54 protein-coding genes and 4 tRNA genes (1 of these 58 cut by a window edge) are annotated in these 54941 nt (G+C 72.5%); 21 read left to right on the forward strand and 37 right to left on the reverse strand.

Annotated features, from left to right (window positions below):
* The 3 genes from ABME02_RS14850 to ABME02_RS14860 all read left to right on the forward strand — a co-directional run.
* A protein-coding gene (locus ABME02_RS14850) for a PQQ-dependent sugar dehydrogenase (RefSeq protein ID WP_353816111.1) crosses the window boundary here: on the forward strand, positions 1 to 47 show its final stretch. 1126 nt of this gene lie to the left of the window's left edge; only the last 47 of its 1173 coding nucleotides appear in the window; the start codon falls outside the window, past its left edge; it ends in the stop codon at positions 45 to 47.
* Between the two features lie 68 nt (positions 48 to 115).
* Positions 116 to 613, forward strand: coding sequence for a SprT-like domain-containing protein (locus ABME02_RS14855; protein ID WP_353816112.1), 498 nt, complete (start codon positions 116 to 118; stop codon positions 611 to 613).
* Positions 614 to 730: 117 nt separating this feature from the next.
* The gene (locus ABME02_RS14860) at positions 731 to 1351 is read left to right on the forward strand and encodes a CGNR zinc finger domain-containing protein (protein ID WP_353816113.1); all 621 of its coding nucleotides are present in this window, start codon (positions 731 to 733) and stop codon (positions 1349 to 1351) included.
* On the opposite strand, the gene ABME02_RS14865 is transcribed toward ABME02_RS14860, so the two are convergent.
* A complete protein-coding gene (locus ABME02_RS14865) occupies positions 1338 to 1937 on the reverse strand; it encodes a hypothetical protein (RefSeq protein WP_353816114.1) in 600 nt (199 codons plus the stop codon). The genes ABME02_RS14860 and ABME02_RS14865 overlap by 14 nt on opposite strands.
* Positions 1938 to 1988: 51 nt before the next feature.
* On the opposite strand from ABME02_RS14865, the gene ABME02_RS14870 reads away from it, so the two are divergent.
* The gene (locus ABME02_RS14870; protein ID WP_353816115.1) at positions 1989 to 2753 is read left to right on the forward strand and encodes an SDR family NAD(P)-dependent oxidoreductase; all 765 of its coding nucleotides are present in this window, start codon (positions 1989 to 1991) and stop codon (positions 2751 to 2753) included.
* Positions 2754 to 2772: 19 nt separating this feature from the next.
* Here the strand turns inward: ABME02_RS14870 and ABME02_RS14875 are convergent, their stop codons facing one another.
* Positions 2773 to 4038: a hypothetical protein gene (locus ABME02_RS14875; protein ID WP_353816116.1), complete on the reverse strand. Its 1266-nt coding sequence runs from the start codon at positions 4036 to 4038 to the stop codon at positions 2773 to 2775.
* A gap of 134 nt (positions 4039 to 4172) precedes the next feature.
* Here ABME02_RS14875 and ABME02_RS14880 point away from each other — a divergent pair, with 134 nt between their 5' ends.
* The 4 genes from ABME02_RS14880 (at position 4173) to ABME02_RS14895 (ending at position 7719) form a co-directional block, all read left to right on the forward strand.
* Entirely contained in the window at positions 4173 to 4703 is a 531-nt protein-coding gene (locus tag ABME02_RS14880; protein ID WP_353816117.1) for a hypothetical protein, read from the forward strand.
* Positions 4700 to 5329, forward strand: a complete 630-nt coding sequence (locus ABME02_RS14885) for a DUF1684 domain-containing protein (RefSeq protein ID WP_353816118.1) — start codon at positions 4700 to 4702, stop codon at positions 5327 to 5329. The genes ABME02_RS14880 and ABME02_RS14885 overlap by 4 nt, the downstream gene beginning before the upstream one ends.
* A gap of 227 nt (positions 5330 to 5556) precedes the next feature.
* Complete coding sequence (locus tag ABME02_RS14890; protein WP_353816119.1) at positions 5557 to 7119, forward strand: DEAD/DEAH box helicase; 1563 nt, start codon at positions 5557 to 5559, stop codon at positions 7117 to 7119.
* Between the two features lie 96 nt (positions 7120 to 7215).
* Entirely contained in the window at positions 7216 to 7719 is a 504-nt protein-coding gene (locus ABME02_RS14895; protein WP_353816120.1) for a GNAT family N-acetyltransferase, read from the forward strand.
* A 74-nt stretch (positions 7720 to 7793) separates the two neighbouring features.
* On the opposite strand, the gene ABME02_RS14900 is transcribed toward ABME02_RS14895, so the two are convergent.
* Entirely contained in the window at positions 7794 to 8375 is a 582-nt protein-coding gene (locus ABME02_RS14900) for an NUDIX hydrolase family protein (RefSeq protein ID WP_353816121.1), read from the reverse strand.
* A 92-nt stretch (positions 8376 to 8467) separates the two neighbouring features.
* Between ABME02_RS14900 and ABME02_RS14905 the strand changes: the two genes are divergently transcribed.
* Entirely contained in the window at positions 8468 to 9100 is a 633-nt protein-coding gene (locus tag ABME02_RS14905; RefSeq protein WP_353816122.1) for an alpha/beta hydrolase, read from the forward strand.
* A gap of 29 nt (positions 9101 to 9129) precedes the next feature.
* Here the strand turns inward: ABME02_RS14905 and ABME02_RS14910 are convergent, their stop codons facing one another.
* Positions 9130 to 9531 (reverse strand): DUF5997 family protein, encoded by a 402-nt coding sequence (locus ABME02_RS14910; protein ID WP_353816185.1) that lies wholly within the window; start codon positions 9529 to 9531, stop codon positions 9130 to 9132.
* A gap of 140 nt (positions 9532 to 9671) precedes the next feature.
* Here ABME02_RS14910 and ABME02_RS14915 point away from each other — a divergent pair, with 140 nt between their 5' ends.
* The 3 genes from ABME02_RS14915 to ABME02_RS14925 all read left to right on the forward strand — a co-directional run bounded on the left by ABME02_RS14915 (position 9672) and on the right by ABME02_RS14925 (position 12072).
* Entirely contained in the window at positions 9672 to 10388 is a 717-nt protein-coding gene (locus ABME02_RS14915) for a LysR family substrate-binding domain-containing protein (RefSeq protein ID WP_353816123.1), read from the forward strand.
* Complete coding sequence (locus ABME02_RS14920; protein WP_353816124.1) at positions 10385 to 11137, forward strand: glutamine amidotransferase; 753 nt, start codon at positions 10385 to 10387, stop codon at positions 11135 to 11137. The genes ABME02_RS14915 and ABME02_RS14920 overlap by 4 nt, the downstream gene beginning before the upstream one ends.
* A 116-nt stretch (positions 11138 to 11253) precedes the next feature.
* Positions 11254 to 12072, forward strand: coding sequence for a universal stress protein (locus tag ABME02_RS14925; RefSeq protein WP_353816125.1), 819 nt, complete (start codon positions 11254 to 11256; stop codon positions 12070 to 12072).
* Between the two features lie 132 nt (positions 12073 to 12204).
* On the opposite strand, the gene ABME02_RS14930 is transcribed toward ABME02_RS14925, so the two are convergent.
* On the reverse strand, positions 12205 to 12471 hold the full coding sequence (locus ABME02_RS14930) for a GlsB/YeaQ/YmgE family stress response membrane protein (protein WP_353816126.1): 267 nt from the start codon (positions 12469 to 12471) through the stop codon (positions 12205 to 12207).
* A gap of 120 nt (positions 12472 to 12591) precedes the next feature.
* On the opposite strand from ABME02_RS14930, the gene ABME02_RS14935 reads away from it, so the two are divergent.
* Entirely contained in the window at positions 12592 to 13674 is a 1083-nt protein-coding gene (locus ABME02_RS14935; protein ID WP_353816127.1) for a DNA polymerase IV, read from the forward strand.
* A 6-nt stretch (positions 13675 to 13680) separates the two neighbouring features.
* Here the strand turns inward: ABME02_RS14935 and ABME02_RS14940 are convergent, their stop codons facing one another.
* Together ABME02_RS14940 and ABME02_RS14945 are read right to left on the reverse strand one after the other, a co-directional pair.
* The gene (locus ABME02_RS14940; protein ID WP_353816128.1) at positions 13681 to 16248 is read right to left on the reverse strand and encodes an FG-GAP repeat domain-containing protein; all 2568 of its coding nucleotides are present in this window, start codon (positions 16246 to 16248) and stop codon (positions 13681 to 13683) included.
* A gap of 183 nt (positions 16249 to 16431) precedes the next feature.
* Positions 16432 to 16521, reverse strand: a tRNA-Ser gene (locus ABME02_RS14945).
* 115 nt (positions 16522 to 16636) lie between these two features.
* Here ABME02_RS14945 and ABME02_RS14950 point away from each other — a divergent pair.
* The gene (locus tag ABME02_RS14950) at positions 16637 to 17422 is read left to right on the forward strand and encodes an SGNH/GDSL hydrolase family protein (protein WP_353816129.1); all 786 of its coding nucleotides are present in this window, start codon (positions 16637 to 16639) and stop codon (positions 17420 to 17422) included.
* 9 nt (positions 17423 to 17431) lie between these two features.
* The gene (gene radA, locus ABME02_RS14955; RefSeq protein ID WP_353816130.1) at positions 17432 to 18799 is read left to right on the forward strand and encodes a DNA repair protein RadA; all 1368 of its coding nucleotides are present in this window, start codon (positions 17432 to 17434) and stop codon (positions 18797 to 18799) included.
* Here the strand turns inward: radA and ABME02_RS14960 are convergent.
* From ABME02_RS14960 to ABME02_RS14985, 6 genes are all read right to left on the reverse strand, one after another.
* A complete protein-coding gene (locus tag ABME02_RS14960; protein WP_353816131.1) occupies positions 18796 to 19203 on the reverse strand; it encodes a dehydrogenase in 408 nt (135 codons plus the stop codon). The two genes, radA and ABME02_RS14960, sit on opposite strands and share 4 nt — an antisense overlap.
* Before the next feature lie 264 nt (positions 19204 to 19467).
* On the reverse strand, positions 19468 to 20136 hold the full coding sequence (locus ABME02_RS14965) for a hypothetical protein (RefSeq protein ID WP_353816132.1): 669 nt from the start codon (positions 20134 to 20136) through the stop codon (positions 19468 to 19470).
* Between the two features lie 74 nt (positions 20137 to 20210).
* Positions 20211 to 20720: an amino-acid N-acetyltransferase gene (locus tag ABME02_RS14970; protein ID WP_353816133.1), complete on the reverse strand. Its 510-nt coding sequence runs from the start codon at positions 20718 to 20720 to the stop codon at positions 20211 to 20213.
* A gap of 48 nt (positions 20721 to 20768) precedes the next feature.
* Positions 20769 to 22718 carry a GMC family oxidoreductase N-terminal domain-containing protein gene (locus ABME02_RS14975; protein ID WP_353816134.1) on the reverse strand — a complete coding sequence of 650 codons (1950 nt, stop codon included), beginning with the start codon at positions 22716 to 22718 and terminating at the stop codon, positions 20769 to 20771.
* Positions 22719 to 22801: 83 nt separating this feature from the next.
* On the reverse strand, positions 22802 to 23995 hold the full coding sequence (locus tag ABME02_RS14980; RefSeq protein ID WP_353816135.1) for a M20 family metallopeptidase: 1194 nt from the start codon (positions 23993 to 23995) through the stop codon (positions 22802 to 22804).
* 177 nt (positions 23996 to 24172) lie between these two features.
* Entirely contained in the window at positions 24173 to 26695 is a 2523-nt protein-coding gene (locus ABME02_RS14985; RefSeq protein ID WP_353816136.1) for an ATP-dependent Clp protease ATP-binding subunit, read from the reverse strand.
* Between the two features lie 201 nt (positions 26696 to 26896).
* Between ABME02_RS14985 and ABME02_RS14990 the strand changes: the two genes are divergently transcribed.
* Positions 26897 to 27421, forward strand: coding sequence for a glycine cleavage system transcriptional repressor (locus tag ABME02_RS14990; protein ID WP_353816138.1), 525 nt, complete (start codon positions 26897 to 26899; stop codon positions 27419 to 27421).
* A gap of 41 nt (positions 27422 to 27462) precedes the next feature.
* Here ABME02_RS14990 and ABME02_RS14995 read toward each other — a convergent pair whose 3' ends face one another.
* Positions 27463 to 27975 carry a hypothetical protein gene (locus ABME02_RS14995; RefSeq protein WP_353816139.1) on the reverse strand — a complete coding sequence of 171 codons (513 nt, stop codon included), beginning with the start codon at positions 27973 to 27975 and terminating at the stop codon, positions 27463 to 27465.
* A 144-nt stretch (positions 27976 to 28119) separates the two neighbouring features.
* Between ABME02_RS14995 and ABME02_RS15000 the strand changes: the two genes are divergently transcribed.
* Positions 28120 to 29136 (forward strand): pirin family protein, encoded by a 1017-nt coding sequence (locus tag ABME02_RS15000; RefSeq protein ID WP_353816140.1) that lies wholly within the window; start codon positions 28120 to 28122, stop codon positions 29134 to 29136.
* A gap of 16 nt (positions 29137 to 29152) precedes the next feature.
* Here ABME02_RS15000 and ABME02_RS15005 read toward each other — a convergent pair whose 3' ends face one another.
* The 22 genes from ABME02_RS15005 to tilS form a co-directional block, all read right to left on the reverse strand.
* The gene (locus tag ABME02_RS15005; protein ID WP_353816141.1) at positions 29153 to 29686 is read right to left on the reverse strand and encodes a hypothetical protein; all 534 of its coding nucleotides are present in this window, start codon (positions 29684 to 29686) and stop codon (positions 29153 to 29155) included.
* Between the two features lie 91 nt (positions 29687 to 29777).
* Entirely contained in the window at positions 29778 to 31793 is a 2016-nt protein-coding gene (locus tag ABME02_RS15010) for a PTS fructose transporter subunit IIABC (RefSeq protein ID WP_353816142.1), read from the reverse strand.
* Positions 31794 to 31802: 9 nt separating this feature from the next.
* Positions 31803 to 32774 (reverse strand): 1-phosphofructokinase family hexose kinase, encoded by a 972-nt coding sequence (locus ABME02_RS15015; RefSeq protein WP_353816143.1) that lies wholly within the window; start codon positions 32772 to 32774, stop codon positions 31803 to 31805.
* Positions 32771 to 33559, reverse strand: a complete 789-nt coding sequence (locus tag ABME02_RS15020; protein ID WP_353816144.1) for a DeoR/GlpR family DNA-binding transcription regulator — start codon at positions 33557 to 33559, stop codon at positions 32771 to 32773. Before ABME02_RS15020 ends, ABME02_RS15015 begins: the two co-directional genes overlap by 4 nt.
* A 192-nt stretch (positions 33560 to 33751) precedes the next feature.
* Entirely contained in the window at positions 33752 to 36331 is a 2580-nt protein-coding gene (locus ABME02_RS15025; protein WP_353816145.1) for a M14 family zinc carboxypeptidase, read from the reverse strand.
* 213 nt (positions 36332 to 36544) lie between these two features.
* On the reverse strand, positions 36545 to 38011 hold the full coding sequence (gene cls, locus ABME02_RS15030; protein ID WP_353816146.1) for a cardiolipin synthase: 1467 nt from the start codon (positions 38009 to 38011) through the stop codon (positions 36545 to 36547).
* Positions 38012 to 38017: 6 nt separating this feature from the next.
* Positions 38018 to 38197 (reverse strand): hypothetical protein, encoded by a 180-nt coding sequence (locus ABME02_RS15035; RefSeq protein WP_155842555.1) that lies wholly within the window; start codon positions 38195 to 38197, stop codon positions 38018 to 38020.
* Positions 38198 to 38224: 27 nt separating this feature from the next.
* Complete coding sequence (locus ABME02_RS15040; protein ID WP_353816147.1) at positions 38225 to 38374, reverse strand: hypothetical protein; 150 nt, start codon at positions 38372 to 38374, stop codon at positions 38225 to 38227.
* A 13-nt stretch (positions 38375 to 38387) separates the two neighbouring features.
* Complete coding sequence (gene lysS, locus ABME02_RS15045; RefSeq protein WP_353816148.1) at positions 38388 to 39896, reverse strand: lysine--tRNA ligase; 1509 nt, start codon at positions 39894 to 39896, stop codon at positions 38388 to 38390.
* A gap of 111 nt (positions 39897 to 40007) precedes the next feature.
* Positions 40008 to 40835, reverse strand: coding sequence for a pantoate--beta-alanine ligase (gene panC / locus ABME02_RS15050; protein WP_353816187.1), 828 nt, complete (start codon positions 40833 to 40835; stop codon positions 40008 to 40010).
* Between the two features lie 95 nt (positions 40836 to 40930).
* Positions 40931 to 41692: a Rossmann-like and DUF2520 domain-containing protein gene (locus ABME02_RS15055; protein ID WP_353816149.1), complete on the reverse strand. Its 762-nt coding sequence runs from the start codon at positions 41690 to 41692 to the stop codon at positions 40931 to 40933.
* The gene (locus ABME02_RS15060) at positions 41682 to 43301 is read right to left on the reverse strand and encodes a PH domain-containing protein (protein ID WP_353816150.1); all 1620 of its coding nucleotides are present in this window, start codon (positions 43299 to 43301) and stop codon (positions 41682 to 41684) included. The genes ABME02_RS15055 and ABME02_RS15060 overlap by 11 nt, the downstream gene beginning before the upstream one ends.
* A gap of 11 nt (positions 43302 to 43312) precedes the next feature.
* Positions 43313 to 43840, reverse strand: a complete 528-nt coding sequence (locus ABME02_RS15065) for a PH domain-containing protein (protein WP_353816151.1) — start codon at positions 43838 to 43840, stop codon at positions 43313 to 43315.
* Positions 43833 to 44300 (reverse strand): DUF3180 domain-containing protein, encoded by a 468-nt coding sequence (locus ABME02_RS15070; RefSeq protein WP_353816152.1) that lies wholly within the window; start codon positions 44298 to 44300, stop codon positions 43833 to 43835. The genes ABME02_RS15065 and ABME02_RS15070 overlap by 8 nt, the downstream gene beginning before the upstream one ends.
* Positions 44297 to 44782, reverse strand: coding sequence for a 2-amino-4-hydroxy-6-hydroxymethyldihydropteridine diphosphokinase (folK, locus tag ABME02_RS15075; protein WP_353816153.1), 486 nt, complete (start codon positions 44780 to 44782; stop codon positions 44297 to 44299). Before folK ends, ABME02_RS15070 begins: the two co-directional genes overlap by 4 nt.
* The gene (folB, locus tag ABME02_RS15080; protein WP_271192421.1) at positions 44779 to 45150 is read right to left on the reverse strand and encodes a dihydroneopterin aldolase; all 372 of its coding nucleotides are present in this window, start codon (positions 45148 to 45150) and stop codon (positions 44779 to 44781) included. Before folB ends, folK begins: the two co-directional genes overlap by 4 nt.
* Positions 45134 to 45934, reverse strand: coding sequence for a dihydropteroate synthase (gene folP, locus ABME02_RS15085; protein ID WP_353816188.1), 801 nt, complete (start codon positions 45932 to 45934; stop codon positions 45134 to 45136). Before folP ends, folB begins: the two co-directional genes overlap by 17 nt.
* Positions 45935 to 45959: 25 nt before the next feature.
* Positions 45960 to 46556 carry a GTP cyclohydrolase I gene (gene folE / locus ABME02_RS15090; protein WP_155051441.1) on the reverse strand — a complete coding sequence of 199 codons (597 nt, stop codon included), beginning with the start codon at positions 46554 to 46556 and terminating at the stop codon, positions 45960 to 45962.
* A 35-nt stretch (positions 46557 to 46591) separates the two neighbouring features.
* Positions 46592 to 48607, reverse strand: a complete 2016-nt coding sequence (gene ftsH / locus ABME02_RS15095) for an ATP-dependent zinc metalloprotease FtsH (protein WP_353816154.1) — start codon at positions 48605 to 48607, stop codon at positions 46592 to 46594.
* 106 nt (positions 48608 to 48713) lie between these two features.
* A complete protein-coding gene (locus tag ABME02_RS15100; protein ID WP_353816155.1) occupies positions 48714 to 50405 on the reverse strand; it encodes an MFS transporter in 1692 nt (563 codons plus the stop codon).
* A 25-nt stretch (positions 50406 to 50430) separates the two neighbouring features.
* Positions 50431 to 50982: a hypoxanthine phosphoribosyltransferase gene (gene hpt, locus ABME02_RS15105; RefSeq protein ID WP_353816156.1), complete on the reverse strand. Its 552-nt coding sequence runs from the start codon at positions 50980 to 50982 to the stop codon at positions 50431 to 50433.
* A 57-nt stretch (positions 50983 to 51039) separates the two neighbouring features.
* Positions 51040 to 52071, reverse strand: coding sequence for a tRNA lysidine(34) synthetase TilS (tilS, locus tag ABME02_RS15110; protein ID WP_353816157.1), 1032 nt, complete (start codon positions 52069 to 52071; stop codon positions 51040 to 51042).
* Positions 52072 to 52182: 111 nt separating this feature from the next.
* Between tilS and ppa the strand changes: the two genes are divergently transcribed.
* Positions 52183 to 52668 carry an inorganic diphosphatase gene (ppa, locus tag ABME02_RS15115; protein WP_353816158.1) on the forward strand — a complete coding sequence of 162 codons (486 nt, stop codon included), beginning with the start codon at positions 52183 to 52185 and terminating at the stop codon, positions 52666 to 52668.
* Between the two features lie 123 nt (positions 52669 to 52791).
* Here the strand turns inward: ppa and ABME02_RS15120 are convergent, their stop codons facing one another.
* On the reverse strand, positions 52792 to 54096 hold the full coding sequence (locus ABME02_RS15120; protein WP_353816159.1) for a peptidoglycan DD-metalloendopeptidase family protein: 1305 nt from the start codon (positions 54094 to 54096) through the stop codon (positions 52792 to 52794).
* A 243-nt stretch (positions 54097 to 54339) separates the two neighbouring features.
* Between ABME02_RS15120 and ABME02_RS15125 the strand changes: the two genes are divergently transcribed.
* The 3 genes from ABME02_RS15125 (at position 54340) to ABME02_RS15135 (ending at position 54671) form a co-directional block, all read left to right on the forward strand.
* Positions 54340 to 54412: transfer RNA gene (locus ABME02_RS15125), tRNA-Glu, on the forward strand.
* 39 nt (positions 54413 to 54451) lie between these two features.
* Positions 54452 to 54525: transfer RNA gene (locus ABME02_RS15130), tRNA-Asp, on the forward strand.
* A 73-nt stretch (positions 54526 to 54598) separates the two neighbouring features.
* Positions 54599 to 54671: transfer RNA gene (locus ABME02_RS15135), tRNA-Phe, on the forward strand.
* Positions 54672 to 54941: the final 270 nt, after the last annotated feature.

A 54941-nucleotide genomic window follows, 5' to 3' on the forward strand; every position in this document is an offset into this window, starting at 1 on the left:
ACGGCGACGACCGACTCCTGCGCGTCCCGCTCGAGGACGCCGACTGACGTGCTCCCCCGTTCGGGGGACCCCGAAAGCGGTTGCAGCCGGTACTCCCGGGGATATCCTCGATCGCATGGCGGATCTCGCGAGGGTTCGGATCTGGGCAGAGGCGCTCATCGCCCTGCACCTGGACCCCGCCGTGTGGAGCTTCGCCTTCGACAACGCCAAGAAGCGCGCGGGCCTCTGCAACTACACCGCGAAGCGCATCTCCGTCTCGCGCTACCTCGCCGCGCGATACGACGACGATGAGATCCACCAGATCCTCCTGCACGAGGTCGCCCATGCGATGGCCGGCCCGCGCGCGGGCCACGGCCCCAGGTGGGCGACCATCGCCGCCGACATCGGCTACGTCGGACGGCGCACGCACGACGGCGCGGTCGCCGACGAGCTCGCGCCGTGGGTCGGCCGATGCCCCGTCGGGCATGAGCACTACCGCTACCGCGAGCCGAGCCGTCCGCTCAGCTGCGGGCTGTGCCGGCGCGGCTTCGACCGGCGCAACCTCATCGTGTGGTCGCGCCGCGAGATCACCGCCGCCATGCGGCGCGCGGCCGCGAGCGCGGCGGCCGACTGAGTCGGGGCGGATGCCCCGGCACGCATCCGGGCCGGACGTCCGGGTCGTGCGGCGCGGTGGTGGGACCGTGACCCGATCGTGGCGATCGCGGCGGCGCGCAGCCGGTAGTTTGGTCCGGTGCCCGTCTCGACCGTCTCGATCCCCGTCGGCCAGTGGTTCACCGACGACAGCGGCCGGTGGTGGTTCGACTCCGGTTCGTTCGCGCTCGACTTCGCCTACACCGGGGGGATCCCCGTCGCCGTCGCCGTCGCCCCCTCGCGGCTGAACTCCCCCGACGACCTCACCTCGTGGATGCGCGAACGCTTCCCGATGCCCGTCGCCCACGCGCGCTCGCGCGACCTGTTCGACGCCACGTCGCTGCGCGACGCGATCGCCCGCCTGGCGCTCGCCGCCGGTCGCGGCGAGACGCTCGCCACGGCCGACATCGACGTCGTGAACCTGTACGCCGCGACGCCCGACATCCCGCCGACGCTCGCGGGCGGCTCCCGGCAGGCGGGGCGGTCGGTGCAGACCGTCGGCCAGGCGCTCTCCACGATCGCCCGCGACGCGGTGGACTGCTTCGGCGAGGCGAACCACGGCCGCGTCCGCATCTGCGCGGGCGACTGCGGAATCGTCTACCTCGACACCTCGCGCGCGGCCAGTCGCCGGTGGTGCTCGATGCAGCGCTGCGGCAACCGCGCCAAGGTCCGCGCGCACCGTGCCCGCAAGGCGGGGAAGGTCGCGCTCAGCGCCGCCTGACGACCCGCGCCTCCGCCGCCTCGTCGCGCGTCGCGGCCCGGCGGATCGCCGCGGGGTCGATCCCCGCCGCGATCGCCTCGCGTCCACCGACCGACGCCGTCGCGAGGTGCGCGACGGCGCGACGGAGCCCGGTGAACGAGGCGCAGGCGACGGCCGCCTCGGGCGAGGTGTCGTCGATGCCGAGGTCGGCGAGCGCGTCGATCACGGCGCCCGCGGCGAGCACGTCGTCGGCAGCGAAGCCGCCGTCGGCGCGCCAGGCGGCGACGATCGCGAGGTACGCCCGACGACCCAGTCGCTCCTGCTCGGCGAGGATCCACTCGGCGACCGCCGCAGCGTCGGCGACGCCCGCCACGACCACGGCGCCCGCGGTGCCGGCGAGGGCCCCCTCGGGCACGAGCGCCCCGGAGGCCGCGCCGTCGCCGTCGCCGTCGCCGTCGCCGGACTGGTCGACCCAGACGAGCACGTCGGCGCCCTGCGCGATACGGTGAACGCCGTCGACGCCCTGGTCGAATCGGACCTGGTACTTCGACTGCGCCGAGGGCGCGGCATCCGTGGCGGCGGCGGTGTCGGGGGTGGTCGTGCTCACCGCGTCAGGCTACGCGACGACGACGGTGCCGCCCACTCGTAGGGTGGGTGCATGACCTCGGATGTCGACGCCCGCCCCGTCACGATCATCACCGGAGGCGGCCGGGGCATCGGTCGCGCGATCGCCGAGCGCCTCGCGGCCGACGGCCACGACCTGGTGCTCACGTACCGCGAGCGGCGCGACGAGGCCGAGTCGACGGCCGACGGATGCCGCGCCGCGGGCGCGCGCGTCGAGCTCCTGCAGCTCGACCTCGCCGACCTCGACCGCGCGGCCGAGATCGTCCCCGAGGCCGTCCGACGGTTCGGTCGCGTGACCGGGCTCGTGAACAACGCGGGCATCACGGGCCTGATCGGGCCGTTCCTCGACGCCTCGATCGAGGAGTCCGAGCTGGTGTTCCGGATCAACGTGCTGGCGCCCATGGTGCTCTGCCGGTCCGCGATCGCGCACATGTCCACCGATCGCGGCGGCGACGGCGGGTCGATCGTCAACATCTCCTCCGGTGCGGCCACGCACGGCTCACCAGACACCTACATCCCGTACGCCGCGAGCAAGGCCGCGCTGAACACCATGTCGAGGGGCCTCGCGAAGGAGTTCGGACCGGTCGGCGTGCGGGTGAACACGGTCTCGCCGGGCACCACGCGGACCGAGATCCATGCCGCGGCGGGCCGCCCGAACGCGCCGGACGAGCGGGCGGGCAACATCCCGATGCGCCGTCCGGGCGAGCCGCACGAGATCGCCGGCGCCGTCGCGTACCTGCTCTCCGACGATGCCTCCTACACCTCGGGTGCCGACATCCTGATCGCCGGCGGCAAGTAGGGGGTCGCGCCGCAGGGTCTCAGCGGTGCAGCGCCGCGTAGTGCGCGAGCGCCTCGGCGTCGCTCGCACGCGACGCCGCGCGCCGGGCCGCGTCGAGCGCGGCGACCGGGTCGGACTCGCGCCGGGCGATGCCGAGCTGCCGTTCCGCCTCGGCGAGCCGCGTGCGCGCATCGACGCCGGCGAACGCGCGGGCCCGTTCGAGCGCCTCGGCCGCGAGGCGGATCTGGCTCTCGGCGATGGCGATCGCACCGGGCAGCGCCCCGCGCGCGCCGTCGAGCCGGTGCTGGGCGCGGCGGGCCGTCGCGCGCGCCGCCTCGAGCCGGTCGCGCGCCGCGCGCAGCCGGTCGCGTTCGGCGAACGGGTCGTCGGCACGTCGCTCCCGGCCGACGAGCAGCGGCGAGAGCTCGCCGATCGCGGCGGCCAGCGCGGATCCCGCGTCGGGGTCGGCGGCGAGGTCGCGCTCCCGCCGGGCGGCGAGCAGTTCGGCGTCCAGGTCCGCCGCCTCGCGGCCGGCGTCCTCCGCGGCGCGCGCTAGCTCGAGTTCGACGTGCTCCACGCGGTCGAGTTCCCCCTCGGCGCGCTGCAGCGCGTGGGCGGCTCGGCCGAGGAGGGGCGCGACCGGCGCTCCGGCCGCCTCCGAGATGAGCCGCGCGGCCTCGTCGAGCGCGGCGGCGGCCGCCGCCAGGTCGTGGTCCGCCCGCGCGAGGGACCCCTGCGCTCCGGCGAGCGCCGACGTCGAGAAGCGGCTGGCGAGTCGTTCGAGTGCGGAGGCCGCATCCGCGCGCCTCGCGACGAGCCGATGCTCGCGATCCCGGAGCGCCGGGGTGTCGTCGACCGCGCCGCGCTCCGCTGCCCGCCGCGCCGAGAGCTCCGACTCGGCGTCGGCGAGCGCGCGTTCGACGGAGTCGCAGAGCGAGCCGATCCGCGAACTCCAGGTGCGGCGCTCCGCCGCGGTGGCGCGGTCGGCGTCGTCGAGGCGCTGCTGCAGGAGGAACGCCTCCCTGAGCCATCCGCGGGCGCGGGCGACGGTCTCGTCGAGTCCGCGGGCCGTCTCCGACCCGAACTGCGCCTCGGCGAAGCGGATCTCCTGCATCGCGTCGCGCACCGCCTCGTCCGCGCCGACGAGGCGCGCCTTGGCCGACGTCTCGAGCGCGAGCGCCGCCTCGGCGTCGCGCGCCTCGCGCCGACGCCCGAGCCGGCGGACGCCGATCACGCCGGCGACGAACGCGAGCGCGGCGGTGCCGAACACCACGAGGGAGGGCAGCCAATCGGCAGCGTCGGCCATGCTCGGGAGCCTAGCGGGATCGGCCGGGACCGGACCGCGCGACGGCCGGGCGACGGCCGAGCGATGACCGAGGGACGCCCGTGAATCCGGCGCGAATGCTTTGACGGGCCATCCGTCGCCCATATGGTCGAGCCATGCGGGTGCTGCTGAAGCTGACCCTCGACTGCGACGCGGATGCCGCGTGGCGCGCGATCCGCAGCCCGGCCGTGCTGCGCGAGGTTGTCGCGCCCTGGCTCGACTTCGAGTCGCTCGAGGCCGAGGGCTTCCCGGCGACGTGGCCCGAGGGGCCGCACCGGATGCGCGCGCTCGCGTTCGGCGTCGCGCCGAGCGGGGAGGAGTACGTCGACGTGTCGTACCCGGGCGGGCTCCCGCCCGGCGTGCGGATGCTCCGGGACGGCGGCGGCGCGGTGACCGGGCCGCTGTCGGCCTTCCGGCACTGGGACCACCGCATGGCGATCTCGCCCCTGCCGGGCGGGCGGGCGCTCTACCGCGACCAGCTGCGCGCGAGCGCCGGCGCGCTCGACGCCCTCTACTGGTACCCGACCTGGGCGTTCTGGCAGTACCGCGGTCGGCGGCTCCGCCAGCTCGCGCCGACCTGGGCGTACGACCCGCCCGGCACGGCGGACGCCGAGCGCGCCGAGGCGGCCCGGAGCGCCGGAGCATGACCGCATCCATCGGGGCCCTGCAGCTCAGCGACTGGCGGCGGCACGTGTTCGCCCTCTACGCGGGCGTCCGCCACCTGAACGTGCACGACCCGGCACAGGGGCACGAACTGTGGCGTTCGGGTCGCGACGAGCTGTTCGCGGGGCATCCGCAGTCCCCGCTCCTCCCGGACGACCGGGCGACCTTCACCGGGCTCGAGGTGGCACCGTATGACCCGGACTGGCGATTCGAACTCGAGGTGCGCCGGCCCGACGAGCCGCAGCGGATGGTGGTGGAGAGCTCCACGGACGGGAGGATCCCGTTCTCGCTCGTCGGCACCGTGCGGCTGCCGTACCTCGGCACGCTCGACGTCTGGCGGCTCGCCTCGTACGGCGGCGGGCTGTTCCTGCCCGTCAAGGACGGCCTGGCGGGCGCGCCGGGCGGCACGTACGGCGGGGGCCGGTACCTGCTCGACACCGTCAAGGGCGCCGACCTCGGCTCGGGCGGCAACGACGACAGCCTCGTCGTCGACTTCAACTTCGCGTACAACCCGTCGTGCGCCTACGACCCGTCGTGGTCGTGCCCGCTCGCGCCCCCGGGGAACACCCTCCGCGAGGCGATCCCGGTCGGCGAGCGGATGCCGCGCTGATGCGTCGCCCAGCTTCCCGGATCGGGCACCTGCTATGGTGGTCCGCGGTGTGCGCGACGAACGCGCCGCCTGCGTCGTAGACACGCTTCCGGGCCTCGAGCCCGTTGACTTCATACGGCGAACGGATTCGCCGCCCGGCGTCTTCGCCACCACCCACCGCCGGGTCCATCCGCCGCTGTCGCATCGTGCACCGGCGCGCCCGGCCGTGCCATCCGAAACGGACCCCCTTGACCGAGATCACCTTCGGCGCGCTCGGCGTGCCCGCTCCCCTCGTCGCGGCCCTCGCGGCGGAGGGCAAGACGACCCCCTTCCCCATCCAGGCCGACACCCTGCCCGACACGCTCGCCGGCCGCGACGTGCTCGGCCGCGGCAAGACCGGCTCGGGCAAGACCATCGCGTTCGCGCTGCCCATGGTCGCCCGCCTCGGCACCTCGCTCGCCGGCGGCCGCCGCCGTGCGGGTCGCCCCCTGGGCCTCGTGCTCGCGCCGACGCGCGAGCTCGCGACCCAGATCACGCAGACCTTCGAGCCGCTCGTCGCGGCGTACGGGTTGAAGGTCACCACGATCTTCGGCGGCATCAACCAGAAGCGCCAGGTCGAGGCGCTCCGTGCGGGCGTCGACATCGTCGTGGCGACGCCCGGCCGCCTCGAGGACCTCATGAAGCAGGGCTTCGCCCACCTCGACGCCGTCGAGATCACGGTGCTCGACGAGGCCGACCACATGGCCGACCTGGGCTTCCTGCCGGTCGTCACGCGCATCCTCGACAAGACCCCCACCGGCGGCCAGCGCCTGCTCTTCTCGGCGACGCTCGACAACGGCGTCGACCGCCTCGTCAAGCGCTACCTGCAGAACGAGGTGCTGCACTCGGTCGACGAGGCGCACTCGCCCGTCGCCGCGATGACGCACCACGTCTTCCAGGTCGCCGACACCGACGCCAAGCACGAGCTCGTGAAGACCCTCGCGTCGGGCACCGGCCGACGCATCCTGTTCATGCGCACGAAGCACCACGCCAAGAAGCTCGCGAAGAAGCTCACCGAGCAGGGCATCCCCGCGGTCGACCTGCACGGCAACCTCTCGCAGCCGCAGCGCGACCGCAACCTCGCGGCGTTCGGCGACGGCTCGGTCAGGGTCATGGTCGCCACGGATGTCGCCGCCCGCGGCGTGCACGTCGACGACATCGAGCTCGTCATCCACGTCGACCCGCCCATGGAGCACAAGGCGTACCTGCACCGGTCGGGCCGCACCGCGCGGGCCGGCAGCGAGGGCGACGTCGTGACGATCGCGCTCCCCGGCCAGATGGACGACCTCGGCAAGCTCCTCCGCAAGGCCGAGATCCGGGTCGCCCCCGAGAAGGTCGTGCCGTCGACGCCGAAGGTCGTGCAGCTGGTGGGCGAGGTCGCCCCCTACGTCAAGCCCGCACCGCGCGAGGCGAAGCCGCAGCAGGGCCGCGGCCGGTCGCAGGGCGCGAACGCGCAGCGCAAGCGCGCCGCCCGCGAGGAGCGCGCGGCGGGCGTCGCGCAGCCGGCCGGTCAGGGTCGCCGCAGCCGCGGCCGCGGCCGTGGCGGTCAGTCGGACGTCGCGCCCGCGACCCCGCGGCGCGACCGGTCGGGCCGTCCCGCCGAGGCGAAGTCGAACGCCCCGAAGCAGGGATCGGGCCACTCGCGCGGTGCCCAGACGACGGGCGCGCAGCGCGGGTCGTCGACCCGCGGATCGCAGAAGCAGCCGCTGCGCGTCGGCAGCCTGGTGTCGCCGAACCGCAACACGCGCACGAACCGGCGCGCCCAGGGCTGACGCCCGCCGGCAGCCACGACGGCCCCGCACCCGAGGAGGGTGGCGGGGCCGTCGCCGATTTCGCCCGCGACCGTGGCGCGGGTTAGCCTGTGCCGCATGAGCACCGAGGTCGCTGCCGATGTCGTCATCCGTCCCATCCGCGATTCCGACGCCGAGGCGCTCGGCCGGGTCCACGCGCAGTGCTGGCACGAGGACTACGACCAGCTCGTGAGCGCCGCGACGCTCGAGAACCTCTCTCCGCGGCGCATGGCCGAGCTCTGGACCCACTGGATGAGCCAGGGCGAGGAGTTCACGCACGTCGCCGCCCTCGTCGAGGGCGAGATCGTCGGATTCGCCGGAGCGGGCCCCGCCCGTGACGAGGACGCGCCGCGCGAGCGCGAGCTGTTCTTCATCCACCTGCTCGACGCGCACCACGGCAAGGGCATCGGGCAGAAGCTCTTCGATGCGGCCGTCGGCGACGCCTCCGTCTACCTGTGGGTGCCGTCGGCGAACGAGCGTGCGGTGCACTTCTACGACCGCAACGGCTTCACGGCCGACGGCGTCTCGCACGACGAGCCGTTCCTCGGCGAGAGCATCCACGAGGTGCGGATGGTGCGCTGACGCGCGCCTCCCGTCGCGGCGCGGGCTGAGCCGTCACCGGGCGCCGACGTGCCGGCCGCGCTCGCGGCATCCGCTCAGACGAGCGCGCCGACCGCGGCGAGCGCCCGTCGCAGCAGCACGCCGCGCCCGCCCTCCATCTCGGAGCCGAACGCGTCGCTCGCGGCCTCGGCCGGCGACACCCACGTGACCTCGAGCGCGTCCTGGCGGGGTTCGCACGTGCCGGTGACCGGCACGACGTAGGCGAGCGAGACGGCGTGCTGCCGCTCGTCCGTGAAGGGCGAGATCCCGGGCAGCGGGAAGTACTCGGCGACCGTCGCGGGCACCGGGCTCGACGGCAGCAGGGGGAACGCCATCGGGCCGAGGTCCTTCTCGAGGTGGCGGAAGAGCGCGTCGCGGATCGTCTCGCCGAACATCACGCGGCCCGAGACGAGCGTGCGCGTCATCTCGCCGACCGCATTCGCCCGGAGGAGCACGCCGACCTCGGTGACCTGCCCGACGCCGTCGACGCGCACGGGCACCGCCTCGACGTACAGCAGCGGCAACCGTCCGCGGATCTCCGCGAGCTCGAGGTCGGAGAGCCAGCCCGGGTTGGCGGGCGGCTGGACGACCGATTCGTCGTCGGGGTTCCAGTCCGGGTCCGGAGTGCGTACGGCCATGGCTCGATTCTGCCCCACGTGCCGCCGGAGCGCCGTGAACCGGGCTCGGGACGACGTCGGGCGGGTTCTTCGCACCGGGGTACGATGCCCGGATGCGGATCGACGACGAGGCGGTGATGTGGTCGGCATCGCCGGCCGACCGGGCCGGGCGGCCCCTGCTGGTGCTGCTCCACGGCTACAACTCGCACGAGGGCGACCTGTTCGGCCTGAGCCCGTACCTGCCGCTCGAGCCCGCGATCGCCTCGCTCCGCGCCCCGATCTCGACCGGCTACGGCCACGCCTGGTTCCCGCTCCTCGCGCAGGGCGAGGAGTTCGCGATGACCGGTGCCGATGAGGCGACGACCGCCGTGATCGAGTGGCTCGACCGCGTCGCGCCGGGCGCGGCATCCGTGGGCCTGCTCGGCTTCTCGCAGGGCGGAGCGATGGCGCTCGAGCTGCTGCGCCGAGCGCCCGAGCGGTTCGCGTTCGCGGTGAGCCTCGCCGGGTTCGCGCTGCCGGGCACGCGTGAGGGCGACGAGCGGATGGCGGAGCTCGCGCCGCCCGTCTTCTGGGGGCGCGGCACGGTCGACGAGGTGATCCCGTCGACGTCGGTGGTGCTGACGCAGGAGTGGCTTCCGGCGCACGCGTCGCTGGACCAGCGCGTCTACGAGGGGCTCGGCCACTCGGTGTCCGACCGGGAGATCGGGGACGTCCGAGCCTTCCTGGCCGCGCGCTACGCGGCCTGACGCCGAGTCATCGCACGCTGCTGCGCGGATCAGGCCCCCGCGCCGCCTCCGCCGCCGCCGCGCCCCTCGTCGCCGCGCGCGGCACGCTCGGCGTCGCGCTCGGCGATGCGTCGCTTCTCGGCGCGCACGCCGGCCTGGCGCGCCCGCTCCTCGACGAGCCACTCGGGCGGGGCCTCGAGCATGGCCTTGATCTCGGCGGTCGTGAGCGGGTCGGTGATGCCGGCTCGGGCGAGGCCGGAGTTCGAGACGCCGAGCTTGGCGGCGACGACGCTCCGCGGGTGGGGACCGTCGCGGCGCAGGGTCGCGAGCCACTCAGGCGGGTCGGCCTGGAGTGCGGCGAGCTCGTCGCGAGTCACCGGCGCGCCGCGGAAGGCCTCCGGTGTCGCGTCGAGCAGGATGCCGAGCTTCTTGGCCGCCGTCTCCGGCTTCATCGACTGGGACTGGCGGGGCTTGTCGGCGTTCACCCCTCCACGGTAGTCGCGTGCGCGTCCCGGCGCGCAACGGGACGTCGCGCCGGGTCGCCCGGCGCTAGCCTGAGAGGGCCGCGCGGGCGGCGGGAACGAGGTCGGACGTGTCGCTGCGGCTGAGGTACGTCGCGGGGGTGAGCCCCGCGAAGTGGCTTCGGGCGTGGGCCGACCGCCGACCCGACGTGCCGCTCGAGGCGGTCCGGGTCGACGAGGCCGCACAGCTCGCGGACGTGCGCTCCGACGGCGCCGACCTCGCGTTCGTGCGCCTGCCCGTCGACGACGAGGGCCTGCACGTCATCCCGCTGTGGGAGGAGATCGCGGTCGCGGTGCTGCCCAAGGACCACGCGTTCGCGGAGGCGGAGGGGCTCGCACTGGCCGACCTCGCCGACGAGGCGCGGGCGCCCGAGCAGGCCGACCCGGCGATGACCGTCGAGCTCGTCGCCGCGGGGACGGGGTGGGCCATCCTGCCGCACGGCGTCGCCCGCCTCCATCATCGCCGCGACGTCGTCGCGATCCCGGTGACGGACGCCCCGGCCACCCGCATCGCGCTGGTCTGGCGCGTCGAGCGCGACGACGACGACATCCAGGAGTTCGTCGGCGTCGTCAGGGGGCGCACGGCCCGCAGTTCCCGGAGCGGCCGAGCGGACGCCGCGGCCGGCGATGCCGAGGCGCGCGCCGACCGGCGCAGCGGGAGCGAACGGAATGCTCGCGGGGCCGGTGGCGACGCCGGACGGGCGGCCCGCGGGAAGCACGGCGGTGGTGCGCGCGGTTCCCGGCGCGCGGGCGCCCAGGGCCGACGGAAGGGCGGGAAGCGCCGATGACCGAGCCTCGCGACTTCCTGTTCCTCTCGGCGCGGCCCGAGGTCGAGGCGGTGGGCCCCGAGTACGAGTCGGTGCGTCGCGCGTCCGGGCTCGACGCGGGCCGCCTCGACCACGTGCGACTCGACGTCGAGTCGATCGGCGACCTCGATCCGCGCCGGTACGCGGGCATCATCGTCGGCGGCAGCCCGTTCAACGTGACGACGCCCGAGAACCGGAAGCACCCCACGCAGCTCCGGGTCGAAGCCGACCTCGCCGGGATCGCCGAGCGTGCGCTGGCCGCCGACCATCCGGTGCTGTTCACGTGCTACGGCATCGGCGTCCTGACCCGGGTGCTCGGCGGCGAGGTCGGGACGCTCTACGGCGAGGAGGCGGCCCCCGTCGAGATCACGCTCACCGACGCCGGCCGCACCGACCCGATCCTCGGCGGCCTGCCTGTCCGGTTCGACGCCCTCGTGGGCCACAAGGAGGCCACGAGCCGCCTGCCCGACGGCGTCGCCCACCTGGCGGGCTCGGCCGGATGCCCCGTGCAGGTCTACCGCGCCGGATCGAGCGTCTACGCCACGCAGTTCCATCCCGAGGTCTCGGCGGCCGACTTCATCGCGCGCGCCGGCGTCTACCGGCACCACGGGTACTTCCCGGCGCACGAGCTCCAGGCGCTCCGCGACCGGGTGAACTCGGCATCGATCACCCATCCGCAGCGGATGCTGCGCCGCTTCGTCGAACTCGCCGACGCGCGCGGCACGGACTGACGGGCACCCGCTCGTCGAACCGCCGGCGGTCGGGCGGCCTGTCGGGCGGACCTTCGGCCCGACACCGGCCGGCGTGTTCGGGCAGGGTCGAGACCGTACCGATCGAAGGGCTGGACATGCACGAGAAGACGGTGGTGGGGTGGGACGGCGGCGCCACGGCGGAGACGGCACTCGCGTGGGCCGTCGCCCGCGCTGGGCGGCAGCCGGAGGGCGCGCGGTCCGTCACGATCGTCCGCGCGGTGGACCCGAACTCGATCGCCGGCGACGATCGCGAGACCGCGGAACTCGTCCGCGTCGCCGAGACCGAGGTCGAGGCGGCCGCGGCACGGATCCGCGCGGAGCATCCGGCGCTCGACGTCGAGGCGGAGGTCCTCCGCGACGAACCGGGTGACGCGCTCTGCGACCGGACGGGCGAGAGCAGCCTCGTCGTGGTCGGCGCCGAGAACGGCAGGACCGACGAGTTCTGGCACAGCTCCCGCATCGGGGTCCGGCTGTGCGGCATGGCCGGCGGCCCCGTCGCAGTGATCCCGATCGGCGACGCGCGACCGCGCTCCGGCGTCCTCGTCGCGGTCGACCACGGCCCGGCCGCGGAGCACCTGTGCCGCTTCGCCGCGGCGTTCGCCGCGTCGATCGGCGAGACGCTGCATGCGGTGCACGTCGGATCGCGATCCCACTCGATGGACACCGACGTCGAGGAACTCGATGCGGCGTTGGTGCCGGCGCGGCACGCGCACCCCGACCTCGAGATCGTGACGCACGTCGTGTCGGGGCCGACGGCGGCGACGCTCCTCCACCGAGCACAGGACCACGGGACGGTGATCGTGGGCTCGCGCAGCCTCGGCGTCGTCCGGCGACTGTTCCTCGGCTCGGTGAGTCACGCCATGGTGACGAATGCGCGCTGCCCCACCATCGTGGTGCCGCCGATGCACGGATGACGCGCCGCCGCGGGGTCGGCTCGGAACGCCCCGCCGGAACGACGAGGTGGCCGCGACGTCCTGTCTCCAGGATGTCGCGGCCACCTCGTGGATCGGCCCTGACCGTGCGGGCCCTGGGTTCGGGCCGGGCGGTCAGGCGGTCTTCCTGCGACCGACGATGAGTCCGTAGATGAGCAGGACGATGATCGAGCCGCCGATGGCGAGCAGCCAGGTGGTGAGGTTCCAGAACTCGCCGAGCTGGACCCCGAAGAGCACGCTCCCGAGCCACCCGCCGAGCAGGGCGCCGATGACGCCGAGCAAGAGGGTGATGAACCAGCCGCCGCCCTGCTTTCCGGGCAGGATCAGCTTGGCGATGGCCCCGGCGATCAGGCCGAGGAGCAGGAATGCGAGGAAACTCATCGATTCTCCTTCCGTTGTGCCAACTGTCCTCCTGAATGCTTCCTGAGTGCAAGAGGTTGTGCGGGCGTGTTCGCGTGCGGTACTTGCGCGACGCGGCCGCGCGGCGCGAGTCTGGCCTGCATGGGGGGGCATGCGCACGCCTGGGTGCTGCACGTCGACCTCGACCAGTTCATCGCCGCGGTCGAGGTGCTGCGGCATCCGGAGCTCGACGGCAGGCCCGTGATCGTCGGCGGGCGCGGCGATCCTACGGAGCGCGCCGTCGTCTCGACGGCGTCGTACGAGGCGCGCGAGTTCGGCGTCGTCTCGGGAATGCCGCTGCGCATCGCCGCGCGGAAGGTCCCGGATGCGGTGATCCTCCCGGTGGACGCACCCGCCTACACCGCCGCATCCGCCGAGGTGATGGCGACGCTCCGGGCGCATCCCGGCGCCGTCGTGCAGGTGCTCGGGTGGGACGAGGCGTTCGTCGGCGTCGACGTCGCCTTCCCCGAGGCGACGGCGCGGGACCTGCAGCGCGAGGTGCTGGAGCGCACGGGACTGCACTGCAGCGTCGGCATCGGCGACACGCTGCTGCGGGCGAAGGTGGCGACCGAGTTCGGCAAGCCCGGCGGCGTGTTCCGGCTCACCGCCGCGAACTGGATGGCGGTCATGGGTGATCGGCCGACGAAGGCCGTCTGGGGCGTCGGCCCGCGCATCGCGCGCCGACTCGCCGCGCACGGCATCGAGAGCGTCGCACAGCTCGCCGACGCCGACCTCGACGTGCTCGTCGGCGAATTCGGACCGCGCATGGGCCCCTGGTACCGGCAGCTCGGGCGCGGCGAGGGCACGCGCGTGGTCGACGACACCCCATGGGTCGCCCGCGGGCACAGTCGCGAGAGGACGTACCAGCAGGACCTCACCGATCCCGCCGATATCGAGGCGGCACTCGGCGAGCTCGTCGAGCAGGTGCTGTCCGACGTCGCCACCGAGGGGCGGCCGGTCATCGGGCTCACCCTCAAGGTGCGGTACGTGCCGTTCACGACGAAGACCTTCAGCCGCCGCATCAGGCCGCCGACGAGCGACCGGGACGAGGTGCTCGCGCACGTGCTCGACCTCGCGGGCAAGCGCGACGCGACCCGAGCCGTGCGCCTCCTCGGCATCCGCGCGGAGATGCCGATGCCCGAGGATGCGCGCGACGGGCACACGCCGACGCGCAGCGGATGGTGACGCGCATCACGCCCCCGGTGGGCACCCCGCGTTCGAGTATTCGTCCGATCGGCAGGGGATGTTCCACCCGTCGCGACCGCGGAAGACGTCCTCCTTGTCCTGATCGAGGTTGCAGGTGTCGAAGTTCCAGGTCGTCGCACAGCTGGAGTCGGGCGAGTGGAACAGCTGGTGGACGAACTCGTCCTTCACGTGGAGGAACAGACCGTCGTACAGTCCCCAGCACACACCCTGTGCATTCGAGCAGTATTCGTTGTCGTTGCCGGCGTACACGTTCCAGATCGCGGGCGTCAGCATCTGCCACGTCGAGATCGTGTAGGAGCGCAGCGACGCGGCCGTCATGCGGGCTTCGACGTCCGACTGCGGTTCCGCCCAGACGAGGGCCTCGATGAGGAGATCGCCGGCCGTCAGGCGGCCGTAGTCCGCGGCGACCGCCGCGCGAGCGTTCCCGTTGCCGGTGAGCGCGTCCTGGTACGACGTCTCGAGGCCGGCCTCGATCTTGACGTAGTCGCCCTGCAGTTCACCCGTCGTCGGTGACGTCGCGAATCCGACGCCCGCGGAGATCGCCGTCGCGACGAGCCCGCCGATCGCCGAGCCCGCGGGTCCGCCCGCGACCGCCGCGGACCTGACGACTCCCCCGAAGATGTTGAAGACGGATGCCTCGAGGCTCGCCTTCGAGCTCTCGGAGTAGGAGAGGCGCGAGCTCGTCGCGTCGAAGCTCTTGAGCGCGACCATGTCGGTGATCCGGCCGCGTACGACCTCGAACCAGTCCGCCACGCCCTTCGCGGCGCCGATCTCGGCGAGCAGCTGCGTCTGCATGGGCGTCCAGACGCTCGCTGCCACGCCGAGCTGGCTCGCCGTGAGGGCCGTGATCGTGGTCGTCCAGCACGAGAACGCCCCGTCACTCGCCGTCTGATAGGCGGTGCGGAGGTCGAAGCCGGGGTCGATCGTGCCGCCGAACATGGAGTTCAGCTGGTCGTAGGCCTTGCCCGCCGCCCCGGTGCTGTAGTCGGGGAACACGGCGGACGGGCTCTCCCACGCGAGGCCCTTCGTGTTCCAGCGGTACGTCTGCACGCCCGTCGGCCCGCGCCCGATGACCTCGACACGCGGATCGGGGATGCGGGAGGAGCCGCCGACCTGCGCCGTGAGGCCGATCTCGCCGACGTGGATCGTCGGGTAGGACATCTCCCGGTGCCATCCGGCGTCGTCCGGGAACGGGCCGGAGACGCCGAGCTCGACCCACTTCTTCGTCGAGGTGTGCAGCGACCACGTGTGGAGGCCGTTCGCGGCGCGTCCGATCACCTCGGCCGCGCCGTCACCGTCGACGTCGCCGGTCTGGATCGTGGAGAAGTACTTCGCCTGCTGCCAACCTCCCGCATCGGTGAAGTCGTCCGTGAGGTCGGGCAACGGCACCCACGCGCCCTCGAGGAACCGCCACGCGACGATGCCGTCCTTCCCGCGACCGAGCACGTCCGCGGCCCCGTCGCCGTCGAGGTCGGCCGTCTGGATCGTCGCATAGTGCGACGCCCCCGCCCAGCCGTCGGCGTCGCCGAGCTCCGCCAGGACCGGCAACTCCGTCCATCCCTTCGTCGTCGGATCGTACGTGTACGCCTCCAGTCCGCCGCGGTTGCGGGCGAGCACCTCGTCGCGACCGTCGCCGTCGAGGTCCGCCGTCTGCAGCGTCGAGTAGTACTCGGCCTCGTCCCAGTGCGGCGTGATGAACGTGTCGAGTGTCGGCAGCTCCGCCCACGTGCCCGCGGATGCCTCGGCCGGCGACGGCTGGTACTGGAACACCTTCACGCCGCCGGGGGTGCGGCCGAGAACCGACGCGCGCTGCGAGCCGTCGACGTCGGCCGACTGCAGCGTCCTGGAGTACTCGGCCCGGTCGAGTCCCTGGGAGTCGGTGAAGTGGTCGAGCGTCGGGTACGACACCCACGAGTGGGAATCCGGATCGAAGGACTCGACGACGACGCCGTCCGCGCTGCGACCGAACACCTCCACGCCGGCGAAGCCGTCGATGTCGCCGGTCTGGATGGTCTCGTAGGAGCTCACCTCGGTCCAGCCGTCGGCGTCGCTGAACGGTGCCGCGTCCAGGGAACCCAGTGGCAGCCACTGGCCCGTATCGTGGTCGAACCCCTGCAGGTCGAGGCCGTTCGCCGTCCGGCCGAACAGCTCGGAGAGCCCGTCGCCGTCGACGTCGCCGAGCTGGATGGTGTCGTTGTACTCGGCGGGCGCCCACTGCGTGTCCGCCCAAGTCGGCAGCCCGAGCCCCGGTGTCGCGTACGGGCCGGACGGCGACCCAGCGGCGATCGGGCTGACCGGCGTCCCGGCCGACGGCGCGGATGCGCAGCCCGGGTCACTCAGGGGAGGCCGCTTCGCCGCCACGGGCGCCCCCACGGCCGGCGTGCCCACGGCCACCGGGACCACCAGCGCGGCGACCGCGACGAGGCCGATGGCCGATGCCCGTGCTCCGCTGCTCCGTCTGGGCCGGCGGTCGCGGCGGCGATGGTGGTGGCTCGCTGCGGCAGCGGCCTCCGCTCGAACTCGGCTCAGGAACCTCTTCTTCACACCAGTCATCGATCATCCTCACGCGCGTATCACCGCACCCCGAGGCTCCGCGAGCAGCTGTTCCCGACGCACAAGAGGTTCGGTCACCCAGTTCGCGGGCCACGGTATTGAGAGGTCGCCGACAGGCACAAGGACCCGTTCAGGGGCCACGATGACGAACGCCCCGCATCGCTCGGATGCGGGGCGTTCGGTTGGCGGTACCGGTGGGATTTGAACCCACGGTGCGCTTTCACGCACACAACTTTTCGAGAGTTGCACCTTCGGCCGCTCGGACACGGTACCGAGAACGATGATAGCGGCCCGCGGGCGAGGTGCCAAAACGAGCGGATGCGCGCCTCGGCGCCGCCCGCATGCCGCCGTTCAGCGCCCGTTCAGACACCCGCCATAGCGTCGCGCCATGGTCGACGAACGTCCGCCCGCGGCATCCGTCATCGCCGTACTCGTGCCGATCGCGCTGCTCACCGGGGTCGCGTTGGCGCTCCGCGCGGCCTGGCGATCGTTCAGGGAGCGGATCACCGCGAACAGCCTGATCCTCAACGAGACACTGCCCGTGCACTCGAAGTGGTGGCGCGACCACGCGAAGGTCCACGGCGAGATCCTGTACGTGGCGCTCGGCGACAGCGCGGCCCAGGGCATCGGCGCGAGCCGGCCCGATCACAGCTACGTCGGGCTGCTCGCACGGCTGATCCGCGACACGACGATGCGCACCGTGCGCGTCGTGAACCTCAGCGTCTCGGGTGCGACGACGACGCTCGCGGTGCAGGACCAGCTGCCGAAGCTCGCGAAGTTCCGGCCCGACGTCATGACGGTCTCCATCGGGGCGAACGACATCGCGAAGTGGGATCCCGTGGCGTTCGAGCGCAACCTCCGCGAGATCTTCGCCGCCGTGCCGCCGCACGCGCTCGTCGCCGACCTGCCGTTCTTCTACTTCCCCCACAACGAGCGGAAGGTCGCCGTGGCGAACCTCCTCCTCCGCCGGGTGGCCGCCGAATTCGACCTCGAGGTCGTGCGGCTGCACCGGGAGACCCGCGTCCGCGGGTGGCGGCGCATCTTCACGCACTTCGCGAACGACTGGTTCCACCCCAACGACCACGGGTACCAGGTCTGGGCCGATGCCTTCCGGCCGGCCCTGCTGGCATCGCTCGAGGCGCGGTTCCCCGTCGATGTCGGGGGCCGGCCCTAGGCTCGGGGCATGGCGAGATCAACGACCGCGTTCCGTTGCACCGAATGCGGTTGGAGCACCGTCAAGTGGGTCGGGCGATGCGCCGAGTGCCAGCAGTGGGGCACGGTCGTCGAGGCCGGCGTCGAGACGGGCATCGTGCGGAGCCTCCAGCCCGTGACGCCGAGCGCCGGGCGCGCCGCGCGACCGATCTCGGCGATCGTCGAGAGCGACGACGCCTCGCACCGTCCGAGCGGCGTCGGCGAGTTCGACCGGGTGCTCGGCGGGGGCATCGTCGCAGGCGCCGCGATCCTGCTCTCCGGCGAGCCGGGCGTCGGCAAGTCGACGCTGCTGCTCGAGGTCGCAGCGAGGGTCGCCGCCGCGGGTCGCCGCGTGCTCTACGTGAGCGCTGAAGAGTCGACCGCGCAGGTCCGACTGCGGGCCGGGCGCACGGGTGCGCTGCACGACGAGCTCTACCTCGCGTCCGAGACCGACCTCGCCACGATCCTCGGCCAGGTCGACCAGGTCTCCCCCGAACTGCTCATCGTCGACTCGGTCCAGACGGTCTCGAGCGCGCTCTCCGACGGACTGCCCGGCCAGCCGAGCCAGGTCCGCGAGGTCGCGTCGACGCTCATCCGCGTCGCGAAGGAGCGGCAGCTGCCCGTGCTGCTCGTCGGCCACGTCACGAAGGACGGCACGATCGCCGGCCCCCGCCTGCTCGAGCACCTCGTCGACGTGGTCTGCCAGTTCGAGGGCGACCGCCAGACCGCCCTCCGATTCGTGCGCGCGCTGAAGAACCGGTTCGGCCCGACCGACGAGGTCGGCTGCTTCGAGATGACGGGCGACGGCATCGCCGAGGTTCCCGACCCGTCGGGGCTCTTCCTCAGCCGCTCGCGCAACGCGGTGAGCGGCACGTGCGTGACGGTCGCACTCGAGGGGCGTCGGGCGCTCCCGGTCGAGGTGCAGGCGCTCGTCGTGGGCACGAAGGCGCCGCAGCCGCGGCGGGTCGTGAACGGGGTCGATCCGTCACGCGTCGCCATGATCATCGCGGTGCTCGAGCGCCGCGCCGGCCTCCGTCAGCTCGGCGAGCACGACGTGTACGTCTCCACGGTCGGCGGCGTGCGCCTCGTCGAGCCGGCGGCCGACCTCGCGATCGCCGTGGCGATCGCCAGCGCGATGCGCGATCGCGCCGTGCCGCACGACCTCGCCGCGGTCGGCGAGATCAGCCTCGCCGGCGAGGTGCGACCCGTCGCATCCGCTCGACAGCGTGCCGCCGAGGCGGCACGGCTCGGCTACCGAGCGCTCCTCGACGACGACCTCGGCAGCGTCCGTGCGGCGGTCGAACGGGCGATGATGGCGGCGTCGGGCACCCGCGAGCGCGAGCTCGACGCGGCGTTCTAGACCGCGAGCGCCTTCAGCAGCTCGGCGGGCGACGCCTGCATGGGGTGCGGTCCGGCGATGTCGAGGAACACCGTCGTGATCGTCGACTCGTGGCGGGTCAGGAACGACTTCAGCCACGCCGGGCTCTGCAGCCCGACGGCCGGCGGGAGGTTGGCGGGCTTGTGCTGGGCGTCGCTGAAGAGCAGCAGCGCGACCTCGCCCGAGTTCGGATCGCGATAGGTCCAGACCTCACCGCCGTCGAGCGGCCTGTCGCGCGGACCGGGCTTGATGAGCGGCACGACCGTGTTGCCGTTCCGGAGCGCCAGCGCGACGGCCGCCATGTCCTGCCGCTCGAGGGCTTCGGCGAGCGCCTGCGAGCGGAACTCGACGGGCTGCTTGGGCTTCGAACGCTTCGCACCGGCCATCCGCCCAGCCTACCGAGGCCGGTCTCCCCCGACCTGCACCGCTGCCCGGCCGCGCGACGGCCGCGTGCGACACCCCGCGCCGCCACGCGGCGGGGGCCCGCGGCGCGAGGTAACACCGCGGACCCCTTGGACCGCAGGATGGTTAGTCCGCCTCCGATCCTGCTGAGCATTCCTCGCCGGATCAACGGCGGGCCGTCACACACGGACACACGGGCTCCCACGCCGACGCGCGTCGATCGGCGAGCCGCGCGCGCCTCGGGATCGTCAGTAGAGCAGGAACTGTTTCGAGCTCGTCGACTCGAAGCCGCTCACGCTGACGTTCAGGTGATACGACGCGCCGCCCGCGGGAACGCTCGTCCGCTCGCCCCCGCAGGTGTCGGAGCTCGATCGCGTGCGGTCCCACGCGATCGGCTCGCTCGACGAGACGGGTGCGCCGGGCTCGATCGTGACGTCGGCGTCCACCGGGTCGACCTGGCAGTCGGTCGACGTCCAGTAGGTGTCGGCGCCACTCGTGACGGTGAACACCTGCGCCGCCGTGCCGACGTTGATGACGCACGAGTTCGGCCCGGTGTTGGTGATCGTCACCGAGAGCTTCGGCTGCTCGCCCGCGGCGTAGACGGCCGCGTCGGTGACGGCTTCCACCGTGATCTGCTCGGATCGGCACGGGTCGCCGTCACCGGCGGGCTCGGCCGCGGGCTCGCTCGCCGGCGGCTCGGCGGCATCCGTCGCGGTCGCGCGTTCGGTCGCAGGGGCCGACGGCGTCGCCGTCGCCGGTGCGGTCGCGCCGACGTCGTCGCCCTGGCTGGCGCCCGGGCGCACGAAGACGAGCACGACGGCGACGATCACCGCGACGAGGCCCAGGAGCACCATGAGCCGACGGCGTCGGTACACGGAGGCGGGCAGTCGCCCGGGCGCGGGGCGGTCTGTGGACATGGGCTCAGGCTACGGCCGCCCGGGGAACCGGGGCGTTCGGGCGCGCCGCGTGCTCGAACGCGGGTGAGGAACGCTCAGAGGACTTTCAGCATCCGGGTGTTGCCGAGCGTGTTCTGCTTGACGCGGGCGAGGTCCAGGAACTCGGCGACGCCCTCGTCGTGCGAGCGCACGAGCTCGGCGTACAGCTCGGGATCCACGGTCTCCGAGCCCATGTCCTCGAATCCGTGCCGACCGAAGAACGACACCTCGAAGGTCAGGCAGAACAGTCGGCTGAGCCCGAGATCGCGCGCGTCGGCCTCGAGCGCGGCGAGGAGCGCGTGCCCGACGCCGTGGCCCAGCCACTCGTCGCCCACCGCGAGCGTCCGGACCTCGCCGAGGTCCTCCCACATGACGTGCAGCGCACCGCAGCCGACGACCGTGCCGTCGGCGGTCTCCGCGACGCGGAACTCCTGCACGGCCCCGTACAGGTCGACCCGCTCCTTGCCGAGCAGGATGCGTCGGGCCACGAGGGGTTCCACGAGTTCCACGATCTTCGGCACGTCGGGCGTGCGCGCCCGGCGCACGGTGATGGGCGGCTGCGTCATCCGCTCATCGTATTGCGCCGGGACGCACCCGCCCGCCACCGGTCGCGGTCAGAGCTTCGCGGCGAGCTTGCGTGCGTTCAGGTGGCCGATCGCCTCGATCGTCACCATGGGGTTCACGCCCGAGCTCGTCGGGAAGGTCGACGCGTCGGCGACGACGAGGTTCGGCACCTCCCACGTCTCACCGTCCGGGTTCGCGACGCTCATGTCGGCCGATCCCCCCATGCGCGCCGTGCCCATGATGTGCAGGGCCGCCATCGCGCACCGACCGGGACCGTAGCCGGCGGCGTCGCACCGGGCGATGAAGTCGTCGATGGACGCACCCGACGCCCGCTCCCAGGTGAAGCCGGCCTGGTGGCCGGAGAACATGGTCTTCGCGCCCGCCGCCTCGAGCACCCGAGCGGCCCCCGCGACGCCGCGGGCCACCCGGGCCGCGTCGCGGTCGGAGAGCGTGTAGTGCAGCGTCGGCTCGCCGTCCTTGCCGACGCGGACCTCGCCGGAATCCTGGTCGCGCGTGATGACGCCGACGCTGCCCATGTTGGCGAGTCGACGCATCCGGTCCAACTGCGCGCCCGCACCGCGCCAGGAGAGGAACGCGACCGACAGGGCGGGGTTGGCGGCCGCGGTCTCGAAGACCGAGCCGTAGCCCGAGCCGTCCATGTCGGAGAACTCGGCCGAGTACCTCGTCTGCATGCCGCCTTCCCACGGGCGGACCTCCTCGTCGAACTCCGCCCACACGGCGGTGGCGGGGTGGAGCCGCAGGTGCTTGCCGAGGTTCGGGTTGCGCAGGCCGGAGCGGCGCAGCAGCGCGGGTGTCTGCACGCTGCCCGCCGCGGCGACGATGGCCTTCGCGCGCACGATCACGGTGCGCCCGTCGGCGGTCACCGCTCGGACGCCCGTCGCGCGCCCGCCGGAGACGGTGACCTCGCGCACGTCGACGCCCGTGTAGAGGCGTGCGCCGGCCCGTTCGGCGTCGACGAGCCAGGTCTTCGCCGTCGACTGCTTGGCGCCCAGCCGGCATCCCGAACCGCAGCGCCCGCAGTCGATCGCAGCGTCGCAGCCGATGACGTTCCGCTCGAGGGAACCCACGTGCCAGCCGAGCGCGCGGAGGCCGCGTTCCATGATGGCGTCGCGCGACGAGATCGGACTGTGATCGCCGTTGACGCCGATCCGCGACCAGACGGCGTCCATCGCGGCGTCGTACTCGCGGCCGGCGAAACCGGTCGCACCGAGAGAGGCCCATTCCTCGCGCACGCGGTCCGGCGTGCGGAACGAGGTCGAGTAGTTCACGACCGTGCCGCCGCCCAGGCATTGCGCCGACATGAGGCTCATCTGGCCCTCGGCCGTCGCACTCGGCCCCGGCGCGTACAGGCGGGTGAGGCCGCTGAGTTCGCCGCCGTCGAAGTCGCGGTCGTCGTAGTACTGGCCCTTCTCCAGCACCACGACGTCGTGGCCCGCCTGGGCGAGGACCGCCGCGGCGGTGCCCCCACCCGCGCCGGAGCCCACGACGACCACGTCGCAGTCGAGTTCGAGGTCGCTCGTCGGCGTCACCGGGGAGAGCGGCGGCTCGGCGCTGTCCGGACGCGGTCCGAGCGGACCGGGGTACTTCATCGCCGTCCACAGCGGCGAGACGCCGGTCGGCCCCGGGGCGAGGTAGTACGACAGCGTCGCGGCGCCCTTGAGGCTCTGGAACATCACGCGCTTGAGCGACGAGTCCGAGTCGGAGAGTGCGATGAGGGCCGCCTCGCGCTGCGCCGGCGACAGCTGCGAGAACCGCCGCGGCCCGATTCCGAGGAACATGCCCCAGACGCGCGTGTCCCACAGGGACAGGATGCGGGCGAGCTGCTCGGTCTCGGCCTTCCTCGGGTTGCGCGCGGCCATGCCCTCGGCGATGGCCACGGCGCCGATCGCGCTCGCGGAGGGGATGCCGTTGCCGTCACCGGGGGCGAACGTGTCGCAGATCGAGGTGAGGGCGGCACGCTGCGTGTCGGTCAAGTTCACGGGGAATCACTCCTGACGTCGTTGTCGTGCGCCAAGCATGCAATGAATACACTGGCGCGCGCAAGCAGGAAGTGAATTTCAATTCACCGGGATTGGCGGGGCGACCTCCGTGCCCCCACCCGCCGGGTCGTGACGGGCCCGTCCACCCCGAGCAGGTCGAGGATCAGCCCCGTCAGCAGCGCCGTGCGCACCGGGATGTCCTCGACCATCACGTGCTCGTGATCGGCGTGCGCTCCCCCGCCGACGGCGCCGAGTCCGTCGAGCGTGGGCACGCCGATCCCCCCGGTGAAGTTGCCGTCGGATGCGCCGCCGACGACGATCGCTTCGGGCAACGACAGGCCGAGCTCGCCGGCGACGGCGAGCGCGCGCCGCCACACGCCCTCGGTGGCGGTGACCTCGAGGGGCGGGCGGCCGACCCCGCCGTGCACCGCGATGCGCGCTCCGGTCGACGAGACGAGCGACCGGAACTCCGCGTCGACGCGTTCCTGCTCCGCCACGGACAGCGCACGCACGTCGACCTCGAACGAGGCGTGCGCCGGCACGGTGTTCAGGGTCGTCCCGCTCCGGGCGAGGGTCGGCGTGACCGACGTGCCGAGCGAGGCATCCGCGAACCCGGACACGACGCCGACCTGGTGGGCGAGTTCGAGCGTCGCGTTGAGGCCCTTCTCCGGCTCGAGGCCCGCGTGCGCGGCCCGTCCGGTGATCTCGACGCGGTAGCTCGACGTCCCCTTGCGTCCGATCTTCAGCGCCCCGCCGTCGCCGCTCGCCTCGAGCACCAGCGCGGCGACGCATCCGTCGGCCTCCTGCTCGATGAGCGGACGCGAGGTCACTGACCCGAGCTCCTCGTCGCCGGTGACCAGCAGCGTGACGGCGGCATCGGGCAGGTGGCCGAGGTGCGCCACGGCGTGGACCGCCATGACCAAGCCGGTCAGCATGTCGAAGCACCCGGGGCCCCGGATCACGCCGTCCTGGATGGAGAACGGATGGGTCTCGAGCGAGCCGATCGGCCAGACGGTGTCGTGGTGTGCGAGCAGGAGCACGCGCGGCGCATCGGTCTCGGGCGATCCGAGGTGCCAGCGGAGGTGGGTGCACCCGTCGACCACGATGCGCTCCGGCGCGAAGCCGATCCGCTGCTCGCCGATGTCGGCGACCACGTCGGCGGACCGTGCGACGGCCGCGAGGTCGGCGGACGGCGACTCCACCAGGATCATCCGCTCGAGGTCGAGCAGCATCTCCGGCAGGCTCTCGTCGGCCCAGTCCAGCAGCGGATGTCTCATCGCGGTTCGCCTCGCAGTCGACGTCGGGGATGGCCCTTCGACGATATCCCCGCCGCGCACCGCGCGGCATCCGTCGACGACCGCCTGGCACGACCGTCCTCGGATTCAGGAGCGCTCGACGCGACGACGACGAAGGGCGGATGCCGCAGCATCCGCCCTTCGTTTCGGAACCCTCGGTTACTGGCCGGCGGCCAGGTCCGGCGTCGCCGGGCCGGTGCCGATCGCCGCGCCCGTGTTCACGCCGACGCCCACGGGCAGCGCCCGCTGCGTCGTGGTGAAGACGAACTCGCCGTCCTTGAAGTCGACGTGCACGTGATCGCCCGAGTTGAGCTCGCCGTGCAGGATCTTCTCCGACAGCCGGTCCTCGACCTCGTGCTGCACCGCGCGGCGCAGCGGTCGGGCGCCGAGCGCCGGGTCGAACCCGACCTCGATGAGCCGCTCCTTGGCCGGGAGCGTGAGCTCGACGGTCATGTCGCGGTCGAGCATGCGCTCGCTGAGCCGCTTGATGAAGAGGTCGACGATCTGCAGCAGCTCCTCCTTGCTGAGCTGCGGGAACACGATGATCTCGTCGACGCGGTTCAGGAACTCGGGCTTGAAGTGCTTCTTCAGCTCCTCGTTCACCTTCGCGCGCATGAGGTCGTAGCCCGTGCGGGTGTCGCCCTCGATCTGGAAGCCCACGGGGCCGCCCGAGATGTCCTTCGTGCCGAGGTTCGTCGTCATGATGATGACGGTGTTCTTGAAGTCCACGACCCGGCCCTGGCCGTCGGTGAGACGACCCTCCTCCAGGATCTGCAGGAGCGAGTTGAAGATGTCGGGGTGGGCCTTCTCGATCTCGTCGAAGAGCACGACCGAGAACGGCTTGCGGCGCACCTTCTCGGTGAGCTGGCCGCCCTCCTCGAAGCCGACGAACCCGGGAGGGGCGCCGAAGAGGCGCGAGACCGTGTGCTTCTCGCCGTACTCCGACATGTCGAGCGAGATCATCGCCGACTCGTCGTCGAAGAGGAACTCGGCGAGCGCCTTGGCGAGCTCGGTCTTGCCGACGCCCGTGGGGCCGGCGAAGATGAACGACCCCGAGGGGCGCTTCGGGTCCTTGAGGCCCGCACGCGTGCGGCGGATCGTCTTCGAGAGGGCGGCGATCGCCTCCTCCTGGCCGATGACGCGCTCGTGCAGCGCCTTCTCCATGAAGACGAGTCGCGACGACTCCTCCTCCGTGAGCTTGAAGACGGGGATGCCGGTGGCCTGGGCGAGCACCTCGGCGATCAGGCCCTCGTCGACGACCGCGGTCGTCTTGACCTCGCCCGACTTCCACTGCTTCTCGAGGCGGAGCCGCTCGCCGAGCAGGTTCTTCTCCTCGTCGCGCAGCGACGCGGCCTTCTCGAAGTCCTGCTCCTCGATCGCGGTCTCCTTCGCCGAGCGCACGACGGCGATCTTCTCGTCGAACTCGCGCAGCTCGGGCGGCGACGACAGGATCGACAGGCGCAGGCGCGCGCCCGCCTCGTCGATCAGGTCGATGGCCTTGTCGGGCAGGAACCGGTCGCTGATGTACCGGTCGGCGAGGTTCGCCGCCGCGACGATCGCGCCGTCGGTGATGGACACCTTGTGGTGCGCCTCGTAGCGGTCGCGGAGACCCTTGAGGATGTTGATCGCGTGGGGCAGCGACGGCTCGGCCACCTGGATCGGCTGGAAGCGGCGCTCGAGCGCGGCATCCTTCTCGAAGTGCTTGCGGTACTCGTCGAGCGTGGTGGCGCCGATGGTCTGCAGCTCGCCGCGCGCGAGCAGCGGCTTGAGGATCGATGCCGCGTCGATCGCGCCCTCGGCGGCGCCCGCACCGACGAGGGTGTGGATCTCGTCGATGAAGACGATGATGTCGCCGCGCGTGCGGATCTCCTTGGTGACCTTCTTGAGTCGCTCCTCGAAGTCGCCGCGGTAGCGGGAGCCCGCGATGAGCGAGCCGAGGTCGAGCGAGTAGAGCTGCTTGTCCTTCAGCGTCTCGGGCACCTCGCCCTTGACGATGGCCTGCGCGAGGCCCTCGACGACGGCGGTCTTGCCGACGCCGGGCTCGCCGATGAGCACCGGGTTGTTCTTGGAGCGCCGCGAGAGGATCTGCATGACCCGCTCGATCTCCTTCTCGCGGCCGATGACCGGGTCGAGCTTCGACTCGCGCGCGGCCTGCGTCAGGTTGCGGCCGAACTGGTCGAGGATCTGCGAGCCGCCCTGCGGCTGCTGCTGCTCGTTCGCGCCGACCTGCACCTGCTCCTTGCCCTGGTAGCCGGAGAGGAGCTGGATGACCTGCTGGCGCACGCGGTTGAGGTCGGCGCCGAGCTTGACGAGCACCTGGGCGGCGACGCCCTCGCCCTCGCGGATGAGGCCGAGGAGGATGTGCTCGGTGCCGATGTAGTTGTGGCCGAGCTGGAGGGCCTCGCGGAGGCTCAGCTCGAGCACCTTCTTGGCGCGCGGGGTGAACGGGATGTGCCCCGTCGGCTGCTGCTGGCCCTGCCCGATGATGTCCTGCACCTGCTCGCGGACGGCATCGAGGGAGATCCCCAGCGACTCGAGCGCCTTCGCGGCCACGCCCTCACCCTCGTGGATGAGGCCGAGCAGGATGTGCTCGGTGCCGATGTAGTTGTGATTCAGCATCTTGGCCTCTTCCTGGGCCAGGACGACGACACGACGGGCTCGGTCCGTGAATCTCTCGAACATCTCAACTCCTCGCCGACGCCGGGTAGGGGCGTCGTTACGTTCAACGGTAACGACCGCGGCTCCGCGGTGGGCCGCTGTTCGCCACGGGCGCACGCTCCGTGACGTGGTTCGTCGCGGGGCGGCGAGCGGATGCCTCCGGCCCGCCCGTACTGACGTACGCCCGGGCTCGACGCACCCGTCGGCGCATGGTTGGATGCACGCATGCCCAGACTCGTGCTGACCGTCATCGGAGACGACCGCGCCGGACTCGTCGGGGCGCTCGCCGACGTCATCGGCGACCACGGCGGCAACTGGGAGCAGAGCCAGATGGCCGAGCTCGCCGGGCAGTTCGCCGGCATCGTCGTGGTCGACGTGCCCGCCGAGCAGGAGGCCGCGCTGCGTGCGGCGCTCGACGGGCTCGACGGGCTCATGGAGGTCGCGGCGCACCCGGGCCTGGAGGCGAAGGCCGAGGTCGAGGCATCCGCCTGGACGCCGCTGCGCATCGACCTGATCGGCAACGACCACCCGGGCATCGTGCGCGACATCTCGGCGGTGCTGGCCCGGCACGGGCTCAGCATCGAGACGATCACGACGGGCCAGCGAGATGCGCCCATGGCGGGCGGGCGACTGTTCGAGGCGCACCTCGTCGTCCGGGTGCCGCCGGGCGGCGATCCCGCCGACGTGCGCGACGACCTCGAGCGCGTGGCGAGCGAGCTGTTCGTCGACCTCACGCTCGGGCACGGCTGAGCTGCACCCGGCGCCCGTCGGCGCGACCGCGGCCCGATCGGCTACTTGACCGGCACGGTGACCCGCTGGTCGCCGATCGTCACGTCGAGCGGCTCGGTCGTCGTGGTGAACACCGGAGTCCAGAAGACCGTCGTGTGCGGAACGAAGTCCGCGGTGCACGGACGCGTCTCGGGTTCGGGCAGCACAACCTCGACGGCATTGCCCTCGCCTGCCTCGGCGAGCACCGTCAGCTCCGTCGGCACGACGGGGCAGGTCGACGACCCCCAGATGGTGATCGCGAGCTTGCCGCCGTCGTCGAGGTACTGCACGTAGGGTTCGTCGCCGGTCGGCTCGGGAACCTCGACCGTGTCCTCCTCGTCGGTCTCCTCCTCGGTCCCGCCGCCGAGATTCGTCTCCTCGCCGCCGGCCTCGTCCGTCGCCTCCTCCTCGGCGACCGGGAGGCCCGAGAAGTCCTCGACCGCGCCGGAGCCGGGGTTGCATGCGGTGAGCACCAGGGCGGAGGCGATGGCGAGCCCGGCGAGGAGGAGACGTCGAGGTTCGGTGAGCGAGGTCATGGCGCCATGCTGCCACGCGGCCGCACGCACCGGACGGGACCTCCGGCCCTACCGTCCGCGACCCCGTCGCGGCGCCGTGATCGCCGTGGGCGCCGCTCGTCCGACTGCTCCGCCCGCGTCGGCGCCCGCGCGTAGGATGCGGGAATGAGCAACCTCGAGCGCGATCCCGTCGAACTGCTCTGCCCGCCCGACGAGGCGACCGGGCCCGGGATCGACGTGTACGACTACCGCGAGGTCCCGCTCGGCGGTCCGCGGGCGATGCCCGTCCGTCGCACGCTCCCCCAGCGCGGCCGCACGACGATCGGCGCCTGGTGCTTCGCCGACCACTACGGTCCCGACGACGTGGCCGAGACGGGCGGCATGGTCGTGCCGCCGCACCCCCACACCGGCCTGCAGACCGTCAGCTGGCTCTTCGAGGGCGAGATCGAGCACCGCGACTCGACGGGCAGCCACGAACTGGTCCGGCCCGGCGGAGTCAACCTGATGACCGCCGGACGCGGCATCTCGCACTCCGAGGTCTCGACGCCCGGCACGACGCGCCTGCACGGCGTCCAGCTCTGGGTCGCGCTCCCCGCCGCGTCGCGCGACGTCGCGCCGTTCTTCGAGCACGCCGAGACCGAGCCGTTCACGCTGGGCGACGCGACCGTGCGCGTCTTCGTCGGCGAGCTCGCGGGCGACGGCGAGACGACGGATGCCGCGGCCGCGCCGATCACGGTCTTCTCCCCGATCCTCGGCGCGCAGGTCGACCTGCCGGCCGGCGGCTCGGTCGACCTCGCGCTCGATCCGACGTTCGAGCACGGCATCCTGGTGGACGCCGGCCCCGCGTTCGTCGAGGTGCCGGGCTCCGACGCGGCCGCCGAGGTGCCGTGGTCGCGACTCGCGCACCTCGAGCGCGGCCACGAGCGCGTGCGCGTGCGCGCCGACGCCGACCCGGTGCGCATCGTGCTGCTCGGTGGCGTGCCCTTCGGCGAGGAGCTCGTGATGTGGTGGAACTTCATCGGCCGCACGCACGAGGAGGTCGTGGAGTTCCGCCGTCGCTGGCAATCCGACGTGATCGACCGCAACGACCCCGACGGCCCGTTCGGCACCGTGTCCGGCTACGACGGCGACCCGCTGCCCGCGCCCGACCTGCCGACCGTGCGACTCAAGCCGCGGCGCTGAGCCGACGGCGCCGCGATCAGGCGACCGGTTCGAGCGAGACGAGCGTGGTCGGCGAGCTGACGCTGAACGCCACCGCGTTCCCGGGATCGACTTCGGGCGGAGTCGTGAACTCGGTCGTGACCCAGCCGAAGTCGAAGGTGCAGGATGCGTCGGCGTCGCGCTCCTCGACGACCGTCACCCGGACGACGTCGCCCCCCTGGTCGGCTTCCAACCGCGTCGCCGCCCACGGGCAGCCCTGGCCGCCTCCCACCGCGATGGCGATCGTGGCTCCGTCGTCGAGCCATCCCACCTGAACCGAGCCGTGCCCGTCCGACGCGGGCGTCCAGTCCGAGGGGTCCGGGAGCCCGTGGTACGCCGTGATCACCTCGTCGCCGAACGGATGGTCGAGGCCCTCCCACATCACGTCGGCGCCGGCCTCCGACGAGGGTGTCACCTGTGGTGGGGCCTCGGTCTCCGGTTCGGTCGCCTGCGTGCACCCGGTGAGTGCGACGCCCGCGATGAGCACGGCGCCGAACGCCGCGATCCCGATCGGTCCGAATCCCTCTGCCATGGCCCGACCATAGCGGAGCGCACGAGACGGATCCGAGCGGGCACGCGAAGGCCGGCACCGCGAGGTGCCGGCCTTCGCGCGCCCAGTCCGATCAGGCTGCGACGATCGAGGGCTCGCCCTCTGCGACCTCCTCGCGGATGGTGCGACGGTGCGCCCAGCGCTTGAGGGCGATCACCACGAGGGCGCCGACGACTGCTCCGGCGACGATCGCGAGGACGAACCAGAGCAGGTTGCCGATCGCGAAGAACACGAAGATGCCGCCGTGCGGGGCCTGCGACGTGACGCCCATGCCCATGCAGATCGCGCCGGCGACGGCGCCGCCGAGGATCATCGCGGGGATGACGCGGAACAGGTCGGCCGCGGCGAACGGGATCGCGCCCTCGGAGATGAACGCGGCACCGAGGAGCCACGCCGCCTTGCCGTTCTCCCGCTCGACGGGCGTGAAGAGCTTGCGGTCGAGCACGGTGGCGAGCGCCATGGCGAGCGGCGGGACCATCCCGGCCGCCATGACCGCGGCCATGACCATGAGCGGCGCCTGGTTCTCGACCGTGGCGGCGCCGAGGCCCGCGACGGCGAACGAGTACGCGACCTTGTTGACGGGGCCGCCGAGGTCGAAGCCCATCATCGCGCCGAGGATGAGCCCGAGCACCACCGCGGCGGCGCCGGTGAGGCCGGCGAGCCAGTCGTTCAGTGCCGTGGACAGCGCCGCGATGGGACCGCCCAGGACGACGATCATGAGCCCGGAGGCGACGATCGAGGCGACGAGCGGGATGATCACGACCGGCATGAGGCCCTTCAGCCAGCGCGGCACGTCGAGCCGGGCGAACATCAGCGCCACCCAGCCGGCGAGGAGGCCGCCGACGAGGCCGCCGATGAAGCCGGCGCCCATGAGGCCCGCGACGGATCCGGCGACGAATCCGGGCGCGATGCCGGGGCGGTCGGCGATCGCGTAGGCGATGTAGCCGGCGAGCGCGGGGACGAGGAACCCCATCGAGATCGCGCCGATCTGGAAGAACACCGCGCCGAGGTAGAGCAGGAACCCGCCCTCGGGCAGGTTGAACAGGCTGTTGGTGGTGACGATCTCGGTGGCGGTCGCCGTGATGTCGTACCCGCCGAAGAGGAAGCCGAGTGCGATGAGCAGACCGCCGCCGGCGACGAACGGGATCATGTAGCTGACGCCGGTGAGGAGCACGCGCTTGACCTTCTGGCCGAAGTGCTCGTTCGCGGCCGCCGTCGCGGCGGACTCCGCTCCCGCGTCGCCCTGCACGCGCGGCGCTGACGGATCGGAGATCGCCGCCACCGCCTCGTCGATCATCTCGGCGGGGTGGTCGATGCCGCGCTTCACGGGCCCCTGGACCACGGGCTTGCCGGCGAACCGGCTCTTGTCGCGCACGTCGACGTCGACGGCGAAGACCACCGCGTCGGCCCGGGCGATGACCTCGGGCGACAGCGGCGTCGAGCCGGAGGAGCCCTGCGTCTCGACGTGGAGTTCGACGCCGGCCTTCTTGGCGGCCGCGGCGAGCGCGTCGGCGGCCATGTAGGTGTGGGCGATGCCCGTCGGGCACGCGGTCACCGCGAGGAGCACGGGCGCGTGCTCCGGGGTCGCGGTCGATGCGGCGGCGGGCGCGCCCGCCGGAGCGGCGGCCGCCTCCTCCTTCGGGGTGAGCGCGCCCTCGACGAGCGCGACGAAGCTCGCCGTGTCGGGCGCGGATCGCAGCGCGGCGACGAACTCCTCGTCGATCAGCGATCGGGCGAGCGTCGACAGCACCGCGAGGTGGTCCTGCGTCGACGCGGTCGGCACCGCGATGAGGAACACCAGGTCGGCCGGGCCGTCGAAGGAGCCGAAGTCGACCCCCTCGGGAAGGCGCGCCGCGGCGAGCGTGGGCTCGGTCACGGCGTCGGACTTCGCGTGCGGGATGGCGATGCCGCCGGGGACCCCGGTGGAGTCCTTCTCCTCGCGCGCCCACGCGTCGGCGAAGAGCGCATCGGTGTCGGTGGCACGGCCGGCGGCGACGACCGCGTCGGCGAGTGCCCGGATGACGGCGGCCTTGTCTGCGCCGATCGGCTCGTCGAGGCTGACGAGTCGTTGGTCGATGACGGTGGACATCGATTCCTCCTAGTGGACGGCCGGGGCGACGGCGCCCCGGATTCGGATGGCGGTGATGGCGGTGGCGTCGGCCTCGGCCCTGGTGGGGACCGCCGACCCGGGGAGCGACGCGGCCGCCGCTCCGTGTGCGACCGCCTGGGCGAGCGCCCGGTCGGGCGTGGCCCCTTCGGTCACGGCGAGCAGGAAGCCGGCGAGCGAGCTGTCGCCCGCACCGACCGTGCTGCGTGCGTCGATGCGCGGCGCGGGGGCGAACCAGGCGCCCTCCGCCCCGACGTGGACGGCGCCTCGGGCGCCGAGGGTCACGAGCGCGGAGCGGATGCCGCGGCGCGCGAGCCGCGCGGCGAGGGCGGCCACCCGCTCGGGGTCGGCCTCCAGTGCGTCGGGGTCGACCTCGCCGGTGAGCTCGGCGAGCTCCTCGCCGTTCGGCTTGATGAGGTCGACCTGCTCCCCCGACTCGACGAGTGCGGCGAGCGGGGCGCCCGACGTGTCGACGGCGATCCGTGCATCGACCCCCGAGGCCCGGACCTCGCGCGCGACGCGGACGTAGAAGTCGTCGGGCAGCGACGGCGGGAGGGAGCCGGCGAGCACGAGCCACGAGGCATCCGTCGACCGCTCGACCGTGGCGCGGATCAGCGCGCGCTGCTCGTCGTCCTCGAGCGCGGGCCCCGGCTCGTTGAGCTTGGTGGTCACGCCGTCGGGCTCGGTGATCGCGATGTTCGAGCGGAGCCGCCCGGCGATGGGGACGGTCGCGACGGGCAGGCCGACGGCGGCGAGCGCGAGGACGAGCGGGTCGTCGGAGCGGCCCGGGAGGACGGCGATCGACTCGGCGCCGGCGGCGACGAGCGCGCGCGTGACGTTGACGCCCTTGCCGCCGGGCTCCTCGACGCTGCGGGCGACCCGCTGGACCTCGCCGCGTTCGAGCTCCCGGTCGAGTTCGACCGTGCGGTCGAGCGACGGGTTGACGGTCAGCGTGACGATCATGCGACTCGCACCTCCACCTCGGCCTCGTCGAGCGCGACCGCGAGCGCGGGCCCGGGCGGCGCGTCGGTGATGAGGACGTCGATCTCGTCGAGCGCCGCGAATCGCTGCAGCGCCTCGTCGTCGTGCTTGGACGAGTCGACGAGGACCACGGCGAGTCGGGCCCGGTCGACCATGGCCTGCTTGACCTGCGCCTCGAGCTCGTCGGGCGTCGAGAGCCCGAAGTCGGCGCTCACGCCGTTGGTGCCGATGAACGCGATGTCGGGGCGGATCTCGGCGAGCTGGGCGATGGCGGACGGCCCGACGGCGGCGCTCGTGATGCCGCGGATCGTGCCGCCGATGATGCGGACGACCAGGTCGCGGCTGCCGTGCAGGAGCGCGGCGATCGGGACGGAGTTCGTGTAGACGGTGAGCGGCGGCGTGTTCGGCGCCGGCTGCCAGGCGACGAGCGACTCGGCGAGCGCACCGGTGGTCGTGCCGGCGTCGAGCAGGATCGAGCCGGTGAACGTCGGCGGCACGAGCGCCATGGCCTCGTGCGCGATGGCCCGCTTGGCGTCGGCGTGCTGGCCGGTGCGCTCGAGGACCGTGGTCTCGGTGAGGCTCGCGCGGCCCGAGCTGACCGCGCCGCCGTGCACTCGGCGCAGCTGCCCGGCCTGCTCGAGCGCGTCGAGGTCGCGGCGGATCGTCTCGGCGGTGACGTCGAGTTCGTCGGCGAGCCCGGCGACCGAGACCCGCCCGGTGCGGGCGAGCGCGTCGAGGATGTGCTCGTGTCGCTCCATCGCGTACATGCGGCCTCCTTGCCGATCTTCGATCACCTGCGTTCGTGTGAGTTTATCTCGCGACTCGCGCTCAAAGCAACCCTTTCGCAGAATTTCCCACAGAAACCCACATTCATGCCGGATCGGGGAGCGGATGCCGCGCACACGACGGCGCCGGCCGGGAACGCATCCCGACCGGCGCCGCGCCGTGCCATCCGCCGACTAGGGGGCGGGGACCTCCGCGCCCTCCGAGCCGGCCCAGAAGAGCCCGCGTGCGATCTGGCCGAACTGCCCGACCGGGTGGGTCCGGAAGTTCATCGACGTGCCGAACATCAGCACCCGGTTGCCGGCCTCGGTCACGGCGGAGACCGCCGACGCCTGGCCCGCGGCATCCTCGGTCGAACGCCCCGACGAGTCGCGCCAGTGGCCCGAGATGAACGGGTCCGTCGCGTACGTCTGCTCGACCACGGCGTTCGCGCCGAGGTTCGTGTACCAGACCGCCGGGTAGACGAACGCGGTGTCCTGCGGGAACGTGCCGAGGAGGCCCTCCTCGACCGGATCGACCGAGACGATGCCGTTCGATCCGCCCGTGCCGGACGTCGCGGTTGAGGTCACGAGGCCGAACGCGTTGGCGAAGCTCGCGATCGCCGTGCCCTCGCCGACCACGCCGCCGCCGGCGGCCAGGTACTCCGCCACGACGGCACGACCGGCGGCCTGCGCCGACGAGAAGTTCAGCGTGCCGCCGACCCAGATGACGTCGACGCCGTCGAGCGTCGCCGCACCGCTCGTCAGCGTGGCGGACGAGATCGCGACCGGGTCGTCGAACCCGAGCTTCCGCAGCGTCTGCCGTTCCTCGCCGCCGCCCGAGTAGGCGACGGTGAGGTCGTCGAGCCCGCTGCTCTCCTCGGAGGCCAGGCGCGAGCCGTCGGACGCCGTGAACGCGACGCCGTAGAGGTCGGCGACCTCGACCGCCGCCGCGTGGCTCGCGGCATCCGGCCCCAGGATCACCGTGCCGTCGGCGAACGCCGACACCGGGACATCCGACTCGATGAGCGCGTTCACCGCCTGGTACTCGGCGACGCCCGAGGTGGCCAGCTCGAGGTACCCGCCCTGGGCGGGGACCGAACCCGTCGGCGCCGCCTCGGCGACCGCCTTCAGCTTGGCCTTGATCGCCGGGTCGCCGGTCGAGCCGACGGCCTCGACGTCCGCACCCCACAGCAGCGCGAGGCTCCACGCGGAGATGTCGTACATGTCGGGCACGCGCTCCGAGATGTCCGAGCCGTCGGCGAGCAGCACGTTCGCCATGCCGCGGAGCGGCTGGTGCATGTCCACCACGTACGAGCCGGCCTCGTAGCTCGTCCCACCGGCGGTGAAGGCCGCGGAGGCCCGCTGCACCTCGACGCCGTTCGCGATGAGCTGGTCGACGAGGTTCGCGGCATCCGTCGCCGAACGCTGCGCCTCCCCGGCGGGGATCACGTAGGCCCGCGGGAACTCGGCCGTGTAGACGTCCGTCTCGTACCAGATCTCGGCCCACTGGCTCGGCTCGGCCACCTCGGCCGGGTCGACGTCGGCGGGGATCTCGACGAGCGGCTCGCCCGTGACGCCACGGCGGAAGATCTCGATCTGGTTCGAGAGCAGCGCGTCGGCGTTCTCGATCACGTAGTCGACCGACGTGTCGATGACGACGCCCGCGACCTCGATGTTGACGGCCGAGTTCGCCGGGTTGCGCGGGTCGGTCGACGGGTTCACGCGGCCGAGGGGCAGCTCGACGGTGTTGGTGATGGCGCCCTGGTAGGCCACGTACTGCGGCGTGAAGATCGGGGGCCAGTCGTCCCACCCGGCGCGGATGTCGCGGTACGGGATCCGGATGTTGCCGGTGTTCTCGGTGGTCACCCGGTTCGTCGAGAGGTCGAGGTAGGTGTTGCCGGGGATGTCGGCCGCGGTCACGGCCTCCTCGATCTCGAGCGCCGCCGCGTACGCGTGCGGGAGGAACAGGTCGTACTCGTAGTTCTCGCCGTGGGGCGGACCGCACGGCTCGACCTGGAGCACGCTCGTGTAGCCGTGCAGGTCGATGTAGAACGTCGGCTGGATGACGCCCGACAGGTCGCGGATGATGCGGGCCTCGCTCGTCGCGCCCGTGATCATGTCGCGGTTCGCGTCGAACCCGTCGGCCGTCGCCCGCTGGCCGAGCGCGCGGCCGTCGGGGTTGTTCGTGACGGTGAAGTAGAGCCGATTGCCCTCGAGGATCTCCTTCACCTCGTCGTACGGCGCGGTCGCGAGGTGCTCGATGTACTCGAGGACCGCGTCGGTGCCCTCCCACTCGTTGCCGTGGATGTTCGCGTTGAACCAGATCGGCACCTTGTAGTTCGCCATCAGCGAGGCGTTCTTCGCGGCCGCGGCCGGGTTGTGCTTGATCATGTCGCGGAAGAGCGCCTGGCGCTTCGTCTCGCCGACGTTCTCGGGCGCGGTGAGCGTGACCAGGTGGATGTCGCGGCCGAGGGCCGACTGCCCGACGACCTGGACCGAGATGCGGTCGCTCACGGCGGTGAGTCCGTTGAGGAGCGGTGCGATCTCGTCGTAGGGGATGACGCCGCGGTTGATCGACGCGTCGGTCGGGTCGTCCGCGACGGTCGCGAGCTCGGGCTGGGAGGGGTAGCTCGTCGGCGGCGCGACGAGCGGCGAGACGGGGGTGACGATCGGAACGGCCGGGTCGCCCTCCAGGGCGACCGCTGGGGTGGAACCGGCGACGAGCGTCGCGGCCAGGACGGCCGTGACGCCCGCGCCCGCAAGGGTGCGTTGCATCGACATGGTGCTCCGTAGGGTTGCGGACTCGGATCAGGACCGGCTCGCCGCGCGAGTCAGGCGGATCTCGCCGGCGCGCACGAACCACGCGCACGAGACCGTGGTGGAATCGTGCGCTGGAAAGCGGTACCAGCCAGCCTTGCATGCAGATGCATGCGGAAACCAGAGCGATTCGTTGCGTTCGTGTGAAGAATCCTGCGCGTTTCGCGCTGGTCACTGGAGGGCGGACGTGAGCCGCGCGAGGTTGTCGAGCACCGTCGACCGCAGCGGCTGCCGCATCCACTCCTCGAGGGTCAGTTCGCGGCTGTCGCGACGATAGCCGTCCTCCACCGCGCGCATCTCGCGGACGAAGGAGGCGCCGTGCACGAGCAGCGACACCTCCATGTTGAGCTCGAACGACCGGATGTCCATGTTGCTCGAGCCGATCACGGCGACGTCGTCGTCGATCGTGAAGTGCTTCGCATGCAGGATGAAGGGGGCGCGGTACATGTAGATGCGCACGCCGGCACGGAGGAGCGCCTCGTAGTACGAGCGCTGCGCGTGGTACACCAGCGCCTGGTCGCCGATCTCCGACACGAACAGCTCGACGTGCACGCCGCGCTGCGTGGCGCCGCTGATCGCGCGGAGCATCGCCTCGTCGGGCACGAAGTACGGGCTCGTGATGATGATCTTCTCGCGGGCGGCGTAGAGCAGCGCGAGGAAGAGCTTCAGGTTGTTCTCGTTCTGGTAGCCGGGACCGCTCGGCACGACCTGGCAGTCGAGGTTCTGCTCGGCGGGGGGCTGCGCGAACGGGATCAGCTCCTCGCGCGACGGCGCCTCACCGGTCTCGAGGTACCAGTCGGTCGCGAAGATCGCGTCCAGGCCCGAGACGATGGGACCCTCGAGTTCGACGACGAGCTCCTGCCACTTCAGCCCGCGACGGATGTTGCCGCGCTTGTTGTAGCTGCGGTCGATGACGTTCTGCGAGCCCATGTAGGCGACCTCGCCGTCGACGACGAGGATCTTCCGGTGGTTCCTGAGGTCGGGCCGCTGGTACTTGCCTCGCAGCGGCTGCACGGGGAGCATCAGGCGCCAGTCGACCCCCATGCTCGTGAGGCGCCGGAGCGTGCGCCGGTAGCCCTTCGACCGCCGCGACGCGATGTGGTCGAGGAGCACCCGCACCTCGACGCCGCGTTCGACCGCGTCGCCGAGCGCGTCGAAGAACCGGGCCGTCGTCGGGTCGTACGAGAAGATGTAGAACTCGACGTGCACGTAGCGCGTCGCGCGCGAGATCGCGTCGGCCATCGCGTCGAGCGACGCCTGGTAGTCCCCGATGAGCCGCGCGCTGTTGTGGCCGATGAGCGGCATCGCGCCGAGGTTGCGGTTCAGCTGCACGACGCCCTCGAACCAGTCGGGCCAGTCGCGGTGATCGCTGACCTGCTCCACGCCGTGCGTCGACTCGCGGATGAAGCGATCGACCTCGGCCTGCTTCGCCCGTCGCGCCTTCGGCAGCTTCGGATTGCCGATCAGCAGGAAGAACAGCACGCCGAGGTAGGGGATGAAGAAGATCGCGAGCAACCACGCCATGCCCGCGGTGGGCCGGCGGTTCCGCGGGACGACGATGATCGCGATGACGCGGACGACGACGTCGACGACGAGCACCAGCAGGGCGATGATCGCCGTGACCTGCGACGCCGTCATGCCGGGCTACGCGGCTCGGTGCTGCTGCTCGGCGCGCTTCGCGCGCTCCTCGGCCTCGATCTTGGCGTAGGCGTCACGCTCGGACCGGTCGGCGCGCAGCAGGGAGCGCATCACGAACCAGAAGATGAGTCCGATCAGCACGGTCGGCGCGAGCGACCAGATCGCGTTCAGCCAGAAGTCGTCCATAGCCGTTCCAGAATACCCGCGGATCCCTCAACCGGCGGTGAGGATGCCCCAGATGCCCGATCCGAGCAGGTACAGGCCGACGGCGCCGACGATCACCCAGATCGCGATGCGCGCGAACGACGGCTGGCGCGGATCGCGCTCGGGCTCGAGGTCCTTCTTCGGCAGGTAGTCGTTCATCGCGGCATCCTTCTCACTTGACCAGGGGGAACAGGATCGTCTCGCGGATGCCGAGGCCGGTGACCGCCATCAGCAGGCGGTCGATGCCCATGCCCATGCCGCCCGTCGGGGGCATGCCGAACTCGAGTGCGCGGAGGAACTCCTCGTCGAGGCGCATCGCCTCGGGGTCGCCGCCGGCCGCCAGGCGCGCCTGCTCGACGAACCGCTCGCGCTGCACCACCGGGTCGACGAGCTCGGAGTACCCCGTCGCGAGCTCGAAGCCGCGCACGTAGAGGTCCCACTTCTCGACGACGCCCGGGATCGACCGGTGCTGGCGCACGAGCGGCGAGGTGTCGAGCGGGAAGTCCATGACGAAGGTCGGCCGCACGAGGCCCGACTTCACGTGGTGCTCCCAGAGCTCCTCGATGTACTTGCCGGGCAGCGGGTGGTCGACCTCGATCTCGACCTCGTCGGCGAGTTCCTTCAGCCGCGACATCGGCGTCTCGGGCGTGATCTCCTCGTCGATCGCCGCGGAGAGCGAGTCGTACATCGAGAGCCGATCCCACTCGCCGCCGAGGTCGTACTCGGTGCCGTCGGCCCAGGTCACCACGTGCGAACCGGCGATCGCGTACGCGGCGTCCTGGATGAGCTTCTGCGTCAGGTCGGCGATCGAGTTGTAGTCGCCGTACGCCTGATATGCCTCGAGCATCGCGAACTCGGGGCTGTGCGTCGAGTCGGCGCCCTCGTTGCGGAAGTTGCGGTTGATCTCGAACACTCGCTCGATGCCGCCGACGACGGCGCGCTTGAGGTACAGCTCGGGCGCGATGCGCAGGAACAGTTCGGTGTCGAACGCGTTCGAGTGCGTCACGAACGGCCGCGCCGAGGCGCCGCCGTGCATCACCTGGAGCATGGGGGTCTCGACCTCGACGAACCCGAGGCTCGTGAACGTCGAGCGGAGGCTCGCGTTGACCACGGCCCGGTCGAGCACGTTGCGCCGGGCCTGCTCGCGCGCGATCAGGTCGAGGTAGCGGCTGCGCACGCGCGTCTCCTCGGAGAGCTCGTTGTGCAGGTTCGGCAGCGGGTTGATGGCCTTGGCCGCCATCCGCCACTCGGTGGCCATGATCGACAGCTCGCCGCGGCGGCTCGTGATCACCTCGCCCGCGACGAACACGTGGTCGCCGAGGTCGACGAGGTCCTTCCACGCCGCGAGCGCCTCCTCGCCGACCTCGCCGAGCGAGACCATCGCCTGGATCCGGCTGCCGTCGCCCGACTGCAGCGCGGCGAAGCAGAGCTTGCCGGTGTTGCGGAGGTGCACGACGCGGCCGGACACGCCGACCGTCTCACCGCTCCGCTCGTCGACGCCGAGGCCGACGAACCGGGCGCGCACCTCGGGGATGGTGGTCGTGACGGGCACCGAGACCGGGTACGCGCCGTCGCCGAGGTCGGCGGCCTCTGCGATGAGCCGCTCGCGCTTGGCCAGTCGCACGGCCTTCTGCTCCGAGATCTCCTCGGCGGTCGGCTCGTGCGTGGTCTCGTCGGCCATGGCGTCTCCGGTGTGGGGGGTGGGTTCGTGGGGTGCGCATCCGAGCGGATGCCACCCACCAGCGTATCCCGCCGCGACGCGCCGACCTGAAGGGCAGCCGGATGCCCCGGCTCAGCCGAGCACGATGGCGGCGTTGTCGATCAGCCGGGTACCGCCGACGCGTGCCGCGACCAGCACGGTCGCCTCGCCGGTCGCGCCCTCGTCGACGGGCAGGAAGCTCGCCGGATCGACGACGACGAGGTAGTCGAGCTCGATCGCCTCGTGCTCGCCGAATGCGGCGGCCGCCTCGGCGAGCACCTCGTCGAGGCCCTCGCCCGCGGCGGCCTCGGCGGCGGCGAGCGACTCGGACAGCGCCAGCGCCGCGCGACGCCCGTCGGCGTCGAGGTAGCGGTTTCGGCTCGACAGCGCCAGGCCGTCGGACTCGCGGACCGTCGGCACGACCTCGATCGCGAGCGGTGCGTTCAGGTCGGCCACCATCCGGCGGACGAGGAACACCTGCTGCGCGTCCTTCTGGCCGAACACGGCCGTGTCGGGCTGCACGATGTGGAAGAGCTTCGAGACGACCGTCAGCATGCCGTCGAAGTGCCCGGGCCGCGAGGCGCCCTCGTAGAGCGTGCCGACGCGGCCCGCCACGACGCTCGTCTCGACGGCGCCCTCGGGGTACATCTCGTCGACGGCCGGGGCGAACACCAGCTCGACGCCCTCACGTGCCAGCGCCGCGACGTCGGCGTCGAGCGTGCGAGGGTAGCGGTCGAGGTCCTCCCCCGCACCGAACTGCAGCGGGTTCACGAAGATCGACACGACGACCGCGTCGGCGAGCTCGCGCGCACGGCGCACGAGCGCGAGGTGACCCTCGTGGAGCGCACCCATCGTCGGGACCAGCGCGACCGAGCGGTCGGCGCGGCGCAGTCCGCCGATCGCGTCGCGGATGCCGGCGATCGTGGCGTGCACCTCGGGGCCGGTCCGGCGACCGGTGGCGACGGCCCCGCCGGCGGCGTCGCCGTCGGAACGACGTGCCTGCTCGTCGTCGTCCGTCACGCGCCACCTCCCGACGGCCGATCGTCGTCGGCCCCGTCGATCGTAGCCGCCCCGTCGATCATCGGCCCCGGGTCATGGCGGGCGAGGGCGTTCTCGACCGCGCTGCGGACGAGCGGGGCGAGCACGGCGCCGGCCCGCGGCATCCCGATGCCCTCGAGGATGCCGGTGGCCTGGTCGACGATCGCCGTCGAGAACGAGACGGCGGTGTCGATCGCCTCGGCGTACGCGGGGCGGTCGGCCTCGGCGACCACGAACGGCTCGCCGCCCATCTCCACGACGAGCGCCTGGGCGATCGGCAGCACGGGCGCGGGCGCCGTGACCGCGAACCACGTCCCGGCGAGTCGTCCCAGGTCGACGCTCGTGCCGGTGAACGACATCGCCGGGTGGATGGCGAGCGGGATCGCGCCGGCCCGCATCGCGGGCTCCAGCACGCCGACGCCGTGGGCCGCCGCCGTGTGCACGACGAGCTGGCCGGGCCGCCACGCGCCGGCGTTCGCGAGACCCTCGACGAGCGTGCCGAGCTCGTCGCCCGGGACGGCGAGCAGGACGAGCTCGCTCCGCTCGACGACCTCGGGCAGCGCGAGGATCGGCACCCCAGGCAGCATGGCCGCGGCGCGCTCGCGGCTCGCGTCGGACACCGCGGCGATGCCCGTGAGCGCGTGGCCCGCCCCGCCGAGCGCCGACGCCAGCACGGCACCGACACGGCCTGCTCCGATGGTGCCGACGCCCAGTCGTCCGGCGCGCTGGTCAGGACGCATGCTCGGCTCCCCAGCGGTCGGTCCGGTCGTGGAGCGCCCGGTCGACCGCCTCGGCGGCGATGGCCGTGAACGCGGCGGTCGCGTCGATGCGGTCGAGTGCGGGGACCTCGGGTGCGATCGGGCCGGCCACCGTGTGGATGCGCAACGACTCGAGCCCGAGTCCGCGTCGCACCGGCCCGGCCGCGACGGCGACCGACTGCATGCGCGCGAGCGGCACGAGGACGAGTCGGCGGAGGAGCCAGCCGCTGCGGAGCACGGCCGTGCCGCCCGGCACCGCGAGCCCGATCCGACGCCAGGAGAACGGCCGGATCCACGCCGCGCGCCGCGGCGCCGAGGTGAAGCCCGGGGCCGGTCCGGTCCCGGCGAGGCCGGCGTCGAGCAGCGGGACGAGGTCGTCGACCGCATCGGGCGCGAGCAGCCCGATCACCCGGCGGACGTCGTCGGCGGTGCCGACCGGGAGCACGAGCGTGCGACGGGCGGCGTCCCCCGCCTGCGAGACCGACTGGCCTGCGACGTTGACGCGCACGGTCCACCAGCCGAACGCGCGCCAGAGCAGCCACTGGGAGGCCTCGATCGCGTGCACTCGACCGGGCGGGATGGTCTGGTTCGCGGTCGAGAGCAGCCCGGACCCGATGCGGACGCCGTCGCGCGTGCCGGCGATCGAGTAGCGCAGCGACCCGGTGATGCGCGACCACAGGTAGCTCACCACGCCGATCGCCGCGGGGATGAACGTGAACAGCATCCACAGCGTGCCGGTCGAGAGCGCCACGACGATGATCACGATGATCGCGACGAGCCAGATCATCGACCCCCCGAGCAGCGCCGACGCGATCACCCGTGCCAGCGGGAGCCGCACGACGGACTCGGGCGGTGCGAGGTCGGGGTCCAGTTCGGGTGCGAGGAACTCGTCGACCCGACGACCGACGACCGCGCCGGCCCGGTCGACCGCGGACGGCGCGCCCGGCAGGGGCTGCCCGCCCGGCGCGGCATCCGTCCCCGCTGCGCCCTCGCCGCCGCCGATCGCGGCCTCCTCCCGCCGGGCGCCCGACGCCAGTCGCAGCAGGTCGCCGCGCAGGCGGTCGGCCTGCGCCGAGCCGAGGTAGGAGAGGTCGACGTTGCCCGACTGCCCGGCGACCGAGACGTCGAGCTTGGCCGCGCCGAACAGCCGCGCGAACACGGGCCGGGCGACGTTGATGCCCTGGATCCGGTCGAGCCGCGCGCTGCGGTGGGAGCGGAACAGGATGCCGCTGCGCACCTCGAGCGCCTCCCCGGTGACGCGGAACGTGTGCATCCGCCACGCGAACCAGAACCCCAGGACGACGAGCGCGATGACGACCACGAGGCCGAGCAGCGCCCACCCGACGAGTCCGTGCGCCACGATGCCGGTCACCGGGTCCTCCGCCCAGTCGCCGCCGAAGTCGGGCGTCTCGCCTGGACCCTCGGCACCGGGCGCGAAGAACAGCACGAAGACCTCGACCACGCGCTCCCGCAGGTTGGCCAGCACGAAGCCGAGCACGGCGAGGAAGACCAGGCCGCCGCGCAGCAGCGGGCTCGCCGGATGCAGCCGGTGCCACTCGCCGTCGGCGAGCGGGCCGATCGGGGTACGCACCGAGGGCTCGGTCACAGGCCCGCCCGGCGGGTCTCGGCGAGGGCGACGAGCTCGTCCCGGAGTCGCTCAGCATCCTCGAGGGGGAGCCCCGGCAGCGTCACGGCCGTCGACGCGGCGGCGGTGACGAACTTCAGGTCGGCGAGTCCGAGTGCCCGGGACACGGGCCCGCGCGTGATGTCGACGAGCTGCATGCGGCCGTACGGGACCGCCACCTGACGCTGGAACATGATGCCGCGGCGGAAGACGAGGTCGTCGGCCCGGCGCCGGTACCCGATCGAACGCACCCGGCGCGGCTCGAGCGCGATGGACACGAGCGCGATCGCGCCGACCGCGATGCCGCCCCACGTCGCCCACGGCAGGTCGAACCACGACCCGACGACGAGGAGCACGGCGACCGTGATGCCGGCCCCGATCACGGAGCCGACGACCTCGACGACGACGTGCTTCGGCGAGACGCGGCGCCAGTCGTCGTCGACGTACGCGGGTGCATCCGTGATCGGCAGCGAGGCGTCGGATGCGGCGTGGTCGGGGTCAGGCATGCGCCGAACCCTCCTCTTCGGGGTCGTCGGGCGGGAGGGTGCAGAAGTGCTCGGCGACCAGTCCGCCGGTCAGCAGCAGTGCGGCGCCGACCGCGGTGGCGACGCCCATCCAGATCGTGCCGGCCGGGGGGAGGACGCTGCGCGTCAGCAGGAAGAGCGTGATGCCGATGCCGACGCCGAGCACGAGCGCGCCGGTGACGCTGCTCGCCTTGGCGAGCACCGCGATGCGGGCCGCGCGGAACGGGTCGACCCGGCGGTTGCGGTCACCGCGCACGGCCTGCCGGATCGGCCAGGCCACGAGCACGACGATCGCGCCGATGCCGACGAGCGTGACGGCGAGCGAGAGCGGCGGCACGATCGCGGTCGCGCCGCCGGCGACGAGCGCGAGTTCGCCGAGGTAGGCGACAGCGAGACCCACCACCGCGAACGCGATGAGCGTCGAGGCGTGCGTGCGATTCACCGGCGGATCACCTCGTCGGTCGCCTCGGCGCGCAGGGCGGCGACCGCCCCGCGACCGGCGAGCTCGGCGTCGGGCTCGACATCGAGCCACGGCTGGAGGACGAACGCCCGCTCCCACGCCCGCGGATGCGGCAGTTCGAGCCGGTCGTCGGCGAGCCGGATGCCGCGCACGTCGATGAGGTCGAGGTCGAGCGTGCGGTCGCCCCAGCGCGTCTCGCGGGTGCGCCCGTGCTCGGCCTCGATGCGCTGGAGCAGGTCGAGGAGCGCGTGCGGCTCGAGGTCGGTGTCGACGAGGATCACGCCGTTGAGGTACCGCGGCGCGTCGGGGTCGACGCCGTCGAGGCGCACGGCCGCGCTCTCGTAGACCGGCGAGACCGCGACGAGCTCGACGCCCTCGGTCTCGGCGATGGCGCGCGTGGCCGACGCCACGGTCGCCTCCCGGTCGCCGAGGTTGGCGCCGTACGCGATCACGGCCCGGGTCACGCGCGGCTCCGGACGATGGTGACGGCGACATCGTCGAAGGGCACCTCGATGGGCGCCTGCGGCTTGTGCACGGTGACGGTCGCCTCCTCGACGGCGTCGAACCCGAGGGCGACCTCGGCCACGCGCTCGGCGACCGTCTCGATGAGGTCGACCGGGTCGCGCTCGACGGCGCGGGCGACGGCCACCGCGAGGTCGCCGTAGTGCACGGTGCGGGCGAGGTCGTCACCGGATGCCGCGGCCGCCAGGTCGACGGCGACCGACACGTCGATCACGAACTCCTGCCCCTGCTCGCGCTCGAAGTCGAAGACGCCGTGGTGCGCGCGCACGCGGATGCCGGTGACGGCGATCCGATCACGAGTGCTGGCCACGTCGTCCACTCTGCCATGCGCGGGCGACGTCGAGCGCGACGCGCGTGCCCGCGACGTCGTGCACGCGGACGCCCCAGGCTCCGGCCTGCGCGGAGAGCACGCTGACCACGGCGGTCGGCAGGTCGCGGTCGCCGACCGGTGCCCCCTCGGACAGCAGCGCGCCGAGGAACCGCTTCCGCGAGGCGCCCACGAGGATCGGCAGGCCCAGCTCCGCCAGCACGTCGAGGTTGGCGAGGAGCTCCCAGTTCTGCCCGGCGCGCTTCGAGAAGCCGAGGCCGGGGTCGAGGATGAGCCGCTCGGTCGGGACCCCCGCCGCGACGAGCTCCTCCACGCGCCGGGCGAGCTCGTCGCGCACGTCGCGTGCGACGTCGTCGTACTCGGCGAGGTCGTCCATCCGGTCGGAGTGTCCGCGCCAGTGCATCGCGACGTAGGTCGCGCCGGAGTCGGCGGCGATGCGCGCCATGGCCTCGTCGGCGAGACCGGCGGAGACGTCGTTGATGATCTCGGCGCCGGCCTCGACCGCCGCCTGCGCGGTGGCGGCGCGCATGGTGTCCACGCTCACGCGGAGCCCCCGGCCGGCGAGCTCGCGGATGACCGGGATGACCCGGCGCAGCTCCTCGTCGGGGTCGACCCGAGCCGCCCCCGGCCGGGTCGATTCGCCGCCGACGTCGAGCACGTCCGCACCCTCGGCCACCAACTGGAGCGCATGCTCGATCGCGGCATCCGCGTCGAACCATCGTCCGCCGTCGCTGAACGAGTCGGGAGTGACGTTCACCACGCCCATGATGACCGGCTCGGACGGCGTCGCCTCAGGCACCGCGCCCCGATCCGATCAACGCGATGATCTCCGCGCGCGCCGCCGGCTCGGCGAGTTCGCCGCGGCTGGCGATCGTGACCGTCGAGCTGCGCTCCTGCCTGGCGCCGCGCGCCGTGACGCACCCGTGCACGGCGTCGATCACGACGAGCACGCCGCGCGGGTCGAGCCCGGCGACGAGCGCGTCGGCCACCTCCTCGGCGATGCGCTCCTGCAGCTGCGGTCGGCTCGCGATGGTGTCGATCACCGCGGGGATGCGGCCGAGTCCGACGAGGCGCTCGCCCGGGAGGTAGGCGACGTGCGCGGTGCCGATGAACGGCAGGAGGTGGTGCTCGCACACCGACCGGAACGCGAGGTCGCGGAGCACGACGGCGTCGGACGTCGCCGGGACCCCTGCAGCGGTGTCGCCGGAGGCGACGGTGTCGGCGAGGTGGACGAGCGGGTCGGCGCCGACGCCGCTGAAGTAGTCGGCGTAGGCCTCGGCCACGCGCTGCGGCGTGCGCTCGAGCCCCGGCCGTTCCGGGTCCTCGCCGATGGCCAAGAGCAGCTCGCGCACGGCGCGCTCGATGCGGTCGGCGTCGACCCCCGTCATGGCACCCTCCTCTGCGCCCTCCTCCGTGCCGAGGCTCACGCCGTGGCGGGGCGCGGCTTCGTGCTCGGCGTGCGGGACGCCTTCGCCTCCTCGACGGGCGTGCCGGAGTCGACGCCGCCGTCGACGGCGCCCTGGTCGATCGGCGCCTTGCGGCTCGGGAACGGGATCGGCGGTCGGTCGGAGACCGGTCGCTTGTCGCTCGAGAGCCAGAGCGGGCGCTCGGGCAGCTTCCGGACGTCCTTGAAGATCTCGGCGATCTGGTGGTGGTCGAGCGTCTCGTGCTCGAGCAGCTCGGCGGCCAGCTCGTCGAGGATGTCGCGGTTGTCGTTCAGCACCTGCCACGCCTCGTCGTGCGCCTGCTCGATGAGCGTGCGCACCTCGATGTCGACCTTCTCCGCGATCTCCTCGGAGTAGTCGCGCTGGTGGCCCATATCGCGACCGAGGAACACCTCGCCCTGCGACTGGCCGAGCTTCACCGCGCCGACGTTGGCCGACATGCCGTACTCGGTGACCATCTTCCGGGCCGTGGCGGTGGCCTTCTCGATGTCGTTCGACGCGCCGGTCGAGGGGTCGTGGAACACGATCTCCTCGGCGACGCGGCCGCCCATCGCGTAGGTCAGCTGGTCGAGCAGCTCGTTGCGGGTGACGGAGTACTTGTCCTCCAGCGGCAGCACCATCGTGTAGCCGAGAGCCCGGCCGCGCGGCAGGATCGTGATCTTCGTCACGGGGTCGGTGTGGTTCATCGCCGCCGCGGCGAGGGCGTGGCCGCCCTCGTGGTACGCGGTGATGAGCTTCTCCTTGTCCTTCATCACGCGGGTGCGGCGCTGCGGACCGGCGATCACGCGGTCGACGGCCTCGTCGAGGGCACGGTTGTCGATGAGCTGCGCGTTCGAGCGCGCGGTGAGCAGTGCGGCCTCGTTCAGCACGTTCGCCAGGTCGGCGCCGGTGAAGCCGGGGGTCTTGCGCGCGAGCACCTCGAGGTCGACGCCGTTCGCGAGCGGCTTGCCCTTCGAGTGCACCTCGAGGATCTTCTGGCGGCCCTTGAGGTCGGGCGCGTCGACGCCGATCTGCCGGTCGAAGCGGCCGGGGCGCAGCAGCGCCGGGTCGAGGATGTCGGGGCGGTTCGTCGCCGCGATGAGGATGACGTTGGTCTTCGGGTCGAACCCGTCCATCTCGACGAGCAGCTGGTTCAGGGTCTGCTCGCGCTCGTCGTGCCCGCCGCCGAGGCCGGCGCCGCGGTGGCGGCCGACCGCGTCGATCTCGTCGACGAAGATGATGGCCGGCGCGTTCTGCTTGGCCTGGTCGAACAGGTCGCGGACGCGGCTCGCGCCGACGCCGACGAACATCTCGACGAAGTCGGAACCCGAGATCGAGTAGAAGGGCACGCCCGCCTCACCCGCGACGGCGCGAGCGAGGAGCGTCTTGCCGGTGCCGGGAGGGCCGTAGAGCAGCACTCCCTTGGGGATGCGCGCGCCGACGGCCTGGAACTTGGCCGGCTCCTTGAGGAACTCCTTGATCTCGTGGAGCTCCTCGATGGCCTCCTCGGCGCCCGCGACGTCGTCGAAGGTGACCTTCGGGCTCTCCTTCGAGACGAGCTTCGCCTTCGACTTGCCGAACTGCATGACGCGGTTGCCGCCGCCCTGCATGCCGGAGAGGATGATCCAGAAGAACAGGCCGATGAGCACGAGCGGCAGCAGGATGCCGAGCATCGAGAAGAACCAGTTCGGCTGCGGCACCTCGTCGTCGAAGCCGTCGGCCGGGTTCGCCGCGTCGACCGCGGCGATCACGTCGGCGCCGCGCGGCGTGACGTAGTAGAACTGCACCTGCGTGCCGAGGTCCTCCTCGGCCTCGGCGAGCGTGAGGTCGACGCGGTTCTCGACGTCGACGATCTTCACCGCCGAGACCTTGCCGTCGTTCAGGAGCTCGAGCCCCTGCTGCGTCGAGACCTCGCGGAAACCCGACTGGGTGATCAGGGTCGACCCGATCCACACCGCGATGATGGCCAGCACGATGTAGAGGATCGGCCCGCGCAGGAGCTTCTTCATGTTCATGGTGGTAGCAGGCTACCCTCTGGCCACTGAGCGCCGGCTCCCTGTTCGCTGAAAGCGCGCGGCGTCCCGACACGGTCGGCGGAGGCCCTCGCCGCGCTCGCGCCGGTCACGTCGGCGGCGGGGTCCCCTCGTCCGGCTCGTCCGGCTCGTACTGCGCCATGATCCCGTCGACGGTCGCCGCGGCCTCGACCGCGCTCGGCGTGTACCCGAGCACGACGGGGAGGAACCGTTCGGAGGTCAGCGCCTGGAGCCGGAGGTCGCTCCTGGCCACCACGGTCGCCATCCGCCCGGTCGTTCGGAGGAGCGCGATCTCCCCGAACCCCTCCCCCGGTCCGAGCTCCGCGACCACGCGACCGTCGTGGACCACGTCGACCTCGCCGGACTCGATGACGTAGTAGCGGTCGCCGACGTCGCCCTGGGCGAAGACCGCGGCTCCGGATGGCACGGAGACGGGTTCGAGCGCCCGCGCGAGCTGCTCGATCGAGGGCAGCGGCAGCATGCACAGCATCTCCACGCGGCGCAGTACCCCGATCTCGTGGTCGAGGGCCGCGACGGCATGGTCGAGCCGCCGCAGCCGCCACCACGACGCCACCGCGAGCACCGGGCAGAGGAGCCCGACGGCGACGAGCGCCGGCTGCAGGCCGAGCCATCCGATCAGCGCGGAGGCGACGACGCCGCCGATGCCGACGAACACCGCGACCGTGCTCTCGAACACGCCGAACACGCGGGCCAGCACCTCGTCCGGCGCGAGCCGGCCGATGAGCGTGAACCCGGCGATGTCGATCAGGGCGTTGCCGACGCCCACGAACGAGAGCAGCACCAGCGCCGCCGCCTGCTGCGGGACGACCGCCACGAGCGCGATCGGCAGCCCCCACAGCGCGACGCCGGCGGCGAACCACGCACCGAGGCGCCCGGTGCCGACGAGCAGGGAGGATCCGACCGACCCGAGCACCGCCCCCACCCCGACCGCGGTCATCAGGGCGCCGACGCCGGGCTCACCGGTTCCGAGGAGCTCGATCGCGACCACCACCGAGAACACGGTGAGCGCGCCGCGCGTGAGGGCCTGCGCGGCCGCGAGCCCGAGGATGAGCACGAGGGCGCGGTCCGTCGCGACGGCCCGGAGGCCCTCGACCGCCTCCTTCGCGATGTTCGGCCGGGCCGGCGCGGGCGGCCGCGGCGGCGCGTCGTACCGCAGCCGCACGAGCAGCGCGGCCGCGGCGAACGATGCGGCCGCCGCGACGGCGAACACCACGTCGACTCCGGCGAACCCGAGCAGCACCGCCGCGAGCAGCGGCCCGAGCAGCGTCGCGGCGGAGTCGAGCAGCCCCCGCACCATGTTGGCGCTCGCGAGCTCGTAGCCCGTGCGGCACAGCGACGGCAGCAGCGCGGAGTGCGCCGGCCGGTAGAGGGTCGCCGCGATCGTCGAGACCACGGCGAGCACGTAGATCACCGCGGCCGGACCGGCCACCGCCACGACGGTCGCCGCGCCCGCCGTCGCGACGCCGCGCACGACGGAGACCATGATGAGCACCCGCTCGCGGCGGCCGCGGTCGGCGATGGGCGAGAGCAGCGGGGCGAGGAGGGCGGACGGCAGCATGCGCAGCAGCCCGACAAGCCCGACGGCCGCGGCGCCGCCGTCGCGGTACGCGACGATGCCGAGCGCCACCGTGAACGCCCACTCGGCCGTCCAGGCACCGAGGAAGCTGAGCTGCGCGCGCCGCAGGTCGGTGTTGCGCCAGTTGCTCGCGAATGCGGCCCCGGCGTCCCGCAGTCGGTTCCGGCGTCCGGTCTCGGCCATGGCGACTCCGGTCGGCGGCCGGCCCTCAGCTGTAGACGTGCGGGGCGAGGATCGCGACGTCCCGCAGGTTGCGGTATCGCTCGGCGAAGTCGAGACCGTAGCCGACGACGAACTGGTTCGGGATGTCGAAGCCCAGGTACTTCACGTCGATGTCGACCTTCGCGGCATCCGGCTTGCGCAGCAGCGCGCAGATCTCGATCGACGCCGCCCCGCGCGAGGCGAGGTTGCCGAGGAGCCAGCTGAGGGTGAGGCCGGAGTCGATGATGTCCTCGACGATGAGCACGTCGCGGCCCGACAGGTCGGAGTCGAGGTCCTTCAGGATCTTCACGACACCGGACGACGTCGTGCCCGCGCCGTACGACGAGACCGCCATCCAGTCCATGGTCACGTGCGGCTTCAGCTCGCGCGCGAGGTCGGCCATCACCATCACCGCACCCTTGAGCACGCCGACGAGCAGGAGGTCGCGCCCCTCGTAGTCGGCCTCGATGCGACGGGCGAGCTCGGCGAGCTTGTCGCGGATCTGCTGCTCGGTCACGAGCACTTCCGTCAGGTCGGCGTCAATCTCGCGCGAATCCATCCCGAGCTCCTCCTGCGTGCGTCTGGGCGAACGGATGCCACGAGCCTACGCCGCGCGTCAGTGGTCGTGCGGCAGCACCTCGGTCGAGCCCGTCGTGGAGAGCACGACGTGCCCGCCGGCGCGGGTGGCGCGGATACCGCGGGGCAGGTCGATCGGCCCCTGCCCGTGCCAGTCGGTGACGAGCCGGGCGACCTCGAGCGTCTGCGTCCGCGTCAGCGAGACCCCGAACTCGCTGTCGACGACGTGCCTGACGATGCGCTGCCGGAGGGCCGCGGGGTTCGCGGCGAGCGCGGCCGCCGAGATCGCGATGCCCGCCTCGGCGGGCTCGCAGATCTCCTCGATGAACTCGTCGATCTGGTCGGCGAACGCCTGCTCGTCCTCGCGGAGCTGCTCGGCGGTGCGGGCGAGCGCCTCCGCCACGCCGGGGCCGAGTTCGGCCTCGAGCACGGGCAGCACCCGTTCGCGCACGCGCACGCGCGCGTACGCCGGGTCGAGGTTGTGCGGGTCGTCCCACGGCGCGAGGCCCGCGTCGAGGCACGCCTGCCGCGTCGTCGCGCGGCGGAGGCCGAGCAGCGGCCGCGCGTAGCGCCCCGAGCGCGCGGCCATGCCGCCGAGGCTCGCCGACCCCGACCCGCGTGCGAGCCCGAGCAACACCGTCTCGGCCTGGTCGTCGAGCGTGTGGCCGAGGAGCACGACCTCGGCGCCGGTCGCGCGGGCGGCCTCGTCCAGCGCGGCGTACCGTGCGGCGCGTGCGGCGCCCTCGGGGCCGGCACCACCGGGTGCGGCGGCCGCATCGACCCGTTCGACGAGCACCGGCTCGAGCCCGAGATCGCGGGCGACGGATGCCGCGGCATCCGCCTGCTCAGCAGACCCCGCCTGAAGCCCGTGGTCGACGATGATCGCGCCGGCGCGCCATCCGCTCCTCGGCGCCTCGAAGGCGGCGGCCGCCGCCAGAGCGAGCGAATCCGGCCCGCCCGAGAGCGCGACGAGCGCGATCGGCGCGTCGTCGCGCGACACGAGCACCGAACGCACCGCGCGTCGCACGTCGGCGATCGGCGGCGTCAGGCGGGGACGGCGCTCCGGGGGCATCACGTAACCTTATTCCGTCGTCAGCGGCGCCCATCGGGCGCGCGACGCCGCCGGAGCCGTCACGGCCCGCGAGACCTTCGAGACTCCGCCATCCGAAACGAGGAGAACCACATGGGCGAGTACGCCGCCGTCATCGAGATCCCCAAGGGGAGCCGCAACAAGTACGAGGTCGACCACGAGACCGGCCGGGTCTTCCTCGACCGCGTGCTCTACACGAACTTCGTCTACCCGACCGACTACGGCTTCTTCGAGAACACGCTCGGCGACGACGGCGACCCGCTCGACGTGCTCGTGCTCACCCAGTACCCGCTCTTCCCGGGCGTGGGCGTGACGGTGCGCCCCGTCGGCGTCTTCAACATGGTCGACGACGGCGGCGGCGACGCGAAGGTCCTCGCGGTGCCCGCGGGCGACCCCCGCTGGGACTACATCCAGGACGTCGACGACATCCCCGAGTACACCCGCAAGGAGATCGAGCACTTCTTCGAGCACTACAAGGACCTCGAGCCCGGCAAGTGGGTCAAGACCGAGGGCTGGGCGAACGCCGCCGAGGCCGAGTCGCTCATCGCGAAGGCGATCGAGGCGTACCCGGGTCACTGAGCCCGAGCGGATGCCGCGGCATCCGCCCTGCGCGCACCGAGGGGGCGAGCCCGACGGCTCGCCCCCTCGTCGTGTCAGCGTTCGGCGCGCGGATGGATCGCACGCGCTCCGTGCGGGCTCGCGTCAGCCGAGGTAGATGCCGCGTGCCGCCATGAACGGCACCGGGTCGATGCGGCTCCAGCCGCTGTAGACCTCGAAGTGCAGGTGACAGCCGGTCGACGCACCCGTGGTGCCGCTCGAGGCGATCACCTGCCCGGAGTTGACGCGCTGACCGTAGCCGACGAACAGGCCGCCAGGGCGGATGTGGGCGTAGCCGGTCGAGATGCCGCCGCCGTGGTCGATCTTGATGAAGTTGCCGTAGCTGCCCGACCAGCCCGCGTAGACGACCGTGCCGGAGTTCGCCGCGTAGATCGGCGCCGAGCAGCCGGTCGCGAGGTCGGTGGCGTAGTGGAACGAGTTCGAGCAGTACCCGCCGCTGCAGATCACCTGGCGCGGGCCGTAGTTCCCGGAGATCCAGCCGTAGGCCGGCTTGGACCAGCCGGACGACACGGTCTGGCCGCCTCCGCCTCCGCCACCGCTGCTGCTGCCACCGCCGCCACCTGCGGCGGCCGCGGCCGCTGCCGCCGCCGCTGCGGCTGCCGCCGCTGCTGCCGCCGCGGCACGTCGCCGACGCTCCTCCTCTTCCTTCCGCTTGCGCTCGCCCTCCTGGTACGCCGCAGCGGTCTTCGCCTCCTTGTCCTTGAGGAACTTGAGCTGCTGGTCGAGCTCGATCTTCTTCTCCTCGGACTCGGCGAGCGCCTGCTCCGCCGCGGCCTGCGCGGCCTGCGCGGCGGCGAGCGCCTGCTCCGCCGCGACGCGGAGCTTCTCGCGCTCGGCGCGAGCCACCTCGGCCTGGTCGGCGAGCGACTGCGCGGTGTTCCCCGCCTCCTGCGCCTGCTGGTAGATGCCGGCGGTGCGCTCGACCAGCTTCTCCATCGAGCCGAGCTTCGCAAGCAGTTCGTCCGTGCGTTCGGCGTCGCCCGCGTCGAACATCAGGTTCACGCCGAGGTCGGACCCGCCCGTCCGGTAGAGCTGCGCGGCGAGCTGTCCGGCGTTCTTCTCCGCCTCCTCGGCCTCGGCCTTCGCCTCGTCGGCCTGCGCCTGGATCTCGTCGGCGCGACGCACGGCGTCGTCGTACTCCTGCTGGGCCACGATGAGCTCGTCCGTGCGGCGCTGTGCCTCGGCGCGGGCCGCCTCGACGTTCGCCTCGAGGTCGGCGATCAGGCCGATGATCTCGTCGACGGCCTGTGCCGCGGCCTTCGTGTTCGCCTTCGCCTTCTGCACTTCCTCCCACGTGGGGTAGTCGGCGGCCGAGGCGGCGATCGGGTTGGCCACGATCCCCGCGGTCGCCGCGAGCGCGATGACCAGGGAGCCCGCCAGCGCGCGCATCCGCGACCCCCAGGGGGCTCGGCGTCCTGCGATTCGCGACATGACTCCCCATCCGCGCGGGCCGTCCGGACCGCGCTCGCGTACCCGCCATGCGGGCAGTGGCCCTGTCACACTAGGTTCGGAACGACCGCGGACCGGGCATTTCCGCCGCGCGTGGCGTGTCTTCCCCGGCTCGTTTTGGATTCTGGCCGAGGTATGCGTATGCTTTCTTCTCGGCGGTCGAGCCCCCGGGCCCGACCTTCCGGCCCCATCGTTTAGCGGCCTAGGACACCGCCCTTTCACGGCGGCAGCACGGGTTCGAATCCCGTTGGGGTCACCCAGACGATGGGTTTACAATTGAACAGCTTCTTTACGAGGCCCTGTGGCGCAGTTGGTTAGCGTGCCGCCCTGTCACGGCGGAGGTCGCGGGTTCAAGTCCCGTCAGGGTCGCTCAGGCGACGAGCCCTTTCCCTTTCGAGAGAAGGGGCTTTCTCCTTAACATCGAGATGTTTCGACATCCCGAGGCTCTGTAGCTCAGTTGGTAGAGCGTTCGACTGAAAATCGAAAGGTCACCGGATCGATGCCGGTCGGAGCCACATCAGAAAACCCCCGGTCCGCCGGGGGTTTTCGCGTTTCTCCAGGCGGCGCGTTGGGCCGTCGCCGTGCCCACTGCCCACAATCCGCGCACGCTACGTGATCCTGAAGCACAGAGATGCCGCCGGCGGCGTGGCAGAGGCCCTCCTCCAATCCGGGGCCTGCCACGCATTCACCGACGCGGCCGTTCGGTCGTCCGATCTGATGGTCCGCCAGTGTGTCCGTCGTGCGAGTCGGTCGCCTGCGCGTCGAGAGGTACCCGCGCCCGTGCC

Origin of the sequence: Agromyces zhanjiangensis, assembly GCF_040496055.1 — a bacterium.
GTDB classification, from domain to species: domain Bacteria; phylum Actinomycetota; class Actinomycetes; order Actinomycetales; family Microbacteriaceae; genus Agromyces; species Agromyces zhanjiangensis.

What these genes read in the sequence shown, in the direction of transcription:
- ABME02_RS14855 (WP_353816112.1), top strand. Translation starts at nt 116, where the DNA reads ATGGCGGATCTCGCGAGGGTTCGGATCTGGGCAGAGGCGCTCATCGCC.
- ABME02_RS14870 (WP_353816115.1), top strand. Translation starts at nt 1,989, where the DNA reads ATGACCTCGGATGTCGACGCCCGCCCCGTCACGATCATCACCGGAGGC.
- ABME02_RS14875 (WP_353816116.1), bottom strand. Translation starts at nt 4,038, where the DNA reads ATGGCCGACGCTGCCGATTGGCTGCCCTCCCTCGTGGTGTTCGGCACC.
- ABME02_RS14880 (WP_353816117.1), top strand. Translation starts at nt 4,173, where the DNA reads ATGCGGGTGCTGCTGAAGCTGACCCTCGACTGCGACGCGGATGCCGCG.
- ABME02_RS14885 (WP_353816118.1), top strand. Translation starts at nt 4,700, where the DNA reads ATGACCGCATCCATCGGGGCCCTGCAGCTCAGCGACTGGCGGCGGCAC.
- ABME02_RS14895 (WP_353816120.1), top strand. Translation starts at nt 7,216, where the DNA reads ATGAGCACCGAGGTCGCTGCCGATGTCGTCATCCGTCCCATCCGCGAT.
- ABME02_RS14900 (WP_353816121.1), bottom strand. Translation starts at nt 8,375, where the DNA reads ATGGCCGTACGCACTCCGGACCCGGACTGGAACCCCGACGACGAATCG.
- ABME02_RS14905 (WP_353816122.1), top strand. Translation starts at nt 8,468, where the DNA reads ATGCGGATCGACGACGAGGCGGTGATGTGGTCGGCATCGCCGGCCGAC.
- ABME02_RS14910 (WP_353816185.1), bottom strand. Translation starts at nt 9,531, where the DNA reads ATGAAGCCGGAGACGGCGGCCAAGAAGCTCGGCATCCTGCTCGACGCG.
- ABME02_RS14920 (WP_353816124.1), top strand. Translation starts at nt 10,385, where the DNA reads ATGACCGAGCCTCGCGACTTCCTGTTCCTCTCGGCGCGGCCCGAGGTC.
- ABME02_RS14925 (WP_353816125.1), top strand. Translation starts at nt 11,254, where the DNA reads ATGCACGAGAAGACGGTGGTGGGGTGGGACGGCGGCGCCACGGCGGAG.
- ABME02_RS14930 (WP_353816126.1), bottom strand. Translation starts at nt 12,471, where the DNA reads ATGAGTTTCCTCGCATTCCTGCTCCTCGGCCTGATCGCCGGGGCCATC.
- ABME02_RS14935 (WP_353816127.1), top strand. Translation starts at nt 12,592, where the DNA reads ATGGGGGGGCATGCGCACGCCTGGGTGCTGCACGTCGACCTCGACCAG.
- ABME02_RS14940 (WP_353816128.1), bottom strand. Translation starts at nt 16,248, where the DNA reads ATGACTGGTGTGAAGAAGAGGTTCCTGAGCCGAGTTCGAGCGGAGGCC.
- ABME02_RS14950 (WP_353816129.1), top strand. Translation starts at nt 16,637, where the DNA reads ATGGTCGACGAACGTCCGCCCGCGGCATCCGTCATCGCCGTACTCGTG.
- radA (WP_353816130.1), top strand. Translation starts at nt 17,432, where the DNA reads ATGGCGAGATCAACGACCGCGTTCCGTTGCACCGAATGCGGTTGGAGC.
- ABME02_RS14960 (WP_353816131.1), bottom strand. Translation starts at nt 19,203, where the DNA reads ATGGCCGGTGCGAAGCGTTCGAAGCCCAAGCAGCCCGTCGAGTTCCGC.
- ABME02_RS14965 (WP_353816132.1), bottom strand. Translation starts at nt 20,136, where the DNA reads ATGTCCACAGACCGCCCCGCGCCCGGGCGACTGCCCGCCTCCGTGTAC.
- ABME02_RS14970 (WP_353816133.1), bottom strand. Translation starts at nt 20,720, where the DNA reads ATGACGCAGCCGCCCATCACCGTGCGCCGGGCGCGCACGCCCGACGTG.
- ABME02_RS14980 (WP_353816135.1), bottom strand. Translation starts at nt 23,995, where the DNA reads ATGAGACATCCGCTGCTGGACTGGGCCGACGAGAGCCTGCCGGAGATG.
- ABME02_RS14985 (WP_353816136.1), bottom strand. Translation starts at nt 26,695, where the DNA reads ATGTTCGAGAGATTCACGGACCGAGCCCGTCGTGTCGTCGTCCTGGCC.
- ABME02_RS14990 (WP_353816138.1), top strand. Translation starts at nt 26,897, where the DNA reads ATGCCCAGACTCGTGCTGACCGTCATCGGAGACGACCGCGCCGGACTC.
- ABME02_RS14995 (WP_353816139.1), bottom strand. Translation starts at nt 27,975, where the DNA reads ATGACCTCGCTCACCGAACCTCGACGTCTCCTCCTCGCCGGGCTCGCC.
- ABME02_RS15000 (WP_353816140.1), top strand. Translation starts at nt 28,120, where the DNA reads ATGAGCAACCTCGAGCGCGATCCCGTCGAACTGCTCTGCCCGCCCGAC.
- ABME02_RS15005 (WP_353816141.1), bottom strand. Translation starts at nt 29,686, where the DNA reads ATGGCAGAGGGATTCGGACCGATCGGGATCGCGGCGTTCGGCGCCGTG.
- ABME02_RS15010 (WP_353816142.1), bottom strand. Translation starts at nt 31,793, where the DNA reads ATGTCCACCGTCATCGACCAACGACTCGTCAGCCTCGACGAGCCGATC.
- ABME02_RS15015 (WP_353816143.1), bottom strand. Translation starts at nt 32,774, where the DNA reads ATGATCGTCACGCTGACCGTCAACCCGTCGCTCGACCGCACGGTCGAA.
- ABME02_RS15020 (WP_353816144.1), bottom strand. Translation starts at nt 33,559, where the DNA reads ATGTACGCGATGGAGCGACACGAGCACATCCTCGACGCGCTCGCCCGC.
- ABME02_RS15025 (WP_353816145.1), bottom strand. Translation starts at nt 36,331, where the DNA reads ATGCAACGCACCCTTGCGGGCGCGGGCGTCACGGCCGTCCTGGCCGCG.
- cls (WP_353816146.1), bottom strand. Translation starts at nt 38,011, where the DNA reads ATGACGGCGTCGCAGGTCACGGCGATCATCGCCCTGCTGGTGCTCGTC.
- ABME02_RS15035 (WP_155842555.1), bottom strand. Translation starts at nt 38,197, where the DNA reads ATGGACGACTTCTGGCTGAACGCGATCTGGTCGCTCGCGCCGACCGTG.
- ABME02_RS15040 (WP_353816147.1), bottom strand. Translation starts at nt 38,374, where the DNA reads ATGAACGACTACCTGCCGAAGAAGGACCTCGAGCCCGAGCGCGATCCG.
- lysS (WP_353816148.1), bottom strand. Translation starts at nt 39,896, where the DNA reads ATGGCCGACGAGACCACGCACGAGCCGACCGCCGAGGAGATCTCGGAG.
- ABME02_RS15055 (WP_353816149.1), bottom strand. Translation starts at nt 41,692, where the DNA reads ATGCGTCCTGACCAGCGCGCCGGACGACTGGGCGTCGGCACCATCGGA.
- ABME02_RS15065 (WP_353816151.1), bottom strand. Translation starts at nt 43,840, where the DNA reads ATGCCTGACCCCGACCACGCCGCATCCGACGCCTCGCTGCCGATCACG.
- folP (WP_353816188.1), bottom strand. Translation starts at nt 45,934, where the DNA reads ATGGGCGTGGTGAACGTCACTCCCGACTCGTTCAGCGACGGCGGACGA.
- folE (WP_155051441.1), bottom strand. Translation starts at nt 46,556, where the DNA reads ATGACGGGGGTCGACGCCGACCGCATCGAGCGCGCCGTGCGCGAGCTG.
- ftsH (WP_353816154.1), bottom strand. Translation starts at nt 48,607, where the DNA reads ATGAACATGAAGAAGCTCCTGCGCGGGCCGATCCTCTACATCGTGCTG.
- ABME02_RS15100 (WP_353816155.1), bottom strand. Translation starts at nt 50,405, where the DNA reads ATGGCCGAGACCGGACGCCGGAACCGACTGCGGGACGCCGGGGCCGCA.
- hpt (WP_353816156.1), bottom strand. Translation starts at nt 50,982, where the DNA reads ATGGATTCGCGCGAGATTGACGCCGACCTGACGGAAGTGCTCGTGACC.
- tilS (WP_353816157.1), bottom strand. Translation starts at nt 52,071, where the DNA reads ATGCCCCCGGAGCGCCGTCCCCGCCTGACGCCGCCGATCGCCGACGTG.
- ppa (WP_353816158.1), top strand. Translation starts at nt 52,183, where the DNA reads ATGGGCGAGTACGCCGCCGTCATCGAGATCCCCAAGGGGAGCCGCAAC.
- ABME02_RS15120 (WP_353816159.1), bottom strand. Translation starts at nt 54,096, where the DNA reads ATGCGCGCGCTGGCGGGCTCCCTGGTCATCGCGCTCGCGGCGACCGCG.